Origin of the sequence: Burkholderia lata (assembly GCF_902499025.1) — a bacterium.
Classification (GTDB): Bacteria; Pseudomonadota; Gammaproteobacteria; order Burkholderiales; family Burkholderiaceae; genus Burkholderia; species Burkholderia lata_C.
This window is the reverse complement of sequence record NZ_CABVPW010000044.1, coordinates 1-55,466: the sequence shown is the minus strand read 5'-3', so window position 1 is coordinate 55,466 and position 55,466 is coordinate 1. Positions and strand designations below refer to the sequence as shown.

Genomic DNA, 55,466 nt, shown 5'->3' with positions numbered 1-55,466 from the left:
GCTCGATCCGCTGCTGGAGTTCTACCGGCCGCTGCCGCCGCTCGCGTACCTGCCGCTCGTCGTGATCTGGTTCGGCATCGACGAAACGGCGAAGCTCGTCGTGATCTTCCTCGCGTGCTTCGCGCCGATCGCGATGGCCGCACGTGCCGGCGTGCGCGCGGCGACGGTCGAACAGATCAACGCCGCGTATTCGCTCGGCGGCAGCTTCGCGCAGATCGTGCGGCACGTGGTGCTGCCGGCCGCGCTGCCGGAGATCCTCACCGGGCTGCGTATCGCGATCGGGTTCGGCTGGACGACGCTCGTCGCGGCCGAGATGGTCGCCGCGACGGCCGGGCTCGGACAGATGGTGCTCAACGCATCGAGCTTCCTGCGCACCGACATCGTCGTGATGGGCATCCTGATCATCGGCGCGATCGCGTGGCTGTTCGATCTTGCGATGCGCTGGGTCGAGCGGCGGATCGTGCCGTGGAAGGGGCGGGGCTGACGTCACGCAGGCGCATGGGCGACGTTCACGCGCCGCCCCGGCGTGCTGCCGCCCTCAATCCCCCATCGCGATCCCTTCCCGCCGCGGATCCGCCCCGCCGAACCACACCGTCTGCCCCTGCACGTTCAGCCGCTGGATCCCCTGCAGCCCCGAGTTCATCTCGACGACCTGCACGTCGTGCCCGCGGCCCTTCAGCCCGTCGGCGAGTGCTTCCGACACGCGGCCGCGTTCGAGCTGCGTCGGTCCGTTCATCGACCCGAAGTTCGGCAGCGCGATCGCCTGCTGCATCGTCATCCCCCAGTCGAGCACGCCGACCAGCGTCTTCGCGACGTGATTGATGATCGCGGGACCGCCGGCCGAGCCGACGACCATCGTCACCTGTTTCGTCTTCTTGTCGAACACGAGTTCCGGCGACATCGCCGAGCGCGGCCGCTTGCCCGGCTGCACGCGGTTCGCGACCGGCCGGCCGTTGTCGTTCGACACGAACGAGAAATCGGTGAGCTGGTTGTTCAGCATGAAGCCGCGCACCATCAGCCGCGAGCCGAACGCGTCCTCGACGCTCGTCGTCATCGACAGCGCCTGGCCGTAGCGGTCGACGATCGCGATGTCGGACGTCGACGGCAGCTCGGGGCTGCGGTCGTCGGCCATCGCGAGCGTCGCGCCCTGCGGCGTGCCGGCCTGCGCGACGCCCATGCTGCTGTCGCCGATCAGGTGCGCGCGCTGCGCGAGATAGGTCTTGTCGGTGAGGCTCGCCCAGCTGCCGCCCGGCAGCGGCACGAAATCGGGATCGGCGACATAGCGCGCGCGGTCCGCATACGCGAGGCGCCCGGCTTCGCTGAACAGGTGTGCGGCGAACGGCGTCGGCTCGTAGCCGACGTCGTTGCGCACCGGCTTCTGCGCGCCGATCTGTTGCCAGTCGGGCATCGCCTCGAGGATGCCGAGCATCTGCGCGATCGCGAGGCCGCCCGACGACGGCGGCGGCATTCCGCATACGACCGAGTGCCGGTAGTCGGCGCACAGCGGCGCGCGCACCTTCGCCTTGTAGCGCGCGAGATCCTGGAGCGACAGCAGGCCCGGGTTGGTCGGATGCTTGCGCACCTTCGTGACGATGTCGCGTGCGATCGCGCCGCTGTAGAACGCGTTCGCGCCGCGGTCGGCGACCTGGCGCAGCACGGTCGCGAGCGCCGGGTTCTTCAGCACCGTGCCGGCCGCCTTCGGCGTGCCGTCCGGGTTGTAGAAATAGGCGCGCGCGGCCGGGTCGTTCTTCAGGTACTTGTCGTTCGCGATCAGCATCGCGAGCCGCGGGCTGATCGTGAAGCCGTGTTCCGCGAGCCGGATCGCCGGCTGGAACAGCCGGCGCCACGGCAGCTTGCCGTGCGCGCGGTGCGCGGCGTCGAGCATGCGCAGCACGCCCGGCGTGCCGACGGAGCGCCCGCCGACGACGCCTTCGTAGAAGCTCATCGGCTGGCCGGTCGGCCCGTAGAACAGGCGGTCGGTCGCAGCGGCCGGCGCGGTTTCGCGGCCGTCGTAGGCCTGCGTCGCACGGCCGTCGAAGTACAGCATGAACGCGCCGCCGCCGATCCCCGACGATTGCGGCTCGACGAGCGCGAGCACCATCTGCGTCGCGATCGCCGCGTCGATCGCGGTGCCGCCTGCCTTCAGCATGTCGTAGCCGGCCTGCGTCGCGAGCGGGTTCGCGGCCGCGATCATGAAGTGCTGCGAGGTCCAGCCCGGCTTGTCGGTCCAGCCGGACGACAGCTCGGGCGCATGGACGCCGGGCAGCGGCACGGCCGCGCCCGATGCGGCGGCGACGGGTACCACCGCGCCCGACGGCGGCGTGGACGGGGACGTGCAGCCGGCGTTGAACGCGACGAGCGCGACGGCGGCGAGCAGCGTCCAGGAGCGCGAATGCGGACGAATCCGGTCGAACATTGAACCCTCGGCAGCAGTGAATTCGAAGGAGGCGACGGTGCCGGCGCAACGCGGCTGCCCGCCCCGGCGCGCTATTGTCGCCGCGCGCCCGGCGGCTTGTCACCCGACAGGAAACCCTGACGCATCGCGCCGGGCCCGCCCCGGCCGGTCTTTCCGGCCTGTTCGAGGATGAACTCTATGAACGTCGACGTCGCACGCGTGTGATGCCGGTTCGGCATGTAGAGCATGTACATGTGCGTGCCGAAGATGCTGAGCCGGTACGCGTCGAGCGACGTGACGACCGTGCCGCGCCGGATATCGTCCTGCACCACGTAGTCGGGCACGATGCCGACGCCGATCCCGCCGAGGATCGCCTGCCGCAGGAACAGGAAGTTCTCCGAAATCAGCGTGGGCTCGAGCAGCACCTCGTGGCGCTCGTCGCCGAGATACGCGGCGATCCTGAGCTGCCGGCCCATCACCGTCGCGGTGACGACGGGAGAGGCCGACAACGCGCCGAGGCTCGCCGGCATCCCGTGTTCGGCCGCGAATGCAGCGGACGCACATGCGACGTAGCGCACGGCACCCATGTCGCGCGCGACGAGGTTCTGCGGCGGCTCCGGCATCACGCGCACCGCGATGTCGATCTCGTCGCGCATCAGGTCTTCCACGCGGTTCTCGAACACGACGTCGAGCACGATGCCCGGATGCAGCCGCTTGAACGCGAGCAGCCAGTCGGACATCACCATCTGCCCGTAGCCGCTCGGTACCGACAGCCGCACGCGGCCCTGCAGGTCCTGGCCGAGCGTCGTCACCGATTCCTGCGCGGCCAGCAGCTCGTTGCGGATGCGCCGGCCGTGCTCGTACAGCTTCAGCCCGATCTCGGTCGGCTCGATGCGCCGCGTCGTGCGCCGCACGAGCTGCTGGCCGATCGAGCGCTCGAGCTGGTTCAGCCGGTAGCTGACGTTCGCGCGGCTCATCTTGAGCCGCTGCGCGGCCTTGCTGAGATTGCCGGCGTCGAGGATCTCGACGAGCAGCGTCAGCGCGTTCAGGTCCATGCGGCGCGTCTCCTGATCCGGCCCGTTTAACGGTCGGAAACATTCAGTGTCAAGTCAGACTTGACAGCTTGTAAAAGCGGAAGGGAATTGTCAATGAATCTAGATCAATCGAGAATCGGGTCATGCCCGGCGTACGGCCGGATCTTGTCCCGCTTCGTGCGGGACCGGGGCCGGTGCCCCGGCGCCGCTCGCGATGCCGCGAGCCATGACGGCGTCGACGCACCTGCCGCCGCGTCAAGGAGACACGATGAACTCACCCGCTTCCCCCACCGGCCCGGCCGGCACCGTCACGCGTGAGCGGCGCGACAAGGTGCTCGTCGTCACGATCGATCATCCGCCCGTCAATGCGCTGTCCGCCGACGTGCGGCGTGGCCTCGCCGACGCGCTCGACGCCGCGCAGGCCGACGACGCGATCCGCGCGGTGCTGATCGTCGGCGCCGGCCGCAACTTCATCGCGGGCGCCGACATCCGCGAATTCGGCAAGCCGATCGTGCCGCCGTCGCTGCCCGACGTGTGCGAGCGGATCGAATCGGGTACGAAGCCGGTCGTGGTCGCGCTGCACGGCGCGACGCTCGGCGGCGGTCTCGAAGTCGCGCTCGCCGCGCATTACCGGCTCGCGGTGCCCGGCACGAAGCTCGGGCTGCCCGAAGTCACGCTCGGCCTGCTGCCCGGCGCGGGCGGCACGCAGCGCGCGCCGCGCCTGATCGGTGCGAAGGCCGCGCTCGACCTGATGCTGACGGGCCGTCATGTGAGCGCGGACGAAGCGCTCGCGCTCGGCCTCGTCGACCGCGTCGCGCACAGCGACGACACGCTCGCCGAAGGCCTCGCGTATGCGCAGGAGCTCGTGTCGCTCGGCGCACCGGTGCGCCGCACGCGCGACGCGCAGGGGCTCGCCGACCGCGCGGCCGCGCAGGCCGCGATCGACGCAGCGCGCGCGGAGCTGCCGAAGAAGTCGCGCGGCCTGTTCTCGCCCGCGAAGATCGTCGACGCGGTCGAGGCCGCGCTTACGCAGGCGTTCGACGCGGGGATGAAGTTCGAGCGCAGCCTGTTCCTGCAGTGCATCGACAGCCCGCAGCGCGCGGGCCTCGTGCATGCGTTCTTCGCGGAACGCGAAGCGGCGAAGGCACCCGAGGCGCGGCGCGCGAGGGCACGGCCGGTCGAGCGGATCGGCGTGGTCGGCGGCGGCACGATGGGCGCGGGCATCGCGGTCGCGGCGCTCGACGCCGGGCTGCCGGTGACGATGATCGAACGCGATGAGGCCTCGCTCGCGCGCGGCCGCGCGCACGTCGAGAAGGTGTACGACGGCCTCGTCGCGAAGGGGCGGATGACGCCGGCCGCGCATGCGGCGCGGCTCGCGCGCTTCAAGGGCAGCACGTCGTACGACGCGCTCGCGCAGGCCGACGTCGTGATCGAGGCCGTGTTCGAGGACATGGCCGTGAAGCAGGCCGTGTTCGCGGAGCTTGCGCGCGTGTGCAAGCCGGGCGCGGTGCTCGCGACCAACACGTCGTATCTCGACATCGACGAACTGGCCGCAAGCATCGACCGGCCGGCCGACGTGATCGGCCTGCATTTCTTCTCGCCGGCCAACGTGATGAAGCTGCTCGAGATCGTCGTGCCGGCGCGCGTGAGCGCGGACGTCGTCGCGACCGCGTTCGCGCTCGCGAAGCAGTTGAAGAAGACGCCGGTGCGCGCGGGCGTGTGCGACGGCTTCATCGGCAACCGGGTCCTCGCCGTCTATCGCACGGCGGCCGACACCCTGATGGAAGACGGCGCGTCGCCGTACCAGATCGATCGCGCGGTGCGCGAATTCGGTTTCCCGATGGGCCCGTTCCAGGTCGTCGACCTCGCGGGCGGCGACATCGGCTGGGCGACCCGCAAGCGCCGCGCGGCGACGCGCGACCCGCGGGCGCGCTACGTGGAGATTTCCGACCGGCTGTGCGAGCGCGGTTGGTTCGGCCAGAAGACCGCGCGCGGCTACTACCTGTATCCGGACGGCGCGCGTATCGGTACGCCGGACCCGGAAGTCGACGCAATCGTCGCGGAAGAGCGTGCGAAGAAGGGCATCACGCCGCGCACGTTCACCGACGACGAAATCCTGCGCCGCTACCTCGCCGCGATGATCAACGAAGGCGCGAACGTCGTGCACGAGAAGATCGCGCTGCGCCCGCTCGATGTCGATGCGGTGTTCCTGTACGGCTACGGCTTCCCGCGCTATCGCGGCGGCCCGATGCACTACGCGGACACGGTCGGCCCCGCGAACGTGCTCGCCGATATCCGCGCGTTCGCGAAGGAAGATCCGCTGTTCTGGAAGCCGTCGCCGCTGCTCGTCGATCTCGTCGCGCGCGGCGCGGATTTCGCGAGCCTGAACCGCATCGACTGAACGCCCACCGCATTCGCCACGGACCGAAGATGGACCTCAATTTCACTCCCGAAGAGGAAGCTTTCCGCACGGAAGTGCAGCGCTTCCTGCAAGCCGAACTGCCCGCGCGCATCGCGCGCAAGGTGAAGGGCGGCCTGCATCTCACGCGCGACGACATGCGCGAATGGCACGCAATCCTCAACGCGCGCGGCTGGCTCGCGAGCCATTGGCCGCGCGAATACGGCGGCCCCGGCTGGAGCGTCGCGCAGAAGTTCCTGTTCGACAACGAATGCGCGCTCGCGGGTGCGCCGCGCATCGTGCCGTTCGGCGTGAACATGCTCGGGCCCGTGCTGATCAAGTACGGCAACGAGGCGCAGCAGCGCCACTGGCTGCCGCGCATCCTCGACGGCACCGACTGGTGGTGCCAGGGCTACTCGGAGCCGGGCGCCGGATCCGATCTCGCGGCGGTGAAGACGAGCGCGGTGCGCGGCATCGACGCGCAGGGCGAGCACTACCTCGTGAACGGCCAGAAGACGTGGACCACGCTCGGCCACTACGCGAACATGATCTTCTGCCTCGTGCGCACCGCGACCGACGTGCGCAAGCAGGAAGGCATCAGCTTCCTGCTGATCGACATGAACACGCCGGGCGTCGAGGTGCGCCCGATCATCACGCTCGACGGCGAGCACGAAGTGAACGAGGTGTTCTTCACCGACGTGCGCGTGCCGGCGGCAAACCTCGTCGGCGAAGAGAATCGCGGCTGGACCTACGCGAAATACCTGCTCACTTACGAGCGCACCAACATCGCGGGAATCGGCTTCTCGACGGCCGCGCTCGACCGGCTGCGCGCGGTGGCCGCGAAGGTCAAGAAGAACGGCCGGCCGCTCGCGGACGATCCGTTCTTCGCGGCGCGCGTCGCGCGGGTCGAGATCGAACTCGAGAACATGCGCACGACCAACCTGCGCGTGCTGGCCGCGGTCGCGGGCGGCGGCGCGCCGGGCGCGGAAAGTTCGATGCTGAAGATCCGCGGCACGCAGATCCGCCAGGAAATCACCGCGCTGATGCGGCGCGCGATGGGGCCGTATGCGCAGCCGTTCGTCGAGGAAGCATTCGATGCCGATTACGACGGCGAACCGGTCGGCCCGGACGAAGCCGCGAGCGCCGCGCAGCAGTATTTCAACAACCGGAAGCTGTCGATCTTCGGCGGCTCTAACGAGATCCAGAAGAACATCATCGCGAAGATGATGCTCGGGCTGTAACGAGGGACGCGACGATGGATTTCCAGCACACAGAAGACCGCCGGATGCTGGCGGATACGTTGAACCGCTTCATCGCCGAACAGTACGCGTTCCCGGTGCGCGATCGCATCGCGCAGTCGGCTGAAGGTTTCGATCGCGCGATGTGGCGGCGCTTTGCCGAACTCGGCACGGTCGGCGCGCTGTTTCCCGAAGCCGACGGCGGTTTCGGCGGCGCGGGCTTCGACATCGCCGTGGTGTTCGAATGCCTCGGGCGCGGGCTCGTCGTCGAGCCGTTCCTGGGCGCACTGCTCGCGGGCCGTGCGCTGTCGCTCGCCGGCGGCGCTGCGCATCGCGACCGGCTGGCCGCGCTGATCGACGGCAGCGCGAGCGCCGCGTTCGCGCATGACGAGCCGGGCTCGCACTACGAACTGACGACCGTGCGCACGCGCGCCGAACGCTCGGGTGACGGCTGGGTGCTGACGGGCGCGAAGGGCGTCGTCGACCAGGCCGCGCAGGCGGCGTTCTTCGTCGTCAGCGCGCGCGTGTCGGGTCACGACGACGATGCGGCCGGCATCGGCCTGTTCGTCGTGCCGGCTGACGCACTGGGCGTATCGCTGCGCGACTACCGGAAGATCGACGGCGGCCGCGCGGCCGAAGTGCGCTTCGAACGCGTCGTGTTGCCGGCCGATGCCGCGCTCGGCGCGCATGACGGTGAAGCGGGCGCCGAGCTGCTCGAACGCGTGCTCGGCTACGGGCTGCTCGCGCTGTCGGCGGAAGCGCTCGGCGCGATGGACGTCGCGAAGGCGTACACGCTCGACTACCTGCGCACGCGCAAGCAGTTCGGCTTGCCGATCGGCAGCTTCCAGGCGCTGCAGCACCGGATGGCCGACCTGCTGCTCGAAGTCGAGCAGGCGCGCTCGGCCGTGATCAACGCGGCCGCGCAGCTCGATGCGCCGCGCGCGGTGCGCGAACGCGCGCTCGCGGCGGCGAAATACAGCATCGGCCGGATCGGCACGCTCGTCGCCGAGGAGAGCATCCAGCTGCACGGCGGGATCGGGATGACGTGGGAACTGCCGCTGTCGCACTACGCGAAGCGCCTCGTAATGATCGATCACCAGCTCGGCGACGAGGATCATCATCTCGCGCGCTACATCACGCTGTCGAAACAGTAAAAACGAACGACGCGAATGGAGGAGACAAGGATGACGAACGAATCGCGCGCATTGCCGCTGGCCGGCGTGAAGGTGCTCGATTTCTCGCGCGTGCTCGCGGGCCCGTGGTGCGCGATGGTGCTCGCCGATTTCGGCGCGGAAGTGATCAAGGTCGAGCACCCGGCGCGCGGCGACGACACGCGCGACTGGGGCCTGAGGATCGGCGACACCGAGACGACCTACTTCAACAGCGTGAACCGCAGCAAGCGCTCGATCTGTCTCGACCTGCAGACCGACGAAGGGCAGCGGCTCGCGCGCGAGCTGGCCGCGCGGGCCGACGTCGTGCTGCACAACTTCAAGTTCGGCGGCGCGGAAAAGCTCGGGCTCGGCTACGACGCGCTGGCCGAGCTGAATCCGCGCCTCGTGCACTGCGCGATCTCCGGCTACGACCGGTCGGGCGCCGAGGCCGCACGGCCCGGCTACGACCTCGTCGTGCAGGGCGAGGCCGGGCTGATGGCGCTGAACGGCGAGGCCGGCCAGCCGCCGCTGAAGTTCGGCGTCGCGGCGGTCGACCTGTTCACCGGCATGTATTCGGCGCAGGCGATCCTCGCCGCGCTGTACGAGCGCCATGCGACGGGGCGCGGGCGGCGCATCGAGATGGCGCTGTTCGACTGCGGGCTGATGATCACCGCGTACTACGGGCTCGACGCGCTGCTGATGGGCGAGGACCCGCCGCGCTACGGCAACGCGCATCCGTCGATCGTGCCGTACGGCGTGTTCGACGCGGCCGATGGCCCGCTCGTGATCACGGTCGGCAACAACACGCAGTTCGCGCGCTTCTGCGATGCGATCGAGCGGCCCGACCTCGCGGCCGACGCACGCTACAAGACCAACCTCGGCCGCTCGGAGAACCGCGCCGAGCTGCTGCCCGAGATTCGCCGCGAACTCGCGCGCCGGTCGCGCGCGACGTTGCTTGCCGCGCTCGCCGATGCGGGCATTCCGTGCGGCGAAGTACTCGGGCTGCACGAAGCGCTGAAGTCGGAACGCGCGACGCGCGCGGGGCTCGTCACGCGGCAGCCGCACCCGGTCGCGGGCGGCGTCGACGTGCTCGCGCCGCCGTATCGGTTCGACGGCGCGCGGCTGCCGGTGCGCGGTGCGCCGCCGGTGCTCGGCGCGGATACGGACGCGGTGCTCGGCGGCTGGCTCGGGATGTCGGCCGACGAGGTCGCGCGGCTGCGTGCGGAACGCATCGTGTAACGCGAGTTTTGCCGCCGCGGCGCGGGCGGAGCAGTCGACGCGCCGGCCATCCATAAGACACACCTCGCGACGACGAGGAGATCGCCCTGCGGGGACTGGAGCAAGCGCTGAAGCGCTAGCTCCATTCGACCGCGAAGCATGGGACCAGAGTAAGCGCTGAAGCGCCAACTCTGGTCGACCGCGAAGCATGGGACCAGAGTAGACGCTGAAGCGCCAACTCTGGTCGACAGGAGACAACATGGAGCTTTCCGTCATCGAATCGGTCACGGCGCGCCGTGACTACCAGCAGCTCGTGCGTGCGCGGCGCCGCTTCAGCTTCACGCTGACGGCGCTGATGATCGCCACGTACTACGGCTTCATCCTGCTCGTCGCGCTCGCGCCGCACGTGCTCGCCGCGCCGCTGTACCGCGGCGCGACGACGACGGTCGGGATCGCCGCGGGCGTCGCGATCATCCTGGTCGCGATCAGCCTGACCGCGTGCTACGTGCTGCGCGCGAATCGTGCGTTCGACCGCCGCGTCGACGCGATCCTGCAGCGTTCGTGACGGAGGCCGACATGCGACGACCCTCGATCGCGCCTGGCGCGCTTGCCGTTCCCTTCGCTCTCGTTTCTTCCGCCGCGCATGCGGTATCGGTCGCGGGCCCGATGCCCGACAAGGTCGAACTGAACCCGGTCGCGATCGGGATGTTCTTCGCGTTCGTGTTCGCGACGCTCGCGCTCACGCGCTGGGCCGCACGGCGCACACGTTCGACGCGCGACTTCTACACGGCCGGCGGCGGCATCACCGGGCTGCAGAACGGGCTTGCGATCGCGGGCGACTACATGTCGGCCGCGTCGTTCCTCGGGCTGTCCGGGATGGTGTTCATGTTCGGCTTCGACGGGCTCATCTACTCGATCGGCTTTCTGGTCGGCTGGCCGTTCGTGATGTTCCTGATCGCCGAGCCGCTGCGCAACCTCGGCAAGTTCACGTTCGTCGACGTCGTCGCGTACCGCTTCGCGCAGCGGCCGATCCGGCTGCTGACGTCCGCGAATTCGCTGACCATCGTCGTGCTGTACCTCGTCGTGCAGATGGTCGGCGCGGGCAAGCTGATCCAGCTGCTGTTCGGGCTGTCGTACGGTACGGCCGAGCTGATCGTCGGCGTGCTGATGGTCGTGTACGTGTTCTTCGGCGGGATGACCGCGACCACCTGGGTGCAGGTGATCAAGGCCGTGCTGCTGTTGTGCGGCGCGACGGTGCTGGTCGTGCTCGCGCTCGGCGAGTTCGGCTTCAGCGTCGACGAGATGTTCCGCCGAGCGGTGGCCGTGCATCCGGGCGCGCTGTCGATCATGGGCCCCGGCAAGCTGATCCGCGATCCGGCCAACGCGCTGTCGCTCGGCATTGCACTGATGTTCGGCACGGCCGGCTTTCCGCACATCCTGATGCGCTTCTTCACGGTGCCGAACGCGAAGGAGGCACGCAAGTCGGTGCTCTATGCGACCGGCTTCATCGGCTACTTCTATTTGCTGACCTTCGTGATCGGCTTCTCGGCGATCGTGCTGCTCGCGCAGCATCCGGAGTTCTTCAAGCTCGGCGCGAACGGCACGTTCAATCTCACACACGATCTGCTCGGCGGCTCGAACATGGTCGCGGTGAAGCTCGCGCAGGCGGTCGGCGGGAACTGGTTCTACGGCTTCATCGCGGCCGTCACGTTCGCGACGATCCTCGCGGTGGTCGCCGGTCTGACGCTCGCCGGCGCGACGACGATCTCGCACGACCTGTATGCGCAGATGTGGGCGCGCGGCAACCCCGACGAGCGCGTCGAGATGCGCATTTCGCGCGCGGCGACGATCGCGCTGTCGGCCGTCGCGATCGGGCTGTCGATCCTGTTCGAACACGTGAACGTCGCGTTCATGGTCGGTCTCGTCGCGGCGGTGGCCGCGAGCGCGAATTTCCCCGTGCTCGCGATGTCGATCTTCTGGCGCGGGATGACGACGCGCGGCGCGGTGCTCGGCGGCGGCCTGGGACTCGTGTCGGCGGTCGCGCTCACGGTGCTGTCGAAGTCGGTGTGGGTCGACGTGCTGCACCACGCGCACGCGCCGGTGTTCCTCGACAACCCGGCGCTCGTGTCGGTGCCGCTCGCGTTCATCGGGATCGTCGTCGGCTCGCTCGCGGATCGCGGCGAGCGCGCACGGCGCGAGCGCGACGCGTTCGCGCAGCAGGAGTTCTACGCGCAGACGGGCGTGCTGGCCGGCCGCGCCGTGCAGCACTGATTGATCTGACGAATCGGGATATCCGTCCGGATCGCCGGACGGATATTTTCCGGAAATCCGGAATCCCGGATTTCCTTGCCTGCCGCATTATGAGAAATACAATGAAAACAAAGGTTTGACGGGTTTCGGGAACCTGGCATCGACCTTGCAATATAAAACGCACGGCCATCCCCTGGCCGAACTACTACAGCAAGCAAGGAGACAATCGATGACCACTGCCTTCCTCCCCCTCCGGACGTCCTGAGGCATCGCTTGTTGCGGCACGGCAGCCGCGCGGGCGAGTGACTCCCCTGACATTCGTCCGCGCGCGTGACGCCGTTTCCATCGGCTCATCTACTTCTGCAGGAACCATCGTGAAGAAGAAACCCTTCTACAAAGTGCTCTATGTGCAGGTGATCTTCGCCATCATCGTCGGCGTGATCCTCGGCCACTACTACCCGGCGCTCGCCACCGACATGAAGCCGCTCGGCGACGGCTTCATCAAGCTGATCAAGATGGTGATCGGCCCGATCATCTTCTGTACGGTCGTCACCGGCATCGCCGGCATGGAGGACATGAAGAAGGTAGGCCGCGTCGGCGGCAAGGCGCTGCTGTACTTCGAGATCGTGTCGACTTTCGCGCTGGTGCTCGGCCTCGCGGCCACGCACATCCTGCGTCCGGGCGTCGGCTTCAACATCGATCCGGCGACGCTCGACGGCAAGGCCGTCGCGTCGTACGCGGCGAAGGCGCACGGGCAGTCGACGGTCGACTTCCTGATGCACATCATCCCGAACACGATGGTCGATGCGTTCGCACAGGGTGAAATCCTGCAGATCCTGCTGATCGCACTGCTGTTCGGCAGCGTGCTCGCGCACCTCGGCGAGCGCGGCAAGGTCGTGACCGACTTCATCGACGGGCTCACGCGCGTGCTGTTCGGCATCGTGCACATCGTCACGAAGCTGGCCCCGATCGGCGCGTTCGGCGCGATGGCGTTCACGATCGGCAAGTACGGCGTCGGCTCGCTGGTGCCGCTGCTCAAGCTGATCGGCACGTTCTACCTGACGTCGGTCGTGTTCGTGCTCGTCGTGCTCGGTACGATCGCGCGCGTCACGGGCTTCTCGATCATCCGCTTCGTGTCCTACATCAAGGAAGAGCTGCTGATCGTGCTCGGCACGAGCTCGTCGGAAGCCGCGCTGCCGCAGCTGATGGAAAAGCTCGAGAAGGCCGGCTGCTCGCGTTCGGTCGTCGGCCTCGTCGTGCCGACCGGCTATTCGTTCAACCTCGACGGCACCAACATCTACATGACGATGGCCGTGCTGTTCATCGCGCAGGCGACCAACATCGAACTGACGTGGATGCAGCAGCTCACGCTGCTGGCCGTCGCGATGCTGACCTCGAAGGGCGCGAGCGGCGTCACGGGCGCGGGCTTCATCACGCTTGCCGCGACGCTCGCCGTCGTCCCGACGATCCCGCTGTCGGGCATGGTGCTGATCCTCGGTATCGACCGCTTCATGAGCGAATGCCGCGCGCTGACCAACATCGTCGGCAACGGCGTCGCGACGGTCGTCGTGTCGGCCTGGGAGAAGGAGCTCGACCGCAACAAGCTGCGCCAGGCGCTGACGGGCGGCGGCGAGGTCACGACGACCGAGACGGCCGGCGTCTGACGTCATGACGGAGCAGGCGGCGGCACCGCCCGCCGGCCGCACGGCCCGCGGCGGCCGAGGCGGGGAGGCGGAGGCCTATGACACAATAGGCGATCCGCATCGCCAGGAAGCCTCGACCGTGACGCGCCGTCTGCTCATTCTCGTCGTGCTTGCCGCCGCGCTCGCCGCGGCGTGCACGCTGACGTGGACGATCACCTGGCGGCGCGGCGTCGCAGAGCTGCAGCGCAACGCCGCGGTGCGCGTCGATCGCACCACCAACGCGCTCAAGAGCACGCTCGACCGCTACGAATCGCTGCCCTATCTGCTCGGCAGCCATCCGTACGTGCAGGACCTGCTCGCCGAGCCGAAGCGCGCCGACTACACCGCGCGCGTCAATCGCTACCTCGAAGACCTCAACGAACACGCGCACGCGACCGTCACCTACGTGATCGGCGCGGACGGCCTGTGCGTCGCCGCCAGCAACTGGCGCGCGCCCGACAGCTTCGTCGGGATCGAATACCGCTTCCGCCCGTATTTTCTCGATGCGATGAACGGCCAGGTCGGCCGCTTCTTCGGAATCGGCACGATCTCGCGCGATCCCGGCTATTACATCTCGCAACCGGTGTGGCGCGACGGCAAGATCGCGGGTGTGGTCGTCGTGAAGCTCAACCTCGAATGGTTCCAGGGCGCCGATGCGTCCGAGCCGCTCGTCGTCGCGGACGATCACGGCGTCGTGTTCCTGTCGTCGGTGCCCGCATGGAAGTACCACACGCTGCGCCCGCTCACGGGCCCCGTCGCCGCGTCGATCTACGAGACGCGCCAGTACGCACAGCAGCCCGTCACGCCGCTGCCGTTGCGCATCGAGCAGATGCTCGGCCCCGATGCGGAGATCGTGCGCCTCGGCCCGGGCCTGCGCGCGCCGCGCTTCCTCGCGAGCAAGCGCCGGATCGGCGAGCCCGACTGGCTGCTCGTCACGCTCGCACCGATCGCGCCCGTCGACGCCGATGCGCGCAACGCGACGATCGTCACGGGTTTCGGTTTCGTGTCGGTCGCGCTGCTCGCGTTCTACTGGCGGATGCGCCGCGCGCGCGTGCGCGAAATGATCCGCGGCCGCGCGCTGCTGCAGCAGGCGTACGCGGAGCTGAACCGGCGCGTCGAGGAGCGCACGGCCGACCTGTCGGAAGCGAACGAGCAATTGCAGAAGGAAGTCGGCGACCGGATCCGCGCGGAGCAGGAACTGCGCGCCGCGCACGACGAACTGATCCAGGCGAGCAAGCTCGCTGCGCTCGGCCAGATGGCGGCCGGCATCACGCACGAACTGAACCAGCCGCTCGCGGCGCTGCGCAGCTTCTCGGACAACACGCGCGTGCTGCTCGATCGCGGCGAGCAGGCGGCCGCGCGCGAGAACCTCGAGGCGATCGCCGCGCTCACCGAGCGGATGGGCAAGATCACGAACCAGCTGAAGCTGTTCGTCGGCCGCGCGAAGCCTCGCAACGAGCAGGCGCTCGTCGTGCGCGCGCTGCGCAGCGTGCTGTCGCTGCTCGACGAGCGCATGCGCGGCGTCGCGCTCACGCTGACGTTGCAGGACGCGACCGTGTCGCCCGCACACGATGCGCCGCTCGACCTGGCGCGCGACTATCCCGAACTCGTCGCCCGTTGCGAGGATCTGCGCCTCGAACAGGTGCTGATCAACCTGCTCGGCAACGCGCTCGACGCGGTCGCCGGGGTGGCGGCACCGGCGATCGAAGTGACGATCGCGGTGTCGGCGGTCACGCTCGCGGTCGAGGTGCGCGACAACGGCTGCGGGATTGCGCCCGACCTGCTGCCGCGCCTGTTCGAGCCGTTCTTCACGACCAAGGAAATGGGGCGTGGGCTCGGGCTCGGCCTCGCGATCTCGTCGTCGATCGCGAGCGACGCGGGCGGTGCGCTGACCGCGCGCAACGCGCCGTCGGGCGGCGCGCTGTTCGTCTTGACGCTGCGGCGCGCGCGCACGCATCATCCGGACTCCGTGTCCGAGCCGGCGGGCTCGCCGCGCTAGGCGCGCCACGCCGCCCGCCCGATCGGCGCACGATCGGTATCAACGACGCCGCGCGCGATACCGCCGCGCGGCCCGTCAGGAGCAAGTGAGTACGATGGCCAACCGGCTGCAAGTGATCTATATCGAAGACGATGCGCTCGTTCGCCGGGCAAGCGTGCAGAGCCTTCAGCTGGCGGGGTTCGACGTCGCCGGCTTCGAGTCGGCCGAAGCGGCCGAGAAGGCGATCGTCGCGGATACCGCCGGCGCGATCGTCAGCGACATCCGGCTGCCCGGCGCGAGCGGGCTCGACGTGCTCGCGCAGTGCCGCGAGCGCGTGCCCGACGTGCCCGTGATCCTCGTCACGGGGCACGGCGACATCTCGATGGCCGTGCAGGCGATGCGCGACGGCGCATACGACTTCATCGAAAAACCGTTCGCGGCCGAGCGCCTGATCGAGACGGTGCGCCGCGCGCTGGAGCGCCGCGAACTCGTGCTCGAGAACCACGCGCTGCGGCGCGAGCTGGCCGGGCAGAACGTCGTCGCGCCGCGCATCATCGGCCGCAGCCCCGCGATCGAGCAGGTGCGCAAGCTGATCGCGAACGTCGCGCCGACCGACGCGTCGGTGCTGATCAACGGCGACACCGGCGCCGGCAAGGAGCTGATCGCGCGCAGCCTGCACGAGCTGTCGCCGCGTCGCGACAAGCCGTTCATCGCGGTGAATTGCGGCGCGCTGCCCGAGCCGATGTTCGAGTCGGAGATGTTCGGCTACGAGCCCGGCGCGTTCACCGGCGCCGCGAAGCGCCGCGTCGGCAAGCTCGAATACGCATCGGGCGGCACGCTGTTCCTCGACGAAATCGAAAGCATGCCGCTCGCGCTGCAGGTGAAGCTGCTGCGCGTGCTGCAGGACGGCGTGCTGGAGCGGCTCGGCTCGAACCAGCCGATCCGCGTGAACTGCCGCGTGGTGGCGGCCGCGAAGGGCGACATGAGCGAGCTCGTCGCGGCCGGCACGTTCCGGCGCGACCTGCTGTACCGGCTCAACGTCGTGACGATCGCGCTGCCGCCGCTCGCCGAGCGCCGCGAGGACATCGTGCCGCTGTTCGAGCACTTCATGCTCGATGCGGCCGTGCGTTACGCGCGGCCCGCGCCGGTGCTGACCGACCGGCAGCGCGCGAGCCTGATGCAGCGCGACTGGCCCGGCAACGTGCGCGAGCTGCGCAACGCGGCCGACCGCTTCGTGCTCGGCGTGGCCGACATGCCGCAGGAGACGGGCGCAAGCGGCGACGACGCCGACAACGAGCAGACGCTGAAGGAGCGCATCGAGCAATTCGAGCGCGCGGTGATCGCCGAGGCGCTGAACCAGACGGGCGGTGCGGTCGCCGCGACGGCCGACCGGCTGCATGTCGGCAAGGCGACGCTGTACGAGAAGATGAAGCGCTACGGGCTGTCGGCGAAAGGCGAAACCGAGCGCTGAAAAGCAAACGGACCGCGGAACCGGGTTGCCGGTCGTGCGGTCCGTCGTGCGGGGAAGGGCGCGGTGCGCGGCCCTTCGAGCCGGATCGGGCGGCGCTCAGGCCGCGTTGCTGCCGAGTGCCTTCTTGAGCAGTGCGTCGAGTTCCGCGAACTGCGGTGCGCCGACGTAGCGCTTCAGGATCTTGCCGTCCTTGTCGACGACGAAGGTCGTCGGCGTGAGCTGGACGTTGCCGAACTGCTTCGCGACGCTGCCGTCGTCGAGCGCGACCTTGAACGGCAGCTGGCGCGTCTGCGCGTAGTTCGCGACGTACATCGGCGGATCGTAGTTCATCGCGACCGCGACGAATTCCAGCCCCTGACCCTTGAAGCGATTATAGGTATCGACCATCTGCGGCATTTCCTGCATGCAGGTCGCGCAGCTCGTCGCCCAGAAGTTCACGAGATAGACCTTGCCTTTCAGGTCGCCTGCAGTCGAGACCTTCTGGCCCGACAGCAGCGTGAACGTGGCGTCCGGCACGGTGGACTTGCCGTTGAACGCGAAGAAGCCGGCAACGGCGATCGCCGCGACGACGACGGCGGCGACGATGTAGCGGACGGGGCCGGCGCTGCGCCGGGCGGGAGGCGTGGTGTTCATCTGGTGCTCTCGGAGTCGGTCGATGACGCGGATCAATGCAAAGGACATCGAAATTCGGCGCTCATTTTAGCGCGAATGCGGCTTGCGCACCGACGGCGGCCACGCATCCCGGAATTCACGTTCAGCGGATAATGCCCGTTTTGCCTGCCCGATCCACGCCATGCCGAAGGAAGTCACCGTTTCGTTGCGCCCCCTTTTTCGTCCGCTGCGACACTTCGCCGCGCTTGCGTGCATGAGCGCGGTGCTGGCCGCGTGCTCGCCGTCGTACGACTGGCGCACGCTGCACAACGATGCCGGCTACACGATCGACCTGCCGGCGAAGCCGACCGTCGAGGAGCAGCCCGTGGCGATCGGCGGCGCGTCGATGCCGATGCGGATGCAGGCCGCGCATGTCGACGGCGCGGTATTCGCGGTCGGCACGCTGACGCTACCGGACGATCGTGACGACACGCGCCGCGCGGCGCTCGAGTTCCTGCGCGCCGGGCTGTCCCGCAACCTCGAAGGCGCGCCGCAGACGGCTTCGGTGCCCGTGCCGCTCGCGGCCGGCGGCGCGGTGAACGGGCTCGAACTGCGCATTGCGGGCGCGGCCGCCGGCGGCGATCGCGCGCACAAGACGATCGTCGCGCGGCTCGTCGCGCGCGGCCGGCACGCGTACCAGGCCGTCGCGATTGCCGACGGGCCGCTCACGCAGGAGCAGCTCGACCAGTTTTTCGGGTCGTTCAAGCTCGACTGACGGCCGCCGGCGAGGGCGCTCAGACACGCTGTGACAACTGAAAGTTCATTCGCAGCTTTCGACGCTAATCGCCGGATTTTGCGGGGTTTTTTCGACTATCCACAACGCATGTGGATAACTTTGTTGAAAAGTTGCCCGAATTTCCCGCCTAGCCGCGCCGGACGGCCTTTCGGCCTGTTTGGTCGCCGGCTCTCGATTTGAGAAAAATCAATAAAAACAAAGGGATACGGATTCCGTGCCGCAAAGGTCCCGTCGCGCCCTGATCCGGGGCCGGATTCGCGGAATTGTGCATAAGTCAAGTCTTGACAGCCGGATTTTGTCCTCCGAGGGCGTTCAGAGCGCCGTCAGCGCGCGCCGGTAGCGGATCGCTTCGGCGATCTGCGCGGCCGTCGGCAGCGGGTCGCCGGCCAGGTCGGCGATCGTCCGCGCGACCTTCAGCACGCGGTAATACGCGCGTGCCGACCAGCCGAAGCGCTCGCCGGCCTCGCGCAACAGCCGTTCGCCTTCGTCGGTCGGCCGGCACAGGTCGTCGGTCTCGCGGCCGCTCAGCATGTGATTCGTCTTGCCCTGCCGGTCGAGCTGCAGCGCGCGCGCCTGCGCGACCCGCGCGGCCACCGCGGCACTCGGCTCGCCGGGCGCCGACGTGCGCGTCGCCAGCTCGGCCGGCGACAGCGCGGGCAGGTCGATCTGGATGTCGATGCGGTCGACGAGCGGCCCCGACAGCTTGCGCAGGTAGCGCGCGGCGACGTCCGGCGAGCAACGACAGCGTCCGGACGGATCGCCGTGCCATCCGCACGGGCAGGGGTTCATCGCGGCAATCAGCTGGCACGCGGCCGGAAAGTCGGCCTGCTGGGCCGCGCGCGAAATCGTGATGCGGCCGGCTTCCAGCGGCTCGCGCAGCATCTCGAGCACGTGCCGGTCGAATTCCGGGAGCTCGTCGAGGAACAGCACGCCGAGGTGCGCGAGCGTGATCTCGCCCGGCTGCGGCGGGTTGCGGCCACCGACCAGCGCGGCGGCGCTCGACGAGTGATGCGGTGCGCGGAACGGCCGCCGGCGCCACTGCGCGGGCGAGAAACCGAGGCGGCTCGCGGAGAGCAGCGCGGCCGACGTCAGCGCCTCGTCGTCGGTCAGCGGCGGCAGGAGGCCCGGCAGCCGTGCGGCCAGCATCGACTTGCCGGCCCCTGGCGGCCCGACCATCAGCATGTGGTGGCCGCCCGCGGCCGCGACTTCCAGCGCACGGCGGGCGCCGCGTTGGCCGACCACGTCGGCGAGATCGGGGGCGGCCGGCATCGGCAGGCCGTCGAGGCACGGCGCCGCGACCGGGGCGAGCCGCCCGTCAGGCGCACCGGTGAGGTGCGCACACAGCGCGGGCAGGTCGGGCGCGCCGAACACGGTGACACCCGGCACGAGCGCGGCCTCGGCGGCGCTGGCGAGCGGGAGGTACAGCTCGGGGGCGGAGCCGGCTCCCTGGCCACCGTTGCCCGAATCGGAAGGCGCGCCGGAGCCCAAACCGGAGGAAGCCGCACTGTGTTCCGCGACCTGCCAATCCCGCGCGACCCCGCATGCCATCGCGAACGCGCCGCGCATCGGCCGCAGTGCGCCGGTCAGCGACAGCTCGCCCGCGAATTCGCGGCCGGCGAGCGCGTCGGCCGGGATCTGGCCGTTCGCGGCAAGGATGCCGAGCGCGATCGGCAGGTCGAACCGCCCCGACTCCTTCGGCAGGTCGGCGGGCGCCAGGTTGACGGTGATGCGACGCACCGGGAATTCGAAGCCGCAGTTCTGCAGCGCGGCACGGACGCGCTCGCGGCTTTCGCGGACTTCGAGATCGGGCAGGCCGACGATCGAGAACGACGGCAGCCCGTTGGCGAGATGGACTTCGACGGTGACGTCCGGCGCGCGGCCGGAGGCGGGCGCGCGACTGCGCACCACGGCGAGCGACATGGCGAGGCTCCTGTAAACAAGACGGACGGGCGACGGCCGTTCGGGGCCGCATGCCGCGGGAATCGGAGAATCGGTGCGCGCTTGCCGGCGTGGCGCGGGGAAAGAACGAGGGACTGCGGAACGACGGACAGCGAAGAGCGGGGGTGCTGCGAAGAGCGAAGGACAGCGAAGAGCGGGGGTACTGCGGAGAACGACGGACGACGAAGAGCGGAGACGACTTCAGTGCTTCAGTGTGGCGGGCGCGAACCGCACGAGGCGGCCCGCGCCCGGACCTTGCGGCCGGGTGGGGCGTCAGGCTTGCGGCGCGGCGAGCTTCTGCTCGAGTTCCGCGACGCGTTTCTCGAGTTCCTCGAGGCGCACGCGGGTGCGGGCGAGCACCTGTGCCTGCGTGTCGAATTCCTCGCGCGTGACGAGATCGAGTTTCGAGAAGCCTTGCGACAGCATGGCCTTCACGTTGCGCTCGACGTCCTTGGCCGGCGAGTTTTTCAGCAGATCGCTGACGCGCGACTGCAGATCGTTGAAAACGTCGCTGGGTTGCTTCATGTGATTCCCCTTCTTTGCACAAAAAATGTGCATCTTCAGTTGCGTACGTGCCCATGATGCACGCATGACCGGAAATGGTGCGCTCTGGGCGCGAATTCCGGGCATGGCGCCCGCATGGGTGAATGGCCCGGCGATCCGGGACGTGCGTGCACTCTAGCAACGATCCTTTCGCCGCGCCAGCAAACCGGGCCACGTTGGCCATTCGGCCGGGCTTCCGCACCTTACATCACGGGATGCGACCCCTTGATGAAGCCCTTCGACACGGTGCTCGGGCCAACATGGCATGCGAGTTGCTGAGAAGAGTCCGTTACAACATTCCAACCAATTCGACGGGACAACCCAGCGAGAGGACTTCATGAAACTCATTACCGCAATCATCAAGCCGTTCAAGCTCGATGAGACGCGCGAGGCGCTGTCTGCGCTTGGCGTCTCGGGCATCACGGTGACGGAGGTAAAAGGGTTCGGGCGCCAGAAGGGGCATACCGAGCTGTACCGCGGTGCCGAATACGTGGTCGATTTCCTGCCGAAGATGAAGATCGAGGCAGCCGTGTCCGACGATCTCGTCGACCAGGCGGTCGAGGCGATCGAGCGGGCCGCGCGCACCGGCAAGATCGGCGACGGCAAGATCTTCGTCACGGCGATCGAACAGGTGATCCGGATTCGCACCGGGGAGACAGGCGCAGACGCGCTGTAACAGAACAGACAAGACAAGCGACAAGAGGAAACCCAAGATGCGCAAACTTCTGATGTCCCTGCTGATGGCCGGCTCGCTGATCGCGGCCGGCGTCGGCTCCGCGCTCGCCGACGACGCGGCGTCCGCCGCGGCTGCGTCCGCGCCCGCCGCAACGGCTTCCGACGCGTCGGCTGCCGCCGCTCCGGCTGCTTCGGCGCCGGCAGCAACCGATGCGTCTGCTACGGTCGCCGCCGCTGCGCCGGCCTCGGGCGCCACCGACGCGTCGGCTGCTGCCGCCGCGTCGGCACCGGCCGCCCCCGCCGCGCCGACCGCACCGTTCTCCGTCGATTCGTCGAAGATCAACTCGGGCGACACCGCGTGGATGCTGACCTCCACCGCGCTCGTGCTGTTCATGACGATCCCCGGCCTCGCGCTGTTCTACGCCGGCATGGTCCGCAAGAAGAACGTGCTCGCGACCGTGATGCAGAGCTTCGCGATCACCGCGGTGATCACGGTGCTGTGGACGGTGGTCGGTTACAGCCTCGCGTTCACGCCGGGCAACGGCTTCATCGGCGGCCTGTCGCGCGCGTTCCTGCACGGGATGAACTACATCCACGGCGACAAGGCGACGACGCTGACGGTCAGCCACCTGGCGCCGACGATTCCGGAATCGGTCTACTTCGTCTACCAGATGACGTTCGCGATCATCACGCCGGCGCTGATCTGCGGCGCGTTCGCCGACCGGATGAAGTTCTCGGCGATGCTCGTGTTCATGACGCTCTGGTCGCTGATCGTCTATGTGCCGATCGCGCACATGGTGTGGGAGCCGACCGGCTGGCTGTCGTCGGACGGCGTGCTCGACTTCGCGGGCGGCACGGTGGTGCACATCAACGCCGGTATCGCGGGCCTCGTGTCGTGCCTGATGCTCGGCAAGCGCGTCGGCTTCGGCCGTGAATCGATGGCGCCGCACAACCTCGTGCTGACGATGATCGGCGGCTCGATGCTGTGGGTCGGCTGGTTCGGCTTCAACGCGGGTTCGGCGGTTGCGGCTGACGGCCGTGCCGGCTTCGCGATGCTGACGACGCAAGTCGCGACGGCCTGCGCGGCGCTCGGCTGGATGTTCGCCGAGTGGATCTCGCACGGCAAGCCGTCGGTGCTCGGCATCGTGTCGGGTGCGGTCGCGGGTCTCGTCGCGATCACGCCGGCCGCCGGTTTCGTCGGTGTCCCGGGTGCGCTGGTGATCGGCATCGCCGCCGGCGTCGTGTGCTTCTGGTCGGCGACGTGGCTCAAGTCGAAGCTCGGCTACGACGATTCGCTCGATGCGTTCGGCGTGCACGGCGTGGGCGGGATTCTCGGCGCGTTGCTGACGGGCGTGTTCGCCGTCAAGGACATCGGCGGCGCCGACGGCAGCCTGCTGCTGCAGGCGAAGGGTGTCGCGATCACGCTGGTCTACAGCGGCGTGCTGAGCTTCGTGCTGCTGAAGCTGATCGACCTGACGATCGGCCTGCGCGTGTCGGAAGAAGAAGAGCGCGAAGGCCTCGACGTGGTGCTGCACGGCGAGCATGTCGAATAAGTCACAAGGATGACCGGCGGGCCGCCGCGACGACGGCGCCCGCCATGAATGAGCGCAGCGACTTCGGCCCGCCCCACCCGGCGGGCTTTTTTTCTCCTGTCACCCACTGCCGTAGCGCATAACCCTTCGCGCTATCGGGTCAATAGCCGAAAACTTCCTCCAAACCCTTGCGAAGCCGGGAACAATCCCCAAATGGGCAAAGCAATTGCTCTACAATCTTCATTCTCCCGCTCGCGAGTGATTCATGGTTCCCCACCTCGTTACCGCGTTGAACGGTCCGCTGCTCGAACTCGAGCAGAAGATCCTCGACGCGACGCCTGCGATCGAACGCTGGTTCAGGCTCGAATGGCAGGAACATACCCCGCCGTTCTATTGTTCGGTGGACCTGCGCAACGCCGGCTTCAAGCTGGCGCCCGTCGACGCGAACCTGTTTCCCGGCGCATTCAACAATCTGCCGTCCGAAGTGCTGCCGCTCGCCGTCCAGGCTGCGATGGCCGCGATCGAGAAGATCTGCCCGGACGCGAAGAACCTGCTCGTGATTCCCGAGCTGCCGACCCGCAACGCGTTCTACCTCGAAAACGTCGCACGCCTCGCGACGATCATGCGCCAGGCCGGCTTGAACGTGCGTTTCGGCTCGCTCGACCCGAGCATCACCGACATGACGCCGATCACGCTGGCCGACGGCCAGAAGATCGTGCTCGAACCGCTCGAGCGTTCGCAGCGCCGTCTCGGCCTGAAGAATTTCGATCCGTGCTCGATCCTGCTGAACAACGACCTGTCGGCCGGCATCCCGGCCGTGCTGGAAAACCTGCACGAGCAGTACCTGCTGCCGCCGCTGCACGCGGGCTGGGCCGTGCGCCGCAAGTCGACGCACTTCTCGTGCTACGACGACGTCGCGAAGAAGTTCGCGAAGATGGTCGGCGTCGATCCGTGGATGGTGAATCCGTATTTCGCGCACGTGGAAGGCGTCGACTGGCAGGCGCATGAAGGCGAGCAGGCGCTCGCCGACGCGATCGACGGCGTGCTGAAGAAGATCGCGCGCAAGTATCGCGAATACGGGATCAGCGAGAAGCCGTACGTCGTCGTGAAGGCCGACGCGGGCACGGCGGGGCGCGGCGTGATGACCGTGCACGACGCGGCCGAGATCGGCCGGATGTCGAAGGCCGAGCGCGCGCAGATGGCCGAGTCGAAGGCCGGCCTCGCGGTGCGCGACGTGATCGTGCAGGAAGGCGTCTATACGTTCGAGCGCGTCGGCGATGAAGTCGCGGAGCCCGTCGTGTACATGATCGACCGCTACGTGGTCGGCGGCTTCTACCGCACGCACGCCGGCCGCGAGCGCGACCAGAACCTGAACGCGCCCGGCATGCACTACGTGCCGCTCGGCTTCGAGCACACCGCGCTGCCGGATGCGGGCGCCAAGCCGGGTGCCGCGCCGCCGAACCGTTTCTACATGTACGGCGTCGTCGCGCGGCTGTCGCTGATTGCGTCGTCGATCGAACTGGAAAAGACCGATCCCGAAGCCATCCAGGTGTAACGGACCTTCGCCAAGTACAGGACCTCATGGACATTCTCTTTATCGCCGACCCGCTCGAGCGCTTCAAGATCTACAAGGATTCGACCTACGCGATGATGGCGGAGGCCGCGCGGCGCGGGCATGCGATCTACGCGTGCGAGCCGCGCCACCTTGCGTGGACGGGTTCGGCCGTCGAGGCCGACGTGCGGCGCGTCACGTTCGTCGGCGAGCTGGACGACCTGCATCGCGACACCTGGTTCGAAGAAGGGCCCGTCGACGCGCGCCGCCTCGAATCGTTCGGCGCGGTGCTGATGCGCAAGGATCCGCCGTTCGACATGGAATACGTGACGTCGACCTGGCTGCTTGAGCTGGCCGAACGCGCCGGCGCGCGCGTGTTCAACAAGGCGCAGTCGATCCGCGACCATTCGGAGAAGCTCGCGATCGGCGAGTTTCCGCAGTTCGTCGCGCCGACGCTCGTCACGCGCGACGCGAAACGGCTGCGGGCATTCCACGCCGAGCACGGCGACGTGATCCTGAAGCCGCTCGACGGGATGGGCGGGATGGGCGTGTTCCGCGTGAAGCCGGACGGCATGAACCTCGGTTCGATCATCGAGATGCTGAGCCACGACGGCACGCGTTCGGTGATGGCGCAGAAATTCATTCCCGAGATCAAGGCCGGCGACAAGCGCATCCTGCTGATCGGCGGCGAGCCGGTGCCGTTTTCGCTCGCACGGATTCCGCAGGGCAGCGAGGTGCGCGGCAATCTCGCGGCGGGCGGGCTCGGGGTCGCGCAGCCGCTCACCGCGCGCGATCGCGAGATCGCCGAAACGCTCGGGCCCGTGCTCGCGGCACGCGGGTTGCTGCTGGTCGGCCTCGATGCGATCGGCGACTGGCTGACCGAGGTGAACGTCACGAGCCCGACGTGCTTCCGCGAGATCATGGAGCAGACGGGCTTCGACGTCGCCGCGATGTTCATCGACGCGCTGGAGCGTGCGGCCGCGTAGGCCGTCTCCCGCGTCACCCCGGCGGCGACCGCGCAGGTCCCCCGTCGCCGGAGCAGCTCGACCGGCCTGCTACAATGCCCGCTTGCCCGGTGCCGCGATCGCGCACCAAAGGCCCGGCGGTCGGGCCGATACTGTTGCAAGGCTGAACATGGAACGTTTCCCACACTCGCTACGCTCATTGCCCCGCCGCGGGGCGTCGGCCCGCCAGGGGCGGCCGGGAGCGATCTGACATGGCCGGGATCCTGATCATCGCGCACGCTCCGCTCGCCACCGCGCTGCGGGACTGTATCGCGCACATCTACGGCGGCGTGCCTGCCCGCATCGGCTGTATCGACGTGATGGCGGACAGCGATCCGACCCAGGTGATGGCGTTCGCGCACGCGGAACTCGCGCGGCTCAAGGAAGAGAACGGCGTGGTCGTGCTGACCGACATGTACGGCGCGACGCCTGCGAACATCGCGGGCCAGCTTGCCAAGATCGACAACGTGCGCGTGCTCGCGGGCGTGAACCTGCCGATGCTCGTGCGGGCCGTCTGCTACCGCACCGTGCCGCTCGACAAGCTGGTCGACAAGGCGCTGTCCGGCGGCGCGAAGGGTGTCCACGAGGTATCGTCCGGTACGCCGCCGCCGCCGACGGAAACCGGCTGCGGCCAGTGCGCGCCGATTCCGCCCGAACCGCAACCGCGCACCGAATCGCACTGATTTCCCGTTTTCCGTTTTAGACAGCACCGCCGACGCGCGCCGCCGGCGGCCCCGACCGACCCGACCGAGAATCATGCTTCAACAAGAAACCACCATCGTCAATAAATTGGGGCTCCATGCGCGCGCATCGGCCAAGCTTACGCAACTGGCCGGCAACTTCCAGTCGGAAGTCTGGATGACGCGCAACGGGCGCAAGATCAATGCGAAGAGCATCATGGGCGTGATGATGCTGGCGGCGGGCATCGGCAGCACCGTGACGATCGAGACCGAAGGGGCCGACGAGCGGGAAGCGATGGACGCGCTGCTGAAGCTGATCGCGGACAAGTTCGGCGAAGGCCAGTGATCCCCGCGCGGGATCGTTGCCGTTTCCAGTCAGAATGCCGCGGATTCCGCGGCATTTTTTTCGTCGGAAGCATTGATGCGGAATGCGCAATGCTGCGGTGCATGCAGTCAGCGGGGAGTCGCGGAATTTATAATCGCTAACCGGGGTCATAAGCGCATCGCAGCAGTGTGCCGCGGCTTTACTTGTACAGAGGAGGTGCGCGTGTCCTTCACGCTGCATGGCATTCCCGTCTCACGTGGTATCGCGATCGGGCGAGCGTATCTGATCGCGCCGGCGGCGCTCGACGTCGCCCATTACCTCGTCGAGGCCAACCAGATCGATGCGGAGGTCGAGCGCTTCCGCACGGCGCTCGAGGTCGTGCATCACGAACTCGAAGCGCTGCGCGCCGACCTGACCGACGACACGCCGAGCGAAGTCGGCGCCTTCATCGACGTTCACGCGATGATCCTGAGCGACGAGATGCTCGTGCAGGAAACCATCGACCTGATCCGCACGCGCCGCTACAACGTCGAGTGGGCGCTGACCGAGCAGCTCGAGCTGCTCACGCGCCACTTCGACGACATCGAGGACGAATACCTGCGCGAGCGCAAGGCCGACATCGAGCAGGTGGTCGAGCGCGTGCTGAAGGCGCTCGCCGGCGCGCCGTCCGCGTCGCAGGCGTTGGACCGCGCGGCCAAGAACGGCACGAACGAGATGATCGTCGTCGCGCACGACATCGCGCCGGCCGACATGATGCAGTTCAAGTCGCAGTCGTTCCAGGCGTTCGTCACCGACCTCGGCGGGCGCACGTCGCACACGGCGATCGTCGCGCGCAGCCTCGGCATTCCGGCCGCGGTCGGCGTGCAGCATGCGAGCGCGCTGATCCGCCAGGACGACCTGATCATCGTCGACGGCGACCAGGGCATCGTGATCGTCGATCCGGCGCCGATCGTCCTCGAGGAATATTCGTACCGGCAGTCCGAGAAGCTGCTGGAGCAACGCAAGCTGCAGCGTCTGAAGTTCTCGCCGACGCAAACGTTGTGCGGCACCAAGATCGAGCTGTACGCGAACATCGAGCTGCCCGACGACGCGAAGGCGGCCGTCGAGGCCGGCGCGGTCGGCGTCGGGCTGTTCCGTTCCGAGTTCCTGTTCATGCATCAGAAGGAGATGCCGGAAGAGGAGGAGCAGTTCGCCGCGTACAAGCGGGCCGTCGAGTGGATGAAGGGCATGCCGGTGACGATCCGCACGATCGACGTCGGCGCGGACAAGCCGCTCGAGGCGCTCGACGAAGGCTACGAGACGGCGCCTAACCCCGCGCTCGGCCTGCGCGCGATCCGCTGGAGCCTGTCCGAGCCGCAGATGTTCCTCACGCAGTTGCGTGCGATCCTGCGCGCGTCCGCGTTCGGCCAGGTGAAGATCCTGATCCCGATGCTCGCGCACGCGCAGGAGATCGACCAGTCGCTCGACCTGATCCGCGAGGCGAAGCGCCAGCTCGACGACGCGGGGCTCGCATACGACCCGAACGTGCGCATCGGCGCGATGATCGAGATTCCGGCCGCGGCGATCGCGTTGCCGCTGTTCCTGAAGCGGTTCGATTTCCTGTCGATCGGCACGAACGACCTGATCCAGTACACGCTCGCGATCGACCGCGCCGATAACGCGGTCGCGCACCTGTACGACCCGCTGCATCCGGCCGTGCTGCACCTGATCGCCTATACGTTGCGCGAAGCGAAGCGCGCGGGCGTGTCCGTGTCGGTGTGCGGGGAGATGGCGGGCGATCCGGCGCTCACGCGCCTGTTGCTCGGGATGGGGCTCACCGAGTTCTCGATGCACCCGAGCCAGCTGCTCGTCGTGAAGCAGGAGATCCTGCGCGCGCACCTGAAGGCGCTCGAAAAGCCGACGGCCGACGTGCTCGCCGCGTTCGAGCCGGAGGAAGTACAGGCCGCGTTGCAGCGCCTGTCGGTTGCGGAGCCGCGCGCGGACGCGGCTGCGTAGCAGGCGTCCGCGTCGCCGCTAATCGTAGCGAAGTGTCACCACGCATGCGCCGCCCGGCGCATGCCCGTCGCGCGTCAGTGCCGGCCCCCGCACACGGGGCAGTCGGCCTGGCGCGCGATTTTCATCGTCGTCCATTCCATTCGCAGCGAATCGAGCATCATCAGCCGCCCGTTGAGGGTCTTGCCGATTTCCCCGATCACGCGCAGCGCCTCGGCGGCCTGCATCGCGCCGATGATCCCGACCGTCGGCGCGAACACGCCCATCGTCGCGCACGCGACTTCCTCGAACGGCTGGTCTTCCGGAAACACGCACGCGTAGCAGGGCGCGGCCGGGTCGCGGAAATCGAACGTGCTGATCTGCCCGTCGAAGCGCAGCGCGGCGCCCGACACGAGCGGCACGCCATGCGCGACGCATGCGCGGTTGATCGCATGCCGCGTCGCGAAGTTGTCGGTGCAGTCGAGCACGACGGTCGCGCGCGGCACGTGCGCGTCGAGCCACGCGTCGTCGACGCGCTCCGCGACCGCGTGCACCTTCACCTCGGGGTTCAGCTGCGCGAGCGCGTCGCGCCCCGATTCGACCTTGTGGCGGCCGACCGAGGCCGTCACGTGCAGGATCTGCCGCTGCAGGTTCGTGAGGTCGACCGTATCGGCGTCGACGAGCGTGATCGTGCCGACACCCGACGCCGCGAGGTACATCGCGGCGGGCGAGCCGAGGCCGCCCGCGCCGACGACGATCGCATGCGCATCGAGGAAGCGCTGCTGCGCCTCGATGCCGATTTCGTCGACGAGGATGTGACGGGAGTAGCGAAGGAGTTGATCGTCGTTCATGGGGAGTCGTGGGCGAGGCGGCGGACGTGTCGTTATTTTAGGCGCGCATGAAAAACGGGCCATCGCGGTCTTCCCGCGATGGCCCGTCGGATGCCGGCCGGCGCTTACTGCGGCGCCGACGCGGGCTTCGGTGCGGCTGCCGGCTTCGATGCCTTCGAGGCTGCCGCGGCCTTGCCGGCCGGGCTCTTCGTCGTGCTCTCGGCGAGCAGCGACTTCGATTCCTGGACCGGCTTGCCTTCGAGCTTGTTGAGCGCCTGCTGCATCATGAAGTCGTCGGCGCTGCCGAACTCGATCGGCTTGCGATCGCGATCCTTCTGGCGTTGCTCCGGCGTCTTCTTGTCGTTCTGCTCTTCGAGGATGCGCAGCTGATCCATCCGGCGCTGCTCGCGATCTTCCTGTTCCTTCTTCTCGTTCGGATCCTGCGTGTTCGCGAGGTGGTTCGAGTAATCGACCTCACGCGTCACGAGTACGTCGTCCGGATCGCCGTCCGCGTACTGATCGACCGGCACGTCAGGCGTGATGCCCTTGTTCTGGATCGAACGGCCGCTCGGCGTGTAGTAGTACGCGGTGGTCAGGCGCAGCGCGGTGTCGGCCGTCATCGGGCGGACCGTCTGCACCGAACCCTTGCCGAACGTCGTCTTGCCCATGATCTGCGCGCGCTTCGAATCCTGCAGCGCACCGGCGACGATTTCCGATGCCGACGCCGAGTAGGCGTTCGTCAGCACGATCATCGGCACGGTCTTGAAGACCGGCGGCAGGTTCTTCAGCGGATCGCCGTCGAAGGACGGCAGGCGATAGTTGTCGTACGTATCGCGGTAGACCTGCTTCGAATCGGCGATCTGGCCGTTGGTCGACACGACGACGGAGTCGGGCGGCAGGAATGCGCCGGCGACGCCGACCGCGCTCTGCAGCAGGCCGCCGCCGTTGTTGCGCAGGTCGAGGACGAGGCCCTTCAGGTTCGGCTGCTGGCGCGCGATGTCCTGCAGCTTCTGGGCGAGATCGGGCGTCGTGCGCTCCTGGAAGCTCGTGATGCGGACATACGCGTAGCCCGGATCGAGGATCTTCATCTTCACGCTCTGGACCTTGATGATCGCGCGCGTGACGGTGACCGGGAACGTGCGGTCGTCGCTCTTGCGGAAGATCGTCAGCGTGACCTTGGTGCCCGGCTCGCCGCGCATCTGCTTCACGGCCTTGTCGAGCGTCATGCCGCGCACCGGCTTGTCGTTGATGCGCGTGATCAGGTCGCCCGGACGGATGCCGGCGCGGAACGCGGGCGTATCTTCGATCGGCGAGATCACCTTGACGAGGCCGTCTTCCTGCGAGATCTCGATGCCGAGACCCGCGAAGCGGCCCTTCGTCTGCTCCTGCAGCTCGTCATAGTCGGTCTTGTCGAGGAACGACGAGTGCGGGTCGAGGCTCGACACCATGCCCTTGATCGCAGCCGTCAGCAGCTTCTTGTCGTCGACCGGTTCGACGTACTCGCGCTTGATCTGTCCGAAGACTTCCGCGAACAGGCGGAGCTGGTCGAGGGGAAGCGGCGCCGTGGCGGTCTGCTCGGCCGATGCGGAAACCTGCAGCGTGGCGAACACGCCCGTGGCGAGGCCCGCGGCAATCAGGCCGATGTTCTTCAATTTCATTCGCATAGAGATCTGGTGCGGTCGGGAAGCGCGTGGCGGTAGCGGGGATGATGTAGCGGACAAGTATAACTGTTCGTCCGATAACTCAGTGGAACGGCGCGAAAAGCGTCGAAAAGGGCCCGGAGCCGGCCCGGCGGGGCACCGCCGGATGCGCTGCGGGTTCGAAAGCGGATTCGACAGCGCCGGGGCCGCGAAGGTTCGCGCGGTGCGCCGGGCAAGGGGCGGGGCCGGGCATGCCGCGCCGGACGCGGCTCACCCGGCCGACGGGCGTCAGCCCGCCTTGCCCTGCTTCGCGACGGCGGCCTGCGCCTGCGCGATCGCGTCCTGGTCGCCGAGGTAATAGTGCTTGATCGGCTTCAGGTTTTCGTCGAGCTCATACACGAGCGGCACGCCGTTCGGGATGTTCAGGCCGACGATGTCGCTGTCCGAGATGCCGTCGAGGTACTTGATCAGCGCGCGCAGCGAATTGCCGTGCGCGGCGATCAGCACCTGCTTGCCGGCGCGGACCGCCGGCGCGATCGACTCGTTCCACAGCGGCAGCACGCGCGCGACCGTATCCTTCAGGCATTCGGTGAGCGGCAGCTGCTCGCGCGGCACCTTCGCATAGCGCGGGTCGTTGAACGGCGCGCGTTCGTCGGTCGGTTCGAGCGCGGGCGGCGGCGTGTCGTAGCTGCGGCGCCACACGAGCACCTGGTCGTCGCCGAACTTCGCGGCCGTTTCCGCCTTGTTCAGGCCCGACAGCGCGCCGTAGTGGCGCTCGTTCAGGCGCCACGAGTGGACGACCGGCAGGTACATCAGGTCCATCTTGTCCTGCACGTGCCACAGCGTGCGGATCGCGCGCTTGAGGACCGACGTGTACGCGATGTCGAACGTGTAGCCGGCCTCCTTGAGCAATTCGCCGGCCTGGTAGGCCTCGTTGCGACCCTGTTCGGTCAGGTCGACGTCGACCCAGCCGGTGAAGCGGTTTTCCTTGTTCCACGTCGATTCGCCGTGGCGGATGAGAACGAGTTTGTACATGGATCTTGCGGTCGGTAGTGAAGGAAGCTGTGGCGCATCGAGCAGGACCCGACCCGGGCCCGCCATCGCGCAAGACGGTTATTTTATAATGGCGGGATTGTCCTCATCCGATTTCTCTTTTTCCGGCGGAATTCCGTGACGTTCTTTACCGATTACACCAACCTGGCCCTTATCGCGATCCTGGTGGTATCCGGCGGCCTGCTGGCCTGGCCCGCGCTGCGCCGCGGCCGCGGCGGCCTGTCGGCCGCAGAGGCGACGCAACTCATCAACCGCCGCAATGCGGTCGTGATCGACGTGCGCGCCGCGTCCGATTTCGCTGCCGGCCACCTGCCGTCGGCACGTCAGGTCGCGGCGGGCGAGATCGGCGCGAAGATCGCGCAGGTCGCGAAGAACAAGAGCACGCCGGTGCTGCTCGTCTGCCAGAACGGCCAGCAGTCGCAGAAGGCGGCGCGCGAGGTCGAGGCGGCGGGCTACGCCGAGGTGCACGTGCTCGAAGGCGGCGTGGCCGCCTGGCAGCAGGCCGGGATGCCGGTCGTCAAACAAGGAGTGGCGAAGTGAACAAGGTTTTGATGTACAGCACGCAGGTGTGTCCGTATTGCATCCAGGCCGAGCGCCTGCTGAAGCTGCGCGGTGTCGAGCAGATCGAAAAGGTGCTGATCGACCGCGATCCGGCCCGCCGCGATGAAATGATGACGCGCACGGGGCGCCGCACGGTGCCGCAGATCTATATCGGCGACACGCACGTCGGCGGTTACGACGATCTGTCGAAGCTCGACCGCGAAGGCGGGCTCGTATCGCTTCTGCAAGCGGCCTGAATAGGGCAGAATGGCCGCCGGCCGCGCTGCGGCTTGAGCGCGCAGGATAAATTCCGTGGCGGCCGGCGTGAAGCCGGGCCGCCCCGTCACCACTTTTAGGGAAACACCATGTCCGACGTCGAAAACCAACCGTTCTTCAACATCCAGCGCGTCTACCTGAAGGATATGTCGCTCGAGCAGCCGAATTCGCCGGCGATCTTCCTCGAGCAGGACATGCCGTCGGTTGAAGTCGAAGTCGACGTCAAGGCGGACCGCCTCGCGGAAAGCGTGTTCGAAGTCGTCGTGTCGGGCACCGTCACCGCGAAGGTGAAGGACAAGGTCGCGTTCCTGATCGAAGCGAAGCAGGCCGGCATTTTCGACATCCGCAACATTCCGGACGAACAGCTCGACCCGCTCGTCGGCATCGCTTGCCCGACGATCCTGTTCCCGTACCTGCGTTCGAACATCGCCGACGCGATCACGCGTGCGGGCTTCCCGCCGATCCACCTGGCGGAAATCAACTTCCAGGCGCTGTACGAACAGCGTCTCGCACAGCTTCAGCAGCAGGCCGGTGCCGCAGCAGGCGCACCGAACGGCACGACGCTGAACTGACGTTTCACTCGGAGGACCGGTGCTGGGTATGAAAGTAGCCGTTCTCGGCGCCGGTGCCTGGGGCACCGCGCTCGCGGGCCATCTGGCCGCGCGGCACGATACGCTTCTGTGGGCGCGCGACGCCGCGCTCATCGCCGGGCTGCAGGCCCGGCACGAAAATTCCCGCTATCTGGACGGCATCGCGCTGCCTGACGCATTGCGCTACGACGCCGATCTCGGCGCCGCGCTCGCGCATGGCGCCGCGGACGACGCACTGTGCGTGATCGCCGCGCCCGTGGCCGGGCTGCGCACGCTGTGTCACGCGATGCGCGACGCAGGCTGCGTGCCTGCGCACGTCGTCTGGGTCTGCAAGGGCTTCGAGGCCGACACGCATCTGCTGCCGCATCAGGTGATCGCGGCCGAGCTGCCCGAACAGCACAGCAACGGCGTGCTGTCGGGGCCGAGCTTCGCCCGCGAGGTCGGGCAGTCGCTGCCGGTCGCGCTGACGGTGGCGAGTACGTCCGCCGAATGCCGCGAGCGCACGCTCGCCGCGTTCCATCACGGTGCGATGCGGATCTATACGGGCGACGACGTGGTCGGTGTCGAGGTCGGCGGCGCGGTGAAGAACGTGCTCGCGATCGCGACCGGCATCGCCGATGGCCTCGGTCTCGGGCTGAACGCGCGCGCCGCGCTGATTACGCGCGGCCTCGCCGAAATGTCGCGGCTCGGCGTCGCGCTCGGCGGCCGTGCGGAAACCTTCACGGGCCTCACGGGCCTCGGCGACCTGATCCTCACCGCAACGGGCGACCTGTCGCGCAACCGCACGGTCGGCTTGCAACTGGCGGCCGGCCGTACGTTGAACGATATCCTCGGTGCGCTTGGCCACGTGGCCGAAGGCGTGCGCTGCGCGCAGGCGGTGCTGGCCATCGCGCGCGCGCAGTCGATCGAAATGCCGATCACCGAAGCCGTATGCGGCGTGCTGTTCGACGGCATCGCGCCGCGCGACGCCGTCAGCGGCCTGCTGCGGCGCGACGCGCGCGCCGAGTAACGAGGCCCGGCGCCGCTCGGCGCCGTGTTTGCGTCGGGCGCGCGGCGTCAAAGCGCGCTACGCTTGAACAGTCTCCGGCGTTCCGGGAGGTTGTCATGCTGCAGATCCATTCCACCACGCTCGATGCGCAGGTCGTCGACATCACGACGCTCGATGTCGACGCGATCGTCAACGCCGCGAACGGTTCGCTGCTCGGCGGGGGCGGCGTCGACGGCGCGATCCACCGCGCGGCCGGCCCCGGCTTGCTCGCCGAATGCCGCACGCTCGGCGGCTGCGAGACGGGCGACGCCAAGCTCACGCGCGGCCACGGGTTGCCGGCGCGCTACGTGATCCATGCGGTCGGGCCCGTGTGGCAAGGCGGCGGGAGCGGCGAGGCCGACCTGCTCGCGTCGTGCTACCGGCGCGCGATCGAGCTGGCCGAGGAGGTGGCGGCAACGTCGATCGCGTTCCCGGCGATCAGCTGCGGCATCTATCGCTACCCGGCTGAGCAAGCGGTCGAGATTGCGGTCGGCACCGTCGCCGAAATGCTGCCGCAGGCGCCGAACCTCGCACGCGTGGTGTTCGCGTGCTTTTCCCCCGACATTTACGACCTGTATCGCGCGCGGCTCGCGCGGGCGTGACGCGTCCCGCGGGGCGGGATGCGCCGCGCAATCGTCATGCGCCGCCTTCGAAGCCGGCCTGGCGCCACGCCTCGAACACGACCACTGCGACCGTGTTCGACAGGTTCAGGCTGCGGTTGTCCGGTCGCATCGGCAGGCGCACGCGTTGCTCGTTCGGGAAGCGCTCGAGCAGTTCGGCGGGCAGGCCGCGCGTTTCCGACCCGAACACGAACCAGTCGCCGGGCAGGAACGCATGATCGTGGAAGCGGCCCGAGCCGCGCGTCGTGAACGCGAACATCCGTGCGGGATCGGGCGTTTCCGCCGCGATGAACGCATCCCAGTCGCGGTGCACGCGCATCTGCGCATACTCGTGATAGTCGAGACCCGCGCGGCGCATCCGCGCGTCGTCGAGCGGGAAGCCGAGCGGCTCGATCAGGTGCAGGCGCGCGCCCGTATTGGCGCACAGGCGGATCACGTTGCCGGTGTTCGGCGGAATTTCGGGGGCGACGAGGACGACGTTGAACATGTTTCGGTCTGGCTGGGCCGGCCGGGGCGGCGCCATGTGCGCGTTCCCGGCCGGCCGGTTCGTGGCGGCCGCCGCCGTGTTCGGGCGGCTGGCCTCTCTATCTAATTAATCCCTGGCGGTGCGCAGCGCAACCAGATTCGTCACGCGCGCGGCGCCCGCCGCCTTCAGCGCGTGCGCGGCGGCCGCGAGCGTCGCGCCGGACGTCATCACGTCGTCGACGAGCGCGACGTGGCGGCCGGCGACGCCACCGGCCACCGCGAATGCCGCCATCACGTTGTCGCGCCGTGCGTGCCGGTCGAGCCGCGACTGCGGCGCGGTGTCGGCGACGCGCGCGAGCAGCGCCGCATCCGCGCGTACGCCGAGCCGGCGCGCAAGCGGGCGTGCGATCGCCCACGCCTGGTTGTAGCCGCGCGCGACGAGCCGCCGGTGCGACAGCGGCACCGGTGCCACCAGGTCGAAGCCGCCAGCGCCGGGCGACTCGTCGATCAACCGGGCGAGCCGCACGGCGAATTCGGTGCCGAGCGCGAGTTGCCGGTGAAACTTCAGGCCGCGCGCGAGCCCGTCGAGCGGCGCGCGGTAATCCGCCAGTGCGAGCGTCGCATCGAACGGCGGCGGCGCCGCGCGGCAAGCGTCGCAACGGTACGCGGCTGTGCGGCCGGCACCGCCGCGCGCGCCGCGAGGCGGGAGCGAACGCGGTTGCCCGATGCCCAGCGGCAGCGCGCAGACGTCGCAGCGCAGCCGCGCTTCGTTCCAGTACGCGGCGTCGCAAGCGCTGCAAATCACGGCGTGTGACAAATTGCCGCACAGTGCGCAGCGATTCGGCAGCGCGACCGCGGCGACGCGCGCTGTCAGCGCGCGAACCTGCGACAAAGCGACGCGCATCGTGCGTCGGGCGGAACGGCGGATCATCGCAACACTCCTGACACCCCGCCTCAATGAAGCCTGCGGGGCGAGCGAGTATACTTCGGGCTCTTCGCCAGTGTGCCCGACATGTCCCCAGCTTCGACTTCAACCGGCCGTCCGGCCAATGACGCAAGGCGCCTGCGGCGGATTTTCGACCGCCGTGCCGCCACGTTCGATGCGGTCGCGTTCCTGCCGCGCGAGATCGCGCAGCGCATGAACGAACGCCTCGAATACATCAAGGTGAGCCCCGCAGCCGTGCTGGACGCGGGCTGCGGCCCGGGCGACGACCTGCCGGCGCTGCGCGCACGCTTTCCGGAGGCGCCCGTATTCGGCGTCGACCTGTCCGGCGCGATGCTCGCGCGAGCGGGGCAGCGCGAGGTCGAGGAGACGAGCTGGCGCCGCTGGCTGCCGGCCTCGCTCGGCCGCGCACTGGGCCAGCGCGGCCCGCGCGTCGCGCAGGCCGATTTCGCCGCGCTGCCGTTCCCCGGCGGCGCCTTCGACCTGATCTGGTCGAACCTCGCGCTCCACTGGCATTCGCGCCCGGACGCGGTGCTGCCTGAATGGCAGCGCGTGCTGCGCGTGAACGGGCTGCTGATGTTCAGCACGCTCGGCCCCGATACCCTGCGCGAACTGCGCGCGGCCTGCGCGGACGCCGAAGCGGCGCTCGGCATGGCGCCGCCCGCCGCGCGCGTGATCGATTTCGTCGACATGCACGACCTCGGCGACATGCTCGTCGAGAGCGGCTTCGAGATTCCCGTGATGGATCAGGAAGTGCTGACCGTCACCTACAAATCCCCCGATTCCCTGCTGGCCGACGTGCGCCGCTGGGGCGCCTATCCGTTCGATCGCGACGCGCCGCAGCGTGCGACGCGGCGCTTTCGCGCGGCGCTCGGCGACGCGCTGGAGGCCCGCCGGCGCGCGGACGGCACGATTCCGCTGACGTTCGAAGTGATCTACGGCCACGCGTGGAAGGCGGTACCGCGCACGACTGCCGAAGGGCACGGGATCGTACGCATCGAGGACATCGGAAAGGGGCGTCCGAAGAATCGGTAAAGCGGTAAAGAGGGGTTTTGTTATGTCTGAAATTAGCGGCGCAAAGCGGGGTCGAATTAGCGCCTGAAATGGCCGAAAAGCTTGTCGCGCTTGGCTCGCGGGCCGATAGTCGCTTGCTTGTGGATGCCATTGAACCCGCCTATAATGCGTCAGCTTGTCGTCCCGGGGTCCCCGCAATAAGGGGCGACGAGTCCGATGCAGGCATGCATCGCATGCCATTCGCGTGAGGCGGCGATGGAAGCAGCGAGGGTTTTGGCGGAGACGACGAACGGCGAGCCGGTCCTCGAAGACTGGCTGATGAAGCGCAATTGTTCGGTGTCGCCGCGCCAGTTCGTGCTGTTTTACGCGTCGCTCGCGGGTTTCTCGCTGGTGATCGCGACATTGCTGATGTGGCAAGGGGCTTGGCTCGTCATGCCCTTCACCGGAATCGAGTTGCTGGCTGTGGGTGTCGCATTTGCGATCTATGCTCGCCATGCGGTCGATTACGAGCGCATCAGGCTGTATCCGCACCGGCTCGTGATCGAGCGAATGGATGCGGAGCGGCTCACGCAGATCGAATTCAACCCGCGCTGGGTGCGGGTCGAGCCGGGTGCGACGCCACGCGACCCGATTCGGCTGGTATCGCGCGGGCAGACCGTCGTAATCGGGCAGCATCTCGCGCAGTACAAGCGTGCGCAGTTCGCCGACGAACTGCGCGTGTCGCTCAGGCGCTGCGGCTGACGAGGCGCGGGCACCGGCGGATATGGCCGGCGGCTTGCGACGGGGGAGGGTTTGAATGGAAATTTTGGGTAAGGATGCTATGAAAACAATCAAGCGAGCCCTCGCGGGCGTGCTGGCATGCAGCGGATTGCTCTTTGCCGGTGCCGCCCTGGCGGTCGGTGATAGCCCGGGCGGCCCCCGTGTCAACGAGATCAACTTTCAGCCGCCTGTCACGAAGATCGCCGAGGAGCTCTACGATCTCCACACGATGATGCTCATCCTGTGTACGGTGATCTTCGTCGGCGTGTTCGGCGTGATGTTCTATTCGATCTTCGCGCACCGCAAATCCAAAGGCCACAAGGCCGCCAATTTCCATGAAAGCACGACCGTCGAGATCATCTGGACGATCGTGCCGTTCGTCATCGTCGTGCTGATGGCGCTGCCGGCGACGAAGGCCGTCGTCGCGATGAAGGACACGACGAACGCCGATCTCACGATCAAGGTCACCGGCTACCAGTGGAAGTGGGGCTACGACTACGTGAAGGGCCCGGGCGAGGGCATCGGCTTCCTGTCGACGCTCAGCACCCCGCGTGACGAAGTGATGGGCAAGAAGCCGATCACCGACACCTATCTGCAGGAAGTCGACAATCCGCTCGTCGTGCCGGTCAACAAGAAGATCCGCATCATCACGACCGCGAACGACGTCGTCCACTCGTGGTACGTGCCCGCGTTCGGCGTGAAGCAGGATGCGATCCCCGGCTTCGTGCGCGACACGTGGTTCAAGGCCGACAAGGTCGGTACGTTCCGCGGTTTCTGTACCGAGCTGTGCGGCAAGGAACACGCGTACATGCCGGTCGTCGTCGAAGTCCTGTCGGAGGACGACTACGCGAAGTGGGTCACCGCGCAAAAGGCCAAGCTGGCCAGCGCCGCAGTCGATCCGAACAAGGTCTACACGATGGCTGAACTCGTCGCGCACGGCGAGGAAGTCTACAAGGCGAACTGCGCGGCCTGCCACCAGGTGAGCGGCAAGGGCCTCGGCGCCTTCCCGGCGATGGACGGCAGCCCGATCGTGAACGGCCCGATCGCCGGCCACGTCGAGCGCGTGCTGCACGGCAAGGGCGCGATGCCGTCGTGGGCGTCGCTGTCGGATCTCGACATCGCATCGGTCATCACGTACGAACGCAATTCGTGGGGCAACCACAAGAACGACCTGCTGCAGCCGAAGCAAGTGGCCGACGCGCGTAACGGCAAGATGCCGGAAGACGCGGCGGGCGCAGCGGCAGCGGCACCGGCAGAAGCCGCTTCGGCGCCGGCGCAAGCCGCGTCGGGCGCAGCCGAGCAGCCGGCGGCAGCGTCGGCATCGGCCGCACTGTCGACGATCTACTTCGAGACGGGCAAGAGCGTGCTGCCGGCCGACGCGAAAGCGGCAATCGCCGCTGCGGCCGACTATGCGAAGGCACATCCGGACGCGAAGCTCGCGCTGTCGGGCTTTACCGACAAGACGGGCTCGGCCGACGCAAACGCCGAACTGGCGAAGCATCGCGCACAAGTCGTGCGCGACGCGCTGAAGGCAGCAGGCGTGGCGGAAGACCACATTATTCTCAAAAAGCCGGAAACGATCACGGGCGGGGCTGACGCGAAGGAAGCCCGGCGTGTCGAGATCGGCCCGGCGGCTTGACGTGTCGCTGAGTTAGTCGACGTATTCGCATTAGGAGATTCTCATGTCTAGCATCGGGCACGACGTAGCCGCGGACCACGCGCACGACGACCACGCGCACGAAATGCCGCACGGCTGGCGGCGCTGGCTGTTCGCCACCAACCACAAGGACATCGGTACGCTGTACCTGTTGTTCTCGTTCATCATGTTCCTGTCGGGCGGCGTGATGGCGCTCGCCATCCGGGCCGAGCTGTTCGAACCGGGCCTGCAGATCATGCGTCCGGAGTTCTTCAACGAACTCACGACGATGCACGGCCTGATCATGGTGTTCGGCGCGATCATGCCGGCGTTCGTCGGCTTCGCGAACTGGATGATTCCGCTGCAGATCGGCGCATCCGACATGGCGTTCGCGCGGATGAACAACTTCAGCTTCTGGCTGCTGCCGGTCGCGGCCGTGCTGCTGGTCGGCTCGTTCTTCGCGCCGGGTGGCGCGACGGCCGCCGGCTGGACGCTCTACGCGCCGCTGTCGACGCAGATGGGCCCGGGCATGGACTTCGCGATTTTCGCGGTCCACATCATGGGCGCATCGTCGATCATGGGCGGGATCAACATCGTCGTGACGATCCTGAACATGCGCGCACCGGGCATGACGCTGATGAAGATGCCGATGTTCGCATGGACGTGGCTGATCACGGCGTACCTGCTGATCGCGGTGATGCCGGTTCTGGCAGGCGCGATCACGATGGTGCTGTTCGACCGCCACTTCGGCACGTCGTTCTTCAACGCGGCAGGCGGCGGCGATCCGGTGATGTACCAGCACATCTTCTGGTTCTTCGGCCACCCCGAGGTGTACATCATGATTCTGCCGGCGTTCGGGATCGTGTCGCAGGTGATCCCGGCGTTCGCACGCAAGACGCTGTTCGGCTATAGCTCGATGGTGTACGCGACGGCTTCGATCGCGATCCTGTCGTTCATGGTCTGGGCGCACCACATGTTTGCAACGGGCATGCCGGTCACCGGCCAGCTGTTCTTCATGTACGCGACGATGCTGATCGCGGTGCCGACGGGCGTGAAGGTGTTCAACTGGCTCGCGACGATGTGGCGCGGCTCGATGACGTTCGAAACCCCGATGCTGTTCGCGATCGGCTTCCTGTTCGTGTTCACGTTCGGCGGTCTCACGGGCCTGATGCTCGCGATGGCGCCGCTCGACATCCAGTATCACGGGACCTACTTCGTGGTGGCGCACTTCCACTACGTGCTGGTGGCCGGCTCATTGTTCGCGTTGTTCTCGGGCTGGTACTACTGGGCGCCGAAGTGGACGGGCTGGATGTACAACGAGACGCGCGGCAAGATCCACTTCTGGGCGTCGATGATCTTCTTCAACCTGACGTTCTTCCCGATGCACTTCGTCGGCCTCGCAGGCATGCCGCGTCGCTATGCGGACTACCCGGCGCAGTTCACGGACTTCAACCAGGTGGCGACGATCGGCGCATTCGGCTTCGGCCTCGCGCAGGTGTACTTCCTGTTCGCAGTCGCGCTGCCGGCCTACCGTGGCGGCGGCGAGCTGGAAAAGGCGTCGGACAAGCCGTGGGATGGCGCAACGGGCCTCGAGTGGACGGTGCCGAGCCCGGCTCCCTTCCACACGTTCGAGCAACCGCCGCACGTCGAGTAAGTTTCACAGTGCGTTCCGCCGCTGCCTGCCGCGCAGGCAGGCGCGGCGGGCGCCGAATTGAAATTCCAGCGAAGTTTCAGATGAACCGGAATCCACAAGAAAGACGAACGCCCGAGCAGATTCGCGCGGGCAACAAGCGGCTCGGCCTCATCCTGCTCGTCATCGCCGCCGTCTTTTTTATGGGTGTCGTGATCAAGCAGTGGTGGCTGTCCACTCACTGATGCAGCAACAGACGCAGTAGCGAGGAAGTTGTCGTATGTCGAAGCCGGAAGAGGGCGCCGTCGATCGCGCGTTCAATCGTTCGATGCTGGTGAAGCTCTTCGTCGTGGCCGGGCTGATGTTCGGTTTCGGCTTCGCGCTGATCCCGATGTATCGGGCGATCTGCCAGATCACCGGCATCAACAACCTGGTGCAGCGCGATGTCAGCGAGCGCGAGGTGAAGAACTCGCAGGTCGACTATAGCCGCACGGTGTCGGTCGAGTTCGATGCGAACGCGCGCGGCCCGCTCGGTTTCAAGCCGGAGCACAACAGTCTCGACGTGCATCCGGGTGAGCTGACGACGATCGTGTACGACGTGACGAACGGGCAGGGCCGGCCGGTCGTTGCCCAGGCGATTCCGAGCTACGCGCCGAAGCAGGCGACGGAGTTCTTCAAGAAGATCGAGTGCTTTTGCTTTACGCAGCAGACGCTGGCCGCGAACGAGTCGCGCAAGATGCCGGTGGTGTTCGTGATCGATCCGAAACTGCCGAAGGACGTGAAGACGATCACGCTGTCGTACACGTTCTTCGAGCTGAATACGCCGGCCACGCCGGCGCCGGCGCCGGGCAAGACCGCGGCGCAGGGCGCGGCGAAGCCGGACGCATGACGACGGAGGCGGGGCGATGACGGAGAAGCGGGGCGGGACGTTCGGCCAGGCGCTGAAAGCGGTGCTGTGGTCGTTCTTCGGGGTGCGCAAGCGGCGCGACCTGGAGGCCGACGCGACGCAGCTGAATCCGCTGCACGTGCTGATCGTCGCGTTGCTGGCGGCCGGTGTGTTCATCGGCGTGCTGATCCTGATCGTGCGTGCGGTCGTGGGCTGAAGCCCGCGGCCACGAAAGAATGCAGTGCGCGGCGCCACGGCGCCGCGTGCAGGAAGGAGCGGTGGTGGTCACGCCGCGCAAGAAATAAAGCCGGAGCGGTTTCCGGTACACAAATTGGACTGAAGTGGAGAATCAAGCATGAGCGGTCAAAACCAGACCCCGTACTATTTCGTGCCGCATCCGTCGCAGCATCCGATCAGCGCGGCCATCGGCCTGCTGGTCATGCTCGGATCGACAGCGCTGTGGATCAACGGTCACGACTGGGCGCCGTTTACGGCGCTGCTCGGCCTGCTTTGGTTGCTCTTCACGCTGTATCACTGGTTCGGCGACGCGATCGCCGAGTCGGAAGGCGGTCACTACGGCAAGAACGTCGACAAGTCGTACCGCTGGAGCATGAGCTGGTTCATCTTCTCCGAAGTGATGTTCTTCGGCGCATTCTTCGGCGCGCTGTTCTACGCACGTGAAATCGCGCTGCACCAGCTCGGCAGCCTCGACTACAAGCTGATCTGGCCGGATTTCTCCGCCGTGTGGCCGAACGAAGGCCCCGCCGCGCTCGCCGGTCACTTCAAGACGATGGGCCCGTGGCCGATCCCGACGCTGAACACTGCGTTCCTGCTGTCGTCGGGCGTGACGCTGACGATCTCGCACCACGCGCTGCGTGACGATCATCGCAAGAAGGCGATCGCATGGCTGGCCGCGACGCTCGCGTTCGGTATCTGCTTCCTGTTCCTGCAGGGCTTCGAGTACTACCACGCGTACAACGAACTGAACCTGACGCTGAACTCGGGCGTGTACGGTTCGACGTTCTTCCTGCTGACGGGCTTCCACGGCTTCCACGTGTTCCTCGGCGGCACGATGCTCGCGGTGGTGCTGGTGCGGATGATCCGCGGCCACTTCAAGCCCGATCACCACTTCGCATTCGAAGGCGCCGCGTGGTACTGGCACTTCGTCGACGTCGTCTGGCTCGGCCTGTACGTCGTCGTCTACTGGCTGTAAATGGAACAACGGCCCGCGCAGCAATGCGCGGGCCGTTTTCATTGGGTCGGCCGGGCAGCGTGACTACCGGCCTTCACCACCCTGGCGCCGCCGCGACTCAGTCAGGCGGCGCTTTTGCTTGGTGGCCCGGCCGTGCGGCGAAATGTCACAGCGGTCACAGCGGCCGCGGCGACCAACGGATCAACGCCCGATCGGCAGGCCGGTCGAATGGATCCAGCCCATCCAGTTCGCGATCAGGATGAGCAGGAACAGCGACACCGACAGCCCGACGCGGGTGGCGAGCGACCAGACCATGCGTTTCGTGTGGCCGCGGTCGTGCATCATGAAGTAGAGCGCCGAGCCCATGCTGGCAATGATGAGGACGAAGGCGATGGGAACGAGTATGTGCATGACACGAACCGGACGACGGCAATTCGAAAGGAAGAGGATAATTATCGCACTTCGCTTTCGGGCATGTGCCGGGCGGGCCGCATGATGAAGATACGCTGGCTCCCCGCGCTGCTGATTCTCGTCGTCGTCGCGGTCACGATCCGTCTCGGTTTCTGGCAGCGCGACCGCGCGCACCAGAAGGAAGCGCTGCAGGCGAGCATCGAGCGCTACGAGCAGGCGGCGCCCGTCGACGTCGGCGCGCAGCCGATGCCGCTCGCGTCGATCGAGTTTCATCGCGTGCGTGCGAAGGGCCGTTTCCTGCCCGACCAGGCCGTGTTCCTCGACAATCGGCCGTATAACGACCAGCCGGGTTTTTACGTCGTGATGCCGTTTAAACTCACGGGCGGCGGCGTCGTGCTCGTGAACCGCGGCTGGCTGCCGCGCAATATCTCCGAGCGCACGGCGATCGAGCCGTTCGCGACGCCCGCGGGCGACGTCGAGATCGTGGGCATCGCACGCGCCGACGCGTCGCGCGCGTTCGAGCTCGGCGAAGGCGGGTCGGCCGCGCACCAGAGGATCCGGCAGAACCTGGACGTCGCCGCGTATGCGAAGGAAACGGGGCTGCCGCTGCAGCCGTTCGTGATCCAGCAGACGAGCGACGACGGCGACAAGCTCGTGCGCGACTGGCCGGCGGCGACGACCGGCGTCGAGCGCAATTACGGTTACATGTTTCAGTGGTGGGCGATGGCGGCGGCCGCGCTCGGCTTCGGCCTGTACGCCGCGCGGCGTGCGGCGAAGAAGTCGGCCGGCGCGTGAGCGCCATGCCAGGACGCGGCGCGTGCGCCGCGGGTTCGTTTCGAGAGGTCTGATTTGTCCATGCAATCTTCCCGTCAGGGTCCGGCCGCCGAGCCGGTTTCGCCTGCGGCCCGCAAGCGCGGCCGCTGGATGCTCGTGCTGCTGGGTCTCGTGTGCGCCGCACCGATGATCGCGTCGTACTTCACCTATTACGTGATCAAGCCGAGGGGCGGCTCGACCAACTACGGCACGCTGATCGAGCCGCAGCGCCCGATCCCCGCGGATCTGCAGGTGACCGACGAAACCGGCAAGACCGTGCCGCTGTCGTCGCTGCGCGGTGTGTGGCTGTTCGTGATGACCGACAGCAGCGCGTGCGACAAGGCATGCGCGGAGAAGCTCTATTTCATGCGCCAGATCCGCGTCACGCAGGCGGGCGAGCGGCACCGGATCACGATGGTGTGGCTGCGCAGCGATGCGGGCGCGACGCCGCAGATCGTGCTGGATGCGTACCCGGACACGCGCCGGCTCGTCGCCGACCCGGCCGCGGTGGCCGCGTGGCTGCCGGCCGACGCGGGCACGAAGGACAGCGACCACATCTACATGGTCGACCCGAACGGCAACCTGATGATGCGTTTCCCGAAGAATCCGAACCCCAGCAAGATCAAGTCGGACGTGACGAAGCTGCTGAAGTGGTCGAGCATCGGCTAAGGCAATACGAGAGGCAATGAACCGATGGCGTATCTACTGCAACTCGGCCTGATCGGCTTCTGCATCGCGCTGCTGCCGCTGTCGTACGTGTGGGTGAAGGCCGACGACAACAAGTTTCGCAAGCTGGTGTGGATCACCACCTTCCTGACGCTCGACCTGGTGATGTTCGGCGGCTTCACGCGGCTGACCGATTCGGGGCTCGGCTGCCCCGACTGGCCCGGCTGCTACGGCACGTCGTCGCCGTTCATCGCGCACGCCGCGATCACGGCCGCGCACCAGGCGATGCCGACGGGCCCGGTCAGCATGTCGAAGGCGTGGATCGAGATGATCCACCGCTATTTCGCGATGGCGATCGGCGTGCTGATCATCGCGCAGGTCGTGATCGCGTGGTCCGCGCGGCTGCGCCGCCGCCCGCTGCACGTGTCGCCGTGGTGGCCGACCAGCCTGCTGCTGCTGATCCTCGTGCAGGGCGCGTTCGGCGCGTGGACGGTCACGATGAAGCTGCAGCCGGTGATCGTCACGATCCACCTGCTGCTCGGCCTCACGCTGCTCGGCACGCTCGGCTGGCTCGCGGCGCGGCAGACGCCGCTGCCGTCGCATGACCCCGAAGCCGGCCGCTATCGCGCGGCCGCGCTCGCGGCGCTCGTGCTGCTGGTCGTGCAGATCGCGCTCGGCGGCTGGGTGAGCACCAACTACGCAGTGCTCGCGTGTACCGACTTCCCGACCTGCAACGGCCAGTGGATCCCGCCGATGGACTTCGAGCACGGCTTCCACCTGTGGCGCGCGCTCGGGATGACGAAGGACGGCGAGGCGATCACGCAGGATGCGCTGGTCGCGATCCACTGGACGCACCGCACGTTCGCGTTCGTCGTGGTCGCGTACCTGGTCGCGTTCGCGCTGAAGATGCGCCGCTTCGAATCGCTGCGGCGGCCCGCGAACGGCGTGCTGCTGGTCGTCCTGCTGCAGTTCGTGACGGGCCTGACCAACATCGTGCTGCAGTGGCCGCTGCCGGTCGCCGTCGCGCACAACGGCGGGGCCGCGATCCTGCTGCTGCTCGTCGTCATGTTAAACTTTCGCATCCTTTCAAGCCGCCCCGGCCGTGTCGCGCAGCCTGCGCGCGACGCCGCCCCGGCGTGACCGCCCCCATGCAAAGCACCCTCTCCCAATCGCCCGGTAGCCGGTTTTCGCAGTACATGGCGCTGACGAAGCCGCGTGTCACGCAGCTCGCGGTGTTCTGCGCGGTGATCGGCATGTTCCTCGCGACGCCGGGCATGGTGCCGTGGCACGTGCTGATCGGCGGTACGGTCGGCATCTGGCTGCTGGCCGGCGCCGCGTTCGCGATCAACTGCCTCGTCGAACAGAAGATCGACGCGATGATGCGCCGCACCGCGTGGCGCCCGTCCGCGCGCGGCGAGATCACGACCCCGCAGATCCTGATCTTCTCGGCCGTGCTCGGCAGCGTCGGCGCATGGACGCTCTATACGTTCACGAACCCGCTGACGATGTGGCTGACGATCGCCACCTTCGTCGGCTACGCCGTGATCTACACGCTGCTGCTCAAGCCGATGACACCGCAGAACATCGTGATCGGCGGTGCATCGGGCGCGATGCCGCCGGCGCTCGGCTGGGCCGCGGTCACCGGCGCGGTGCCGGGCGACGCGTGGATCCTTGTGCTGATCATCTTCGTGTGGACGCCGCCGCATTTCTGGGTGCTCGCGCTGTATCGCCGCAAGGATTACGAGAACGCGGGGCTGCCGATGCTGCCCGTCACGCACGGCGAGAAATTCACGCGGCTGCACATCCTGCTGTACACGGTGATCCTGTTCGCGGTCACGCTGATGCCGTTCATCTCCGGGATGAGCGGGGCCGTCTACCTGACGAGCGCGGTGCTGCTCGGCGCGGTGTTCCTCGCGTATGCGTGGAAGATCCATCGCGACTACTCGGACGAACTCGCCCGCAAGGCCTTCCGCTACTCGATCGTCTACCTGTCGCTGCTGTTCGCGGCGCTGCTCGTCGATCACTATGCACGCCCGCTGCTCGGCGTGTAACCGCACGGTTTGAACGCAATGCTCCAATCACGGTTCGGGCGCCGCGCGCGCCAAGGCTGGCTGCTCGCATGCGCATTCACGGCAGCGCTGCTGCTCGCCGGATGCGACAACGCGCCGAAATTCCAGAATCTCGACATCACCGGCAACACGCAGTTCGGCAGCGACTTCTCGCTGCCCGATACGGCCGGCAAGGTACGCACGCTCGCCGACTTCAAGGGCCGTGCTGTCGTGATGTTCTTCGGCTATACGCACTGCCCGGACGTGTGCCCGACGACGATGGCCGAGCTGTCCGAAGCGCTGAAGCAGCTCGGGCCCGATGCCGCGAAGCGCGTGCAGGTGCTGTTCGTGACCGTCGATCCGGAGCGTGACACGCCGGCGCTGCTCGGCCAGTACGTGCCCGCGTTCGATCCGTCGTTCATCGGCCTGCGGCCGGCCGACGAAGCGGCGCTGAAGAAGGTCACGAAGGATTTCCGCGTGTACTACGCGAAGGTGCCCGGCAAGACGCCCGGCAGCTACACGATGGATCACACCGCCGCGAGCTACGTGTTCGACCGCGACGGCAAGCTGCGCCTGTTCGTGCGCGACGGCCAGGGCCCTGGCCCGTGGGTCCACGACCTGAAGCTGCTGGTCGACTGACCGGCCGCCGCCGGGCGCCCGGCCCGGCGATCACGTGACGGCCGCCACGCGCCGTCACGCTTTCCCTCTCATTTCGTTGTTTGCATGCGCCGCCCGTCGGGCGGCGTGTCGGCCTGCGCGCGCATCGCGCAGAGGTCGCGCAGGTGTCGCGTTACGGCAGCGCGGGCACGTTGAAGCCGGATGCGGCGCGCGTGATCCGGAATTCCGTCACGCGATACGTGGCGAGCCCCTCGGTGACGAACGGATCGGTCTTCAGGATTGCGTCCAGCTCGTCGCGATCGATGCGGGCCGCGAGGATCACGCCGCCTTCGCGCGGCACCTTCGGCCCGGCCGCGATGAAGATGCCCTTGTCGAACTGCGGCTGCAGGAATGCGCGATGGCGTTCGAGCGCGTCGTCGATGCGCTCGAGCGATGCGGTGTAGTGGATGTCGATGACGTACATGGATGGCCCCCGGAATGGCGCCGGCGCTTTGTGTGCCGGCCAGCCGGTCTTTTTAGCACAGCGGATGGAGGCTGTCGCGTCGGCGGGTGCGGTGCGGGGCGCAGGCAGCGGCACGTCGAGCGACGGTCAGCCGTACCCGCTCGTATTCAAGTTGTAAGCCTCGATGCCGTAATTAAATGGGCAAGCGTTTGCGCGCGGCAGGCCGTTCGCGCGCAGCGTGCGCATCGACATCGACAAAGGCACGCAGATGAGCAGAATGAGTTTGAACCGCAAGCTGTGGCTCGCGCTTGCGCTGGTATGGATCGGTCTCCTGGGCGTCGGCGCATGGAGCGCGTACGAGACGCGCGCGACGATGCTCGCCGAACGCAAGGCAGGCATTGCGAATCTCGTCGATTCGGCGGCCGGCATCGTGAAGGCGTATCACGCCCTCGCGCAGAGCGGCACGCTGCCCGAGGCCGACGCGAAACGCGACGCGCTCGCGAGCCTGGCCGCGATGCGCTACGGCGACTCGGGCTACGTGTTCGTGATGGACTCGAAGCCGGTCGTGCTGATGCATCCGACGCTGCCGAAGCTGGTCGGCACGCAGGTCGGCGACTATCTCGACCCGGACGGCAAGCCGCTGTTCGTCACGATCCTGAATGCCGCGAAGGAAACCGGCAGCGGCTTCGCCGAATACCGCGGGCGCTTGCCGCACAGCGAGACCGCCGTGCCGAAGATCAGCTACGTCACGCGCTTTGCGCCGTGGGACTGGAACATCTCGAGCGGCGTCTTCCTGAAGGACATCGACACCATCTACTACCGGACGCTGCTCGGCCACCTCGCGGTCGTGTTCGTGATCGGCTTCGTGATCAGCGTGGCGATGCTCGTGATCATCCGCAACGTGCGCAGCAGCCTCGGCGGCGAGCCCGACGAGGCGGCCGCGCTCGCGACGCGCATCGCGCAGGGCGACCTGACGCAGCCGGTGCCCGTGCGGGCGGGCGATCGCACGAGCATGATGGCCGCGATGCACGACATGCAGGCCCGGCTGCAGGCGACGATCGGCGGGATTCGCCAGTCGGCCGGATCGATCGCGTCGGCGAGCCGCCAGATCTCGGCCGGCAACGACGACCTGTCGCAGCGCACCGAGGAGCAGGCCGCGTCGCTGGAAGAAACCGCCGCGAGCATGGAGCAGCTGACCGCGACGGTGAAGCAGAACGCCGACAACGCGCGGCAGGCGAGCGGGCTCGCGAACAGCGCATCGGAGATCGCGCGCACCGGGAGCGACGTCGTGAACCGCGTGATCGGCACGATGGGCGAGATCGACGACAGTTCGCGCAAGATCGCCGACATCATCGGCGTGATCGAGGGTATCGCGTTCCAGACCAACATCCTCGCGCTGAATGCGGCGGTCGAAGCCGCGCGCGCCGGCGAGCAGGGCCGCGGCTTCGCGGTGGTCGCCGGCGAAGTGCGTTCGCTCGCGCAGCGCAGCGCGACGGCCTCGAAGGAGATCCGCGAGCTGATCGTCGACTCGGTCGAGCGCGTGCGCAACGGGTCGACGCTGGTCGGCCAGGCCGGCACGACGATGGGCGAGATCCTGCAGGCCGTCGCACGCGTGACCGACATCATGGGCGAGATCGCGGCGGCGTCCGAGGAGCAGGCGAGCGGCATCACGCAGGTCGGGCGCGCGGTCACGCAGATGGACCAGGTGACGCAGCAGAACGCGGCGCTCGTCGAGGAGGCCGCCGCTGCGGCCGCGTCGCTGCAGGAGCAGGCGGCGCGACTGCGCGATGCGGTCGGCGCGTTCCGGGTCGGCGGGCAGGTGGGCGAGCCTGCATTCGGCACCGCGGAGGCCGACCGGGCAACGGTGGCGTGACGTACTCGGGCTGACGCGCGACTCACATAAACGCAACTAACGGCCGAGTCGCGCAACTTCCGCCAGCACCGCTGCGGTGCATACCCATATGAGCGGGATGTATTTCACTTCCCGCCGATCCTGTGACACCATTTGCCCCTTCCAGCGAGTCGGGGCATACCCGTATCGCGCCCCATTTCAGTCAAGCAAGAAAGCGAGAAACAGATGAAGCGTCGCAGTCTCCTGAAGGTATTTTCGGTGCTGGCCACCGGTGCAGCGCTGACGCTGTCGGCAGGCGCGCACGCCGAAGACAAGGTGATCAAGGTCGGCACGGTCGCCGGCCCGGATTCGGAAGTGTGGCAACTCGTCCAGAAGGTCGCGAAGGAGAAGGAAGGCCTGAACGTGAAGGTCATCGAGTTCAACGACTACGTGCAGCCGAACGCGGCGCTCGACTCGGGCGACCTCGACGCAAACAGCTTCCAGCACCAGCCCTACCTCGACAGCCAGGTGAAGCAGCGCGGCTACAAGCTGGTCACCGCGGGCCTGACCTACATCTCGCCGATGGGCGTGTACTCGAAGAAGTTCAAGGCGCTGAAGGACCTGCCGCAAGGCGCGAAGCTCGCGGTGCCGAACGATCCGTCGAACGAGAACCGCGCGCTGCTGCTGCTGCAGACGCAAGGCGTGATCAAGCTGAAGGCGGGCGCCGGCACGGGCGGCAACAACGCGACGGTGCTCGACATCGCCGAGAACCCGAAGAAGCTGAAGATCTCCGAACTCGACGCCGCGCAACTGCCGCGCGTGCTGTCGGACGTCGACGCGGCCGTGATCAACACGAACTACGCGCTTGCCGCGAACCTGCAGCCGACCAAGGACGCGATCGCGCTCGAAGCGCTGACGAGCCCGTACGCGAACGTGATCGCCGTGCGCGCGAAGGACAAGGACCAGCCGTGGGTGAAGAAGCTGGTCAAGGCGTACCAGTCGCCGGAAGTGAAGGAATTCATCAAGAAGCAGTTCAAGGGCTCGATGGTCGCGTCGTTCTGAGCGCCGCACACCGGTCGACCCGCTGAACGAAAAGGGCCTGCATCGCGCAGGCCCTTTTTCATTGGCGCGGCCGATCGACGGCCGCACGGTATCCGGCGTTCAATGCCGGCTCACATCTCGCCGCGTCGCGAGCAGATCGACATGATCTGCTGGATCGCGTAGTTGTCGCGCACGCCCGGCAACGACTGCACCACACACTCGTGAAAGCGCCGCTCGCGCGGCAGCAGCATCGCGTTGTTGCGGTACAGCGCGTCGCACGAGCGCTGGATCAACTGGGCGGCCCCGCCGTTGCGGCTTTCGCGCAGCGCATTGAGCATGCAGTCGTCGTATTGCGCACTGCCGTCGGTCAGCGCGAACGCCGCACCCGGCAGCGCCAGCGCGACGGCAGCGAATGCGATGGCTCGAACTCCCCGTTTCATGTGCCCTCCGATGGCGTGGAATGGGTCGGCCGACAGCATAACGTAAAGCCGCAAGCGCGGCTGACGCGTTGTGACGGGCCGACGGGAACCGCCGCCGGGCGGGCTTCACGCCCGCTCGCGCGCGTCGGCGGGCGCTGCGATCCGGGGCGCGATGCGAAAGCGCGGAGTCAGGCGGTGGTCTGCGGAAATGGTATCCTCGTGCGTTCGCCGCTGCACGCTTTCCCGGAGCGTGCGCGGGCCGCTCGCCAGCGTGTCGTACGCATGGCGGCGCCCGCCTGACGGCGGCGGGAATCCATCATCCAGAACCGACACAATACGGGGGAGACACACCCATGAAGCGTTTCAAGACTTTCGCGATCCGTTCGATCACGGCCGGCGTGGCCGCACTCGCGCTGGCAGGCGCCGCGCATGCACAGACCGTCAAGGTGCTGTCGATCGTCGATCACCCGGCGCTCGATGCGATCCGCGACGGCGTGCGCGCCGAGCTGAAGGCGGAAGGTTACGGCGACGACAAGCTCAAGTGGGAATACCAGAGCGCGCAGGGCAACACGGGCACGGCCGCGCAAATTGCGCGCAAGTTCATCGGCGACCAGCCCGACGTGATCGTCGCGATCGCGACGCCGGCCGCGCAGGCGGTAGTCGCATCGACGAAGAGCGTGCCGGTCGTCTATTCGGGCGTCACCGATCCGGTCGCCGCGCAGCTCGTGAAGGGCTGGGGCCCGTCGGGCACCAACGTGACGGGCGTGTCCGACAAGCTGCCGCTCGATCGCCAGGTCGCGCTGATCAAGCGTGTCGTGCCGAATGCGAAGACGGTCGGCATGGTCTACAACCCGGGCGAGGCGAACTCGGTCGTCGTCGTGAAGGAGCTCAAGGAGATCCTCGCGAAGCAGGGGATGACGCTGAAGGAGGCGGCCGCGCCGCGTACCGTCGACATCGGCCCGGCCGCGAAGAGCCTGATCGGCAAGGTCGACGTGATCTACACCAACACCGACAACAACGTCGTGTCCGCGTACGAAGCGCTCGTCAAGGTCGCGAACGAAGCGAAGATCCCGCTCGTCGCCGGTGACACCGACAGCGTGAAGCGCGGCGGCATCGCGGCGCTCGGCATCAACTACGGCGACCTCGGCCGCCAGACGGGCAAGGTCGTCGCGCGCATCCTGAAGGGCGAGAAGCCGGGCGCGATCGCGTCGGAGACGAGCAGCAACCTCGAGTTGTTCGCGAACACGGGCGCGGCCGCGAAGCAGGGCGTGACGCTGTCGCCGGATCTGCTCAAGGAAGCGAAGACGGTCATCAAGTAAGCCGCGGCCCGACCGCCGCGCTTGCGGGCCCGATCCGGGCCTGAACGACACCGCCGGACGGGCGGCTCCCACCCGGGGCCGCCCGTTCGCTTCGCCCGGCCGTACACGTCCGGCCGGGAAGCAACAGGATTTCCCCATCATGTCTCTGTTCTCGTTTCTGGGCGCGCTGGAGATCGGCCTGATCTTCAGTCTCGTCGCCCTCGGGGTGCTGATCTCGTTTCGCATCCTCAACTTCCCCGACCTCACCGTCGACGGCAGCTTTCCGCTCGGCGGCGCCGTCGCCGCGACGCTGATCTCGGCCGGCTACGATCCGTTCAGCTCGACCTGCATCGCGATCGTCGCGGGCGCGGCGGCCGGCTTCATCACCGGCTGGCTCAACGTGCGCCTGAAGATCATGGATCTGCTCGCCAGTATCCTGATGATGATCGCGCTCTATTCGGTGAACCTGCGGATCATGGGCCGGCCGAACGTGCCGCTCATCACCGAGCCGACCATTTTCACCGTGCTGCAGCCCGACTGGATGCCCGACTACGTGCTGCGCCCGGCGTTGCTCGCAATCGTCGTCGTGGTCGCGAAGCTCGGCCTCGACTGGTTCTTCTCGTCGCAGCTCGGCCTCGCGATGCGCGCGACCGGCGCGAACCCGCGGATGGCGCGCGCGCAAGGCATCGCGACCGGCCGTGCGACGCTTGCCGGGATGGCGCTGTCGAACGCGCTCGTCGCGCTCGCCGGCGCGCTGTTCGCGCAGACGCAGGGCGGTGCGGATATCTCGATGGGGATCGGCACGATCGTGATCGGGCTGGCCGCCGTGATCATCGGCGAGACGCTGCTGCCGGCGCGCCGGCTCGTGCTGACGACGCTCGCCGTCGTGCTCGGTGCGATCGTCTATCGCTTCTTCATCGCGCTTGCGCTCAACAGCGAATTCATCGGGCTGAAGGCGCAGGATCTGAACCTCGTGACGGCCGCGCTCGTCACGATCGCGCTGGTGCTGCCGGCGACGCGCAAGAAACTGTTCGCGCGCAAGAACGGAGGGGCCTGACATGCTGTCCGCACAAGACCTGAAACTCACGTTCAATCCCGGCACGCCGATCGAGACGCGTGCGCTGCGCGGGCTGTCGCTCGAGATTCCGGACGGCCAGTTCGTCGCGGTGATCGGTTCGAACGGCGCCGGCAAGTCGACCTTCCTCAATGCGGTCAGCGGCGACCAGGCCGTCGATGCGGGACGCATCTCGATCGACGGCACGGACGTCACGCGCAAGGCCGCGTGGGATCGCGCGCACCTCGTCGCGCGCGTGTTCCAGGATCCGATGGCCGGCACCTGCGAGGCGCTGACGATCGAGGAGAACATGGCGCTCGCGATGGCGCGCGGTGCGCGGCGCGGCTTCCGGGCCGCGCTCGACCGGCCGTCGCGCGAGCTGTTCCGCGACAAGCTGCGGCTCCTGAACCTCGGTCTCGAGAACCGGCTGACCGACCGGATCGGGCTGCTGTCGGGCGGCCAGCGGCAGGCGGTGAGCCTGTTGATGGCGTCGCTGCGGCCGTCGCGGATCCTGCTGCTCGACGAGCACACGGCCGCGCTCGACCCGAAGACGGCCGCGTTCGTGCTGGAGCTGACCGCGCGCATCGTCGCCGAGAGCAAGCTGACGACGATGATGGTCACGCACAGCATGCGGCAGGCGCTCGACTATGGCGACCGCACGGTGATGCTGCACCAGGGGCAGGTCGTGCTCGACGTGTCGGGCGACGCGCGCAAGGGGCTCGACGTGCCGGACCTGCTGCAGATGTTCGAGAAGGTGCGTCACGAGCAGCTCGACGACGACGCGTTGCTGCTCGGCTGACGGGCGGCCGGCGGGCCGGCGCGGTGCGGAGTGCTGCATCGTGCCGGTTTGCCTTCGGGGTGGCGTGCCCGTCCGACCGGGCGATTCGGGCCGGATGGCGGTGGCGCGCGTTCGGGCGGCACGATCCGGGCGCGTCCGCTCCGGAGCGGCGTAACATGACGGCCGCTCCGGCTTTCCTGCTGTTTTTCTTCTGACGAAAACCGGTTTTGCACCGGTGCTGTGCGACGCGAGCGCATTGCCATATACTGTATATCCATACAGTTGTGGGTGGCGTCATGCTCGCATCCTCCATTTCTCCCGAATCCCTTCATCCATCGCTGTGGCGTGGCTCGCAGCTCGCGCGCGGCGGTCCGCGCACGATCGAGACCGGCTTCGCGCCGTTGTCGGCCGAGTTGCCGGGCGGCGGCTGGCCGGTCGGCGGGCTCGTCGAACTGCTGGCCGCGCAGCCGGGCTGCGGCGAGATGCGGCTGCTCGCGCCCGCGCTCGCGCGCACCGTCAGCGCG

General features: G+C 67.6%; 53 protein-coding genes and 3 pseudogenes (1 of these 56 running past the window's edge). 42 read left to right on the top strand and 14 right to left on the bottom strand.

What is annotated here, in order from left to right; genetic code table 11:
- A protein-coding gene (locus tag BDI24065_RS33530) for an ABC transporter permease subunit (protein ID WP_175034823.1) crosses the window boundary here: on the top strand, positions 1-484 show its 3' portion. It extends 479 nt beyond the left edge of the window; only the last 484 of its 963 coding nucleotides appear in the window; its start codon lies beyond the left edge, outside the window; its stop codon occupies positions 482-484.
- Positions 485-538: 54 nt separating this feature from the next.
- On the opposite strand, the gene ggt is transcribed toward BDI24065_RS33530, so the two are convergent.
- Entirely contained in the window at positions 539-2,416 is a 1,878-nt protein-coding gene (gene ggt, locus BDI24065_RS33525) for a gamma-glutamyltransferase (RefSeq protein WP_175034811.1), read from the bottom strand.
- Positions 2,417-2,487: 71 nt separating this feature from the next.
- Positions 2,488-3,450, bottom strand: a complete 963-nt coding sequence (locus BDI24065_RS33520) for a LysR family transcriptional regulator (protein WP_175034810.1) — start codon at positions 3,448-3,450, stop codon at positions 2,488-2,490.
- A 247-nt stretch (positions 3,451-3,697) separates the two neighbouring features.
- On the opposite strand from BDI24065_RS33520, the gene BDI24065_RS33515 reads away from it, so the two are divergent.
- The 9 genes from BDI24065_RS33515 (at position 3,698) to BDI24065_RS33475 (ending at position 16,815) form a co-directional block, all read left to right on the top strand.
- Positions 3,698-5,830 carry a 3-hydroxyacyl-CoA dehydrogenase NAD-binding domain-containing protein gene (locus tag BDI24065_RS33515; RefSeq protein ID WP_175034809.1) on the top strand — a complete coding sequence of 711 codons (2,133 nt, stop codon included), beginning with the start codon at positions 3,698-3,700 and terminating at the stop codon, positions 5,828-5,830.
- A gap of 29 nt (positions 5,831-5,859) precedes the next feature.
- Positions 5,860-7,068, top strand: coding sequence for an acyl-CoA dehydrogenase family protein (locus BDI24065_RS33510; RefSeq protein ID WP_175034808.1), 1,209 nt, complete (start codon positions 5,860-5,862; stop codon positions 7,066-7,068).
- Positions 7,069-7,082: 14 nt separating this feature from the next.
- Complete coding sequence (locus tag BDI24065_RS33505) at positions 7,083-8,219, top strand: acyl-CoA dehydrogenase family protein (RefSeq protein WP_175034807.1); 1,137 nt, start codon at positions 7,083-7,085, stop codon at positions 8,217-8,219.
- 30 nt (positions 8,220-8,249) lie between these two features.
- Positions 8,250-9,455 (top strand): CaiB/BaiF CoA transferase family protein, encoded by a 1,206-nt coding sequence (locus BDI24065_RS33500; RefSeq protein WP_175034806.1) that lies wholly within the window; start codon positions 8,250-8,252, stop codon positions 9,453-9,455.
- 238 nt (positions 9,456-9,693) lie between these two features.
- Positions 9,694-9,999, top strand: a complete 306-nt coding sequence (locus tag BDI24065_RS33495) for a DUF485 domain-containing protein (RefSeq protein WP_085042116.1) — start codon at positions 9,694-9,696, stop codon at positions 9,997-9,999.
- Positions 10,000-10,010: 11 nt separating this feature from the next.
- A complete protein-coding gene (locus tag BDI24065_RS33490; RefSeq protein ID WP_175034805.1) occupies positions 10,011-11,705 on the top strand; it encodes a cation acetate symporter in 1,695 nt (564 codons plus the stop codon).
- Between the two features lie 353 nt (positions 11,706-12,058).
- Positions 12,059-13,348 (top strand): dicarboxylate/amino acid:cation symporter, encoded by a 1,290-nt coding sequence (locus BDI24065_RS33485; protein ID WP_174953031.1) that lies wholly within the window; start codon positions 12,059-12,061, stop codon positions 13,346-13,348.
- 4 nt (positions 13,349-13,352) lie between these two features.
- Complete coding sequence (locus BDI24065_RS33480; RefSeq protein WP_175034804.1) at positions 13,353-15,365, top strand: sensor histidine kinase; 2,013 nt, start codon at positions 13,353-13,355, stop codon at positions 15,363-15,365.
- Positions 15,366-15,459: 94 nt separating this feature from the next.
- Positions 15,460-16,815 (top strand): sigma-54-dependent transcriptional regulator, encoded by a 1,356-nt coding sequence (locus BDI24065_RS33475; protein ID WP_039346255.1) that lies wholly within the window; start codon positions 15,460-15,462, stop codon positions 16,813-16,815.
- Positions 16,816-16,911: 96 nt separating this feature from the next.
- Here the strand turns inward: BDI24065_RS33475 and BDI24065_RS33470 are convergent, their stop codons facing one another.
- Positions 16,912-17,448 carry a TlpA disulfide reductase family protein gene (locus tag BDI24065_RS33470; RefSeq protein ID WP_085042120.1) on the bottom strand — a complete coding sequence of 179 codons (537 nt, stop codon included), beginning with the start codon at positions 17,446-17,448 and terminating at the stop codon, positions 16,912-16,914.
- A 160-nt stretch (positions 17,449-17,608) separates the two neighbouring features.
- Between BDI24065_RS33470 and BDI24065_RS33465 the strand changes: the two genes are divergently transcribed.
- Complete coding sequence (locus BDI24065_RS33465) at positions 17,609-18,181, top strand: hypothetical protein (RefSeq protein WP_175034803.1); 573 nt, start codon at positions 17,609-17,611, stop codon at positions 18,179-18,181.
- Between the two features lie 333 nt (positions 18,182-18,514).
- On the opposite strand, the pseudogene BDI24065_RS33460 reads toward BDI24065_RS33465, so the two are convergent.
- From BDI24065_RS33460 to BDI24065_RS33455, 3 genes and pseudogenes are all read right to left on the bottom strand, one after another.
- Positions 18,515-19,639: pseudogene (locus BDI24065_RS33460) on the bottom strand (YifB family Mg chelatase-like AAA ATPase); the annotation flags it as partial.
- 80 nt (positions 19,640-19,719) lie between these two features.
- Positions 19,720-20,122 (bottom strand): annotated as a pseudogene (locus BDI24065_RS41645) (magnesium chelatase domain-containing protein); the annotation flags it as partial.
- 291 nt (positions 20,123-20,413) lie between these two features.
- Positions 20,414-20,665: an accessory factor UbiK family protein gene (locus tag BDI24065_RS33455; RefSeq protein ID WP_006489451.1), complete on the bottom strand. Its 252-nt coding sequence runs from the start codon at positions 20,663-20,665 to the stop codon at positions 20,414-20,416.
- A gap of 355 nt (positions 20,666-21,020) precedes the next feature.
- Here BDI24065_RS33455 and BDI24065_RS33450 point away from each other — a divergent pair, with 355 nt between their 5' ends.
- From BDI24065_RS33450 to ptsP, 7 genes are all read left to right on the top strand, one after another.
- A complete protein-coding gene (locus tag BDI24065_RS33450) occupies positions 21,021-21,359 on the top strand; it encodes a P-II family nitrogen regulator (RefSeq protein WP_027789049.1) in 339 nt (112 codons plus the stop codon).
- 37 nt (positions 21,360-21,396) lie between these two features.
- Entirely contained in the window at positions 21,397-22,911 is a 1,515-nt protein-coding gene (locus tag BDI24065_RS33445; protein WP_175034801.1) for an ammonium transporter, read from the top strand.
- Positions 22,912-23,155: 244 nt separating this feature from the next.
- Entirely contained in the window at positions 23,156-24,445 is a 1,290-nt protein-coding gene (gene gshA / locus BDI24065_RS33440; protein WP_011353295.1) for a glutamate--cysteine ligase, read from the top strand.
- A gap of 26 nt (positions 24,446-24,471) precedes the next feature.
- The gene (gene gshB / locus BDI24065_RS33435) at positions 24,472-25,428 is read left to right on the top strand and encodes a glutathione synthase (RefSeq protein WP_175034800.1); all 957 of its coding nucleotides are present in this window, start codon (positions 24,472-24,474) and stop codon (positions 25,426-25,428) included.
- A 230-nt stretch (positions 25,429-25,658) separates the two neighbouring features.
- The gene (locus BDI24065_RS33430; protein ID WP_089426398.1) at positions 25,659-26,129 is read left to right on the top strand and encodes a PTS sugar transporter subunit IIA; all 471 of its coding nucleotides are present in this window, start codon (positions 25,659-25,661) and stop codon (positions 26,127-26,129) included.
- A 73-nt stretch (positions 26,130-26,202) separates the two neighbouring features.
- Positions 26,203-26,472, top strand: coding sequence for an HPr family phosphocarrier protein (locus BDI24065_RS33425; protein ID WP_072437289.1), 270 nt, complete (start codon positions 26,203-26,205; stop codon positions 26,470-26,472).
- 201 nt (positions 26,473-26,673) lie between these two features.
- Positions 26,674-28,446 (top strand): phosphoenolpyruvate--protein phosphotransferase, encoded by a 1,773-nt coding sequence (gene ptsP, locus BDI24065_RS33420; RefSeq protein WP_175034799.1) that lies wholly within the window; start codon positions 26,674-26,676, stop codon positions 28,444-28,446.
- A 74-nt stretch (positions 28,447-28,520) separates the two neighbouring features.
- On the opposite strand, the gene BDI24065_RS33415 is transcribed toward ptsP, so the two are convergent.
- From BDI24065_RS33415 to gpmA, 3 genes are all read right to left on the bottom strand, one after another.
- Positions 28,521-29,273, bottom strand: a complete 753-nt coding sequence (locus tag BDI24065_RS33415) for a HesA/MoeB/ThiF family protein (protein ID WP_175034798.1) — start codon at positions 29,271-29,273, stop codon at positions 28,521-28,523.
- A gap of 104 nt (positions 29,274-29,377) precedes the next feature.
- Positions 29,378-30,916 (bottom strand): S41 family peptidase, encoded by a 1,539-nt coding sequence (locus BDI24065_RS33410; protein ID WP_175034797.1) that lies wholly within the window; start codon positions 30,914-30,916, stop codon positions 29,378-29,380.
- Positions 30,917-31,180: 264 nt separating this feature from the next.
- Positions 31,181-31,927 carry a 2,3-diphosphoglycerate-dependent phosphoglycerate mutase gene (gpmA, locus tag BDI24065_RS33405; protein ID WP_027789056.1) on the bottom strand — a complete coding sequence of 249 codons (747 nt, stop codon included), beginning with the start codon at positions 31,925-31,927 and terminating at the stop codon, positions 31,181-31,183.
- A 135-nt stretch (positions 31,928-32,062) separates the two neighbouring features.
- Between gpmA and BDI24065_RS33400 the strand changes: the two genes are divergently transcribed.
- The 5 genes from BDI24065_RS33400 (at position 32,063) to BDI24065_RS33380 (ending at position 34,980) form a co-directional block, all read left to right on the top strand.
- Positions 32,063-32,485: a rhodanese-like domain-containing protein gene (locus BDI24065_RS33400; RefSeq protein WP_021164238.1), complete on the top strand. Its 423-nt coding sequence runs from the start codon at positions 32,063-32,065 to the stop codon at positions 32,483-32,485.
- Positions 32,482-32,742 (top strand): glutaredoxin 3, encoded by a 261-nt coding sequence (gene grxC, locus BDI24065_RS33395; protein ID WP_122946334.1) that lies wholly within the window; start codon positions 32,482-32,484, stop codon positions 32,740-32,742. The genes BDI24065_RS33400 and grxC overlap by 4 nt, the downstream gene beginning before the upstream one ends.
- Positions 32,743-32,850: 108 nt before the next feature.
- Positions 32,851-33,333 carry a protein-export chaperone SecB gene (secB, locus tag BDI24065_RS33390; RefSeq protein WP_011353285.1) on the top strand — a complete coding sequence of 161 codons (483 nt, stop codon included), beginning with the start codon at positions 32,851-32,853 and terminating at the stop codon, positions 33,331-33,333.
- A gap of 28 nt (positions 33,334-33,361) precedes the next feature.
- Positions 33,362-34,360, top strand: coding sequence for an NAD(P)H-dependent glycerol-3-phosphate dehydrogenase (locus BDI24065_RS33385; RefSeq protein ID WP_011353284.1), 999 nt, complete (start codon positions 33,362-33,364; stop codon positions 34,358-34,360).
- A 95-nt stretch (positions 34,361-34,455) separates the two neighbouring features.
- A complete protein-coding gene (locus BDI24065_RS33380) occupies positions 34,456-34,980 on the top strand; it encodes an O-acetyl-ADP-ribose deacetylase (protein ID WP_175034796.1) in 525 nt (174 codons plus the stop codon).
- Between the two features lie 34 nt (positions 34,981-35,014).
- On the opposite strand, the gene trmL is transcribed toward BDI24065_RS33380, so the two are convergent.
- The gene (trmL, locus tag BDI24065_RS33375) at positions 35,015-35,485 is read right to left on the bottom strand and encodes a tRNA (uridine(34)/cytosine(34)/5-carboxymethylaminomethyluridine(34)-2'-O)-methyltransferase TrmL (RefSeq protein ID WP_021164234.1); all 471 of its coding nucleotides are present in this window, start codon (positions 35,483-35,485) and stop codon (positions 35,015-35,017) included.
- Between the two features lie 105 nt (positions 35,486-35,590).
- Positions 35,591-36,394, bottom strand: coding sequence for a ComF family protein (locus tag BDI24065_RS33370; protein ID WP_175034795.1), 804 nt, complete (start codon positions 36,392-36,394; stop codon positions 35,591-35,593).
- An 81-nt stretch (positions 36,395-36,475) separates the two neighbouring features.
- Between BDI24065_RS33370 and BDI24065_RS33365 the strand changes: the two genes are divergently transcribed.
- The 8 genes from BDI24065_RS33365 to BDI24065_RS33330 all read left to right on the top strand — a co-directional run bounded on the left by BDI24065_RS33365 (position 36,476) and on the right by BDI24065_RS33330 (position 43,544).
- Positions 36,476-37,441: a methyltransferase domain-containing protein gene (locus BDI24065_RS33365; protein ID WP_175034794.1), complete on the top strand. Its 966-nt coding sequence runs from the start codon at positions 36,476-36,478 to the stop codon at positions 37,439-37,441.
- Positions 37,442-37,636: 195 nt separating this feature from the next.
- Positions 37,637-38,161, top strand: coding sequence for a DUF2244 domain-containing protein (locus BDI24065_RS33360; protein WP_011353279.1), 525 nt, complete (start codon positions 37,637-37,639; stop codon positions 38,159-38,161).
- Between the two features lie 55 nt (positions 38,162-38,216).
- Positions 38,217-39,818: a cytochrome c oxidase subunit II gene (gene coxB, locus BDI24065_RS33355; RefSeq protein WP_175034793.1), complete on the top strand. Its 1,602-nt coding sequence runs from the start codon at positions 38,217-38,219 to the stop codon at positions 39,816-39,818.
- A 43-nt stretch (positions 39,819-39,861) separates the two neighbouring features.
- Positions 39,862-41,469, top strand: a complete 1,608-nt coding sequence (ctaD, locus tag BDI24065_RS33350) for a cytochrome c oxidase subunit I (RefSeq protein ID WP_031401318.1) — start codon at positions 39,862-39,864, stop codon at positions 41,467-41,469.
- 80 nt (positions 41,470-41,549) lie between these two features.
- On the top strand, positions 41,550-41,690 hold the full coding sequence (locus BDI24065_RS33345; RefSeq protein ID WP_043187223.1) for a cytochrome oxidase small assembly protein: 141 nt from the start codon (positions 41,550-41,552) through the stop codon (positions 41,688-41,690).
- Between the two features lie 35 nt (positions 41,691-41,725).
- On the top strand, positions 41,726-42,334 hold the full coding sequence (locus tag BDI24065_RS33340) for a cytochrome c oxidase assembly protein (RefSeq protein WP_043187224.1): 609 nt from the start codon (positions 41,726-41,728) through the stop codon (positions 42,332-42,334).
- 16 nt (positions 42,335-42,350) lie between these two features.
- Positions 42,351-42,548 (top strand): DUF2970 domain-containing protein, encoded by a 198-nt coding sequence (locus tag BDI24065_RS33335; protein ID WP_043187225.1) that lies wholly within the window; start codon positions 42,351-42,353, stop codon positions 42,546-42,548.
- A gap of 138 nt (positions 42,549-42,686) precedes the next feature.
- Positions 42,687-43,544, top strand: a complete 858-nt coding sequence (locus tag BDI24065_RS33330) for a cytochrome c oxidase subunit 3 (RefSeq protein WP_011353274.1) — start codon at positions 42,687-42,689, stop codon at positions 43,542-43,544.
- A 180-nt stretch (positions 43,545-43,724) separates the two neighbouring features.
- Here BDI24065_RS33330 and BDI24065_RS33325 read toward each other — a convergent pair whose 3' ends face one another.
- Positions 43,725-43,934 (bottom strand): twin transmembrane helix small protein, encoded by a 210-nt coding sequence (locus tag BDI24065_RS33325; RefSeq protein ID WP_011353273.1) that lies wholly within the window; start codon positions 43,932-43,934, stop codon positions 43,725-43,727.
- Between the two features lie 84 nt (positions 43,935-44,018).
- On the opposite strand from BDI24065_RS33325, the gene BDI24065_RS33320 reads away from it, so the two are divergent.
- The 5 genes from BDI24065_RS33320 to BDI24065_RS33300 are packed head-to-tail and all read left to right on the top strand — an operon-like array spanning position 44,019 to position 48,100.
- Positions 44,019-44,729, top strand: a complete 711-nt coding sequence (locus tag BDI24065_RS33320) for an SURF1 family protein (RefSeq protein ID WP_254609910.1) — start codon at positions 44,019-44,021, stop codon at positions 44,727-44,729.
- A gap of 60 nt (positions 44,730-44,789) precedes the next feature.
- Positions 44,790-45,416: an SCO family protein gene (locus BDI24065_RS33315; RefSeq protein ID WP_175034791.1), complete on the top strand. Its 627-nt coding sequence runs from the start codon at positions 44,790-44,792 to the stop codon at positions 45,414-45,416.
- A 24-nt stretch (positions 45,417-45,440) separates the two neighbouring features.
- A complete protein-coding gene (locus BDI24065_RS33310) occupies positions 45,441-46,553 on the top strand; it encodes a COX15/CtaA family protein (protein ID WP_175034790.1) in 1,113 nt (370 codons plus the stop codon).
- A gap of 8 nt (positions 46,554-46,561) precedes the next feature.
- On the top strand, positions 46,562-47,464 hold the full coding sequence (gene cyoE / locus BDI24065_RS33305; RefSeq protein WP_011353269.1) for a heme o synthase: 903 nt from the start codon (positions 46,562-46,564) through the stop codon (positions 47,462-47,464).
- An 18-nt stretch (positions 47,465-47,482) separates the two neighbouring features.
- Positions 47,483-48,100 (top strand): SCO family protein, encoded by a 618-nt coding sequence (locus BDI24065_RS33300; protein WP_175034789.1) that lies wholly within the window; start codon positions 47,483-47,485, stop codon positions 48,098-48,100.
- A 151-nt stretch (positions 48,101-48,251) separates the two neighbouring features.
- On the opposite strand, the gene BDI24065_RS33295 is transcribed toward BDI24065_RS33300, so the two are convergent.
- Positions 48,252-48,542: a YciI family protein gene (locus tag BDI24065_RS33295; protein ID WP_039346187.1), complete on the bottom strand. Its 291-nt coding sequence runs from the start codon at positions 48,540-48,542 to the stop codon at positions 48,252-48,254.
- 247 nt (positions 48,543-48,789) lie between these two features.
- Here BDI24065_RS33295 and BDI24065_RS33290 point away from each other — a divergent pair, with 247 nt between their 5' ends.
- Both BDI24065_RS33290 and BDI24065_RS33285 read left to right on the top strand, forming a co-directional pair.
- Positions 48,790-50,394, top strand: a complete 1,605-nt coding sequence (locus tag BDI24065_RS33290) for a methyl-accepting chemotaxis protein (RefSeq protein ID WP_175034788.1) — start codon at positions 48,790-48,792, stop codon at positions 50,392-50,394.
- A 204-nt stretch (positions 50,395-50,598) separates the two neighbouring features.
- Entirely contained in the window at positions 50,599-51,414 is an 816-nt protein-coding gene (locus BDI24065_RS33285) for a MetQ/NlpA family ABC transporter substrate-binding protein (RefSeq protein ID WP_175015874.1), read from the top strand.
- Positions 51,415-51,524: 110 nt separating this feature from the next.
- On the opposite strand, the gene BDI24065_RS33280 is transcribed toward BDI24065_RS33285, so the two are convergent.
- Positions 51,525-51,833, bottom strand: a complete 309-nt coding sequence (locus tag BDI24065_RS33280; protein ID WP_175034787.1) for a VF_A0006 family four-cysteine protein — start codon at positions 51,831-51,833, stop codon at positions 51,525-51,527.
- Between the two features lie 332 nt (positions 51,834-52,165).
- Here BDI24065_RS33280 and BDI24065_RS33275 point away from each other — a divergent pair, with 332 nt between their 5' ends.
- The 4 genes and pseudogenes from BDI24065_RS33275 to BDI24065_RS33260 all read left to right on the top strand — a co-directional run.
- A complete protein-coding gene (locus tag BDI24065_RS33275) occupies positions 52,166-53,131 on the top strand; it encodes an ABC transporter substrate-binding protein (protein ID WP_175034786.1) in 966 nt (321 codons plus the stop codon).
- A 139-nt stretch (positions 53,132-53,270) separates the two neighbouring features.
- Positions 53,271-54,167, top strand: coding sequence for an ABC transporter permease (locus BDI24065_RS33270; RefSeq protein ID WP_174997277.1), 897 nt, complete (start codon positions 53,271-53,273; stop codon positions 54,165-54,167).
- Position 54,168: 1 nt separating this feature from the next.
- Positions 54,169-54,963: an ABC transporter ATP-binding protein gene (locus BDI24065_RS33265; protein WP_011353261.1), complete on the top strand. Its 795-nt coding sequence runs from the start codon at positions 54,169-54,171 to the stop codon at positions 54,961-54,963.
- A gap of 275 nt (positions 54,964-55,238) precedes the next feature.
- Positions 55,239-55,466: pseudogene (locus BDI24065_RS33260) on the top strand (translesion DNA synthesis-associated protein ImuA); the annotation flags it as partial.

Excerpts from the sequence above, each read along its gene's own strand:
- ggt (WP_175034811.1), bottom strand. The coding sequence starts at position 2,416 with ATGTTCGACCGGATTCGTCCGCATTCGCGCTCCTGGACGCTGCTCGCC.
- BDI24065_RS33520 (WP_175034810.1), bottom strand. The coding sequence starts at position 3,450 with ATGGACCTGAACGCGCTGACGCTGCTCGTCGAGATCCTCGACGCCGGC.
- BDI24065_RS33515 (WP_175034809.1), top strand. The coding sequence starts at position 3,698 with ATGAACTCACCCGCTTCCCCCACCGGCCCGGCCGGCACCGTCACGCGT.
- BDI24065_RS33510 (WP_175034808.1), top strand. The coding sequence starts at position 5,860 with ATGGACCTCAATTTCACTCCCGAAGAGGAAGCTTTCCGCACGGAAGTG.
- BDI24065_RS33505 (WP_175034807.1), top strand. The coding sequence starts at position 7,083 with ATGGATTTCCAGCACACAGAAGACCGCCGGATGCTGGCGGATACGTTG.
- BDI24065_RS33500 (WP_175034806.1), top strand. The coding sequence starts at position 8,250 with ATGACGAACGAATCGCGCGCATTGCCGCTGGCCGGCGTGAAGGTGCTC.
- BDI24065_RS33495 (WP_085042116.1), top strand. The coding sequence starts at position 9,694 with ATGGAGCTTTCCGTCATCGAATCGGTCACGGCGCGCCGTGACTACCAG.
- BDI24065_RS33490 (WP_175034805.1), top strand. The coding sequence starts at position 10,011 with ATGCGACGACCCTCGATCGCGCCTGGCGCGCTTGCCGTTCCCTTCGCT.
- BDI24065_RS33480 (WP_175034804.1), top strand. The coding sequence starts at position 13,353 with ATGACGGAGCAGGCGGCGGCACCGCCCGCCGGCCGCACGGCCCGCGGC.
- BDI24065_RS33475 (WP_039346255.1), top strand. The coding sequence starts at position 15,460 with ATGGCCAACCGGCTGCAAGTGATCTATATCGAAGACGATGCGCTCGTT.
- BDI24065_RS33470 (WP_085042120.1), bottom strand. The coding sequence starts at position 17,448 with ATGAACACCACGCCTCCCGCCCGGCGCAGCGCCGGCCCCGTCCGCTAC.
- BDI24065_RS33465 (WP_175034803.1), top strand. The coding sequence starts at position 17,609 with ATGCCGAAGGAAGTCACCGTTTCGTTGCGCCCCCTTTTTCGTCCGCTG.
- BDI24065_RS33455 (WP_006489451.1), bottom strand. The coding sequence starts at position 20,665 with ATGAAGCAACCCAGCGACGTTTTCAACGATCTGCAGTCGCGCGTCAGC.
- BDI24065_RS33450 (WP_027789049.1), top strand. The coding sequence starts at position 21,021 with ATGAAACTCATTACCGCAATCATCAAGCCGTTCAAGCTCGATGAGACG.
- BDI24065_RS33445 (WP_175034801.1), top strand. The coding sequence starts at position 21,397 with ATGCGCAAACTTCTGATGTCCCTGCTGATGGCCGGCTCGCTGATCGCG.
- gshA (WP_011353295.1), top strand. The coding sequence starts at position 23,156 with ATGGTTCCCCACCTCGTTACCGCGTTGAACGGTCCGCTGCTCGAACTC.
- gshB (WP_175034800.1), top strand. The coding sequence starts at position 24,472 with ATGGACATTCTCTTTATCGCCGACCCGCTCGAGCGCTTCAAGATCTAC.
- BDI24065_RS33430 (WP_089426398.1), top strand. The coding sequence starts at position 25,659 with ATGGCCGGGATCCTGATCATCGCGCACGCTCCGCTCGCCACCGCGCTG.
- BDI24065_RS33425 (WP_072437289.1), top strand. The coding sequence starts at position 26,203 with ATGCTTCAACAAGAAACCACCATCGTCAATAAATTGGGGCTCCATGCG.
- BDI24065_RS33415 (WP_175034798.1), bottom strand. The coding sequence starts at position 29,273 with ATGAACGACGATCAACTCCTTCGCTACTCCCGTCACATCCTCGTCGAC.
- BDI24065_RS33410 (WP_175034797.1), bottom strand. The coding sequence starts at position 30,916 with ATGCGAATGAAATTGAAGAACATCGGCCTGATTGCCGCGGGCCTCGCC.
- gpmA (WP_027789056.1), bottom strand. The coding sequence starts at position 31,927 with ATGTACAAACTCGTTCTCATCCGCCACGGCGAATCGACGTGGAACAAG.
- secB (WP_011353285.1), top strand. The coding sequence starts at position 32,851 with ATGTCCGACGTCGAAAACCAACCGTTCTTCAACATCCAGCGCGTCTAC.
- BDI24065_RS33385 (WP_011353284.1), top strand. The coding sequence starts at position 33,362 with ATGAAAGTAGCCGTTCTCGGCGCCGGTGCCTGGGGCACCGCGCTCGCG.
- BDI24065_RS33380 (WP_175034796.1), top strand. The coding sequence starts at position 34,456 with ATGCTGCAGATCCATTCCACCACGCTCGATGCGCAGGTCGTCGACATC.
- trmL (WP_021164234.1), bottom strand. The coding sequence starts at position 35,485 with ATGTTCAACGTCGTCCTCGTCGCCCCCGAAATTCCGCCGAACACCGGC.
- BDI24065_RS33370 (WP_175034795.1), bottom strand. The coding sequence starts at position 36,394 with ATGATCCGCCGTTCCGCCCGACGCACGATGCGCGTCGCTTTGTCGCAG.
- BDI24065_RS33365 (WP_175034794.1), top strand. The coding sequence starts at position 36,476 with ATGTCCCCAGCTTCGACTTCAACCGGCCGTCCGGCCAATGACGCAAGG.
- BDI24065_RS33360 (WP_011353279.1), top strand. The coding sequence starts at position 37,637 with ATGCAGGCATGCATCGCATGCCATTCGCGTGAGGCGGCGATGGAAGCA.
- coxB (WP_175034793.1), top strand. The coding sequence starts at position 38,217 with ATGGAAATTTTGGGTAAGGATGCTATGAAAACAATCAAGCGAGCCCTC.
- ctaD (WP_031401318.1), top strand. The coding sequence starts at position 39,862 with ATGTCTAGCATCGGGCACGACGTAGCCGCGGACCACGCGCACGACGAC.
- BDI24065_RS33345 (WP_043187223.1), top strand. The coding sequence starts at position 41,550 with ATGAACCGGAATCCACAAGAAAGACGAACGCCCGAGCAGATTCGCGCG.
- BDI24065_RS33340 (WP_043187224.1), top strand. The coding sequence starts at position 41,726 with ATGTCGAAGCCGGAAGAGGGCGCCGTCGATCGCGCGTTCAATCGTTCG.
- BDI24065_RS33335 (WP_043187225.1), top strand. The coding sequence starts at position 42,351 with ATGACGGAGAAGCGGGGCGGGACGTTCGGCCAGGCGCTGAAAGCGGTG.
- BDI24065_RS33330 (WP_011353274.1), top strand. The coding sequence starts at position 42,687 with ATGAGCGGTCAAAACCAGACCCCGTACTATTTCGTGCCGCATCCGTCG.
- BDI24065_RS33325 (WP_011353273.1), bottom strand. The coding sequence starts at position 43,934 with ATGCACATACTCGTTCCCATCGCCTTCGTCCTCATCATTGCCAGCATG.
- BDI24065_RS33320 (WP_254609910.1), top strand. The coding sequence starts at position 44,019 with ATGAAGATACGCTGGCTCCCCGCGCTGCTGATTCTCGTCGTCGTCGCG.
- BDI24065_RS33315 (WP_175034791.1), top strand. The coding sequence starts at position 44,790 with ATGCAATCTTCCCGTCAGGGTCCGGCCGCCGAGCCGGTTTCGCCTGCG.
- BDI24065_RS33310 (WP_175034790.1), top strand. The coding sequence starts at position 45,441 with ATGGCGTATCTACTGCAACTCGGCCTGATCGGCTTCTGCATCGCGCTG.
- cyoE (WP_011353269.1), top strand. The coding sequence starts at position 46,562 with ATGCAAAGCACCCTCTCCCAATCGCCCGGTAGCCGGTTTTCGCAGTAC.
- BDI24065_RS33300 (WP_175034789.1), top strand. The coding sequence starts at position 47,483 with ATGCTCCAATCACGGTTCGGGCGCCGCGCGCGCCAAGGCTGGCTGCTC.
- BDI24065_RS33295 (WP_039346187.1), bottom strand. The coding sequence starts at position 48,542 with ATGTACGTCATCGACATCCACTACACCGCATCGCTCGAGCGCATCGAC.
- BDI24065_RS33290 (WP_175034788.1), top strand. The coding sequence starts at position 48,790 with ATGAGCAGAATGAGTTTGAACCGCAAGCTGTGGCTCGCGCTTGCGCTG.
- BDI24065_RS33285 (WP_175015874.1), top strand. The coding sequence starts at position 50,599 with ATGAAGCGTCGCAGTCTCCTGAAGGTATTTTCGGTGCTGGCCACCGGT.
- BDI24065_RS33280 (WP_175034787.1), bottom strand. The coding sequence starts at position 51,833 with ATGAAACGGGGAGTTCGAGCCATCGCATTCGCTGCCGTCGCGCTGGCG.
- BDI24065_RS33275 (WP_175034786.1), top strand. The coding sequence starts at position 52,166 with ATGAAGCGTTTCAAGACTTTCGCGATCCGTTCGATCACGGCCGGCGTG.
- BDI24065_RS33270 (WP_174997277.1), top strand. The coding sequence starts at position 53,271 with ATGTCTCTGTTCTCGTTTCTGGGCGCGCTGGAGATCGGCCTGATCTTC.
- BDI24065_RS33265 (WP_011353261.1), top strand. The coding sequence starts at position 54,169 with ATGCTGTCCGCACAAGACCTGAAACTCACGTTCAATCCCGGCACGCCG.